Source organism: Flavobacterium endophyticum (genome assembly GCF_003634455.1).
Lineage (GTDB): Bacteria > Bacteroidota > Bacteroidia > Flavobacteriales > Flavobacteriaceae > Flavobacterium > Flavobacterium endophyticum.
Genome location: NZ_RBLC01000002.1, coordinates 230,687 through 287,983, shown reverse-complemented (window position 1 = coordinate 287,983; position 57,297 = coordinate 230,687). Strand labels below are relative to the sequence as shown.

The window sequence follows — 57,297 nt, the reverse complement described above, 5'->3', positions numbered from 1 at the left end:
TTTTATCACTTTTTTTTCCAAAACTTCCCTTGCCAGAATTGTTAAAAATGGTAATTGTATAAACATAAATTTTATAGTATAAAAAGCAAGGTTTTTTTGATGTTTTTAACACTATTTTAATAATTTATTGCGTAAAATTTAATACTTAGTAATGGTATTTGTAAATTTAAAAAGCCAAATTTGTAAGAAACCAACCAAGAATAATTACTAATCTAACCAAATGTAGCATTATGAAAAATCTAATCACTTTATTAAGCATCAAAGAATTTATCATTGAAAATGAATTAACTGATAGTGTAATGCTTGTATTGCATCCTAAAAACTTTGACGAACTGGCGATGGAATATATCGTTAGTAATAATATGCAAATTGAAAGACCTTTCGAGGTTTTGGGTATCTCTATCATAGAGGACACTGACGGTGAAGTAGCCTACAACGAAATAGATATTCTTGAAGTGGCGTATGACCACCATGAAGAATTTGAATATGAGTATTTGAGAGCTGCTGTTTAATTTGAATTAGAATTGCCTCAAACTTAATTTAACCGCATTTAATATGAAACGCATAACCTTTGCCATCTCGACAGTTGGACTTCTAATTTCAGGATACGCGCTTCCTGGAAGATTTGCCGATGACTCGACAGATATGGTCAGCCTATCGCTCAAAGGAGGTTTTATATTGCTTTTTATTTGTTCTTTTATTGTAAATGGATATTGCATTATGGATTATTTCAGAAGAAGGAGAAATTTCGGAAGAAAAAGACATTATGGAATCCGAACAATAAGGCAGTATTATCATCATCCGCAGAGAACCATTCGCTAATTACGAAAGATGTTCTCAGCAAAAAAGCCTAATCAATATTATTGATTAGGCTTTTTCATTTAAACTATTTTAAGATTATTCGTTTACCAATTCGGTTTGGTTTCTGAATACTAGCTTTCCGTCAAAGCTATCCAAAAGAATAATACTGTCTGTTGTGATTCTTCCTGAAAGTATTTCTTTCGAAAGTTCGTTTAAGACTTCTTTTTGCACGACCCTTTTTACAGGCCTTGCGCCAAATTGCGGATCGTATCCTTTTTTAGAGAGATAGTCGATTGCTTCTGGAGTCGCATCAAGCGTGATATTCTGTAGAGCCAGCATTTTAGTAACCGATTTCAACTGAAGTCCTACAATCTCTTTGATATTGCTTTCGTTTAGTGGCGTAAACATTACGATATCGTCAATCCTATTGATGAATTCAGGACGCACCGTTTGTTTTAATAAACCTAAGACTTCTACTTTTGCGGCTTCGATTGCGCTTTCCACATTTCCTTTGAGATTCTCGAATTTCTCTTGGATAATCGAGCTTCCCATATTGGAAGTCATGATGATAATCGTGTTTTTGAAATCTGCCAAGCGCCCTTTATTGTCTGTCAATCGTCCTTCATCCAAGACCTGAAGCAGAATGTTGAAGGTATCAGGATGTGCTTTTTCAATCTCATCAAGCAATACTACAGAATAGGGTTTTCTTCGAACGGCTTCTGTTAATTGGCCGCCTTCATCATAACCTACATATCCTGGAGGTGCTCCAACCAAACGGCTCACGCTATGTCTTTCCTGATATTCGCTCATGTCGATTCGAGTCATGGCATTTTCATCGTCGAATAAATAAGTAGCAAGTGCTTTTGCTAATTCTGTTTTTCCGACACCAGTCGTTCCTAAGAATAAAAACGAACCGATTGGTTTTTTGACATCTTGAAGTCCGGCACGGCTTCTTCTAACAGCATCGCTTACAGCTTCAATTGCTTCTTCTTGACCAACGACTCTTTTATGAAGTTCTTCTTCCAGATGAAGTAATTTTTCTCTTTCTCCTTGAAGCATTTTCATTACCGGAATTCCAGTCCATTTGGCTACAACCTCAGCAATATCTTCGCGAGTGACTTCTTCTTTGATTAAAGAATGTCCTTCATTTTCCTGCAATTGTTTTTGGAAAACATCCAATCTTTCCTGCGCTTCTTTTATTTTTCCGTAGCGTAATTCGGCTACTTTTCCATAATCGCCTTCGCGTTCTGCTTTTTCAGCTTCCAGCTTAAAGTTCTCGATTTCGGTTTTTGTGGCTTGGACGTTGTCAACAATATCTTTCTCGCTTTTCCATTTGGCAAAAATCTCGTTGCGTTCTTCTTTTAAATTTGCCAATTCTAAACCGAGACTTTTCAGTTTGTTATCGTCATTTTCGCGTTTAATGGCTTCCATTTCGATTTCGAGCTGCATGATCTTTCTGTCCAACACATCCAATTCTTCTGGTTTCGAGTTGATTTCCATACGAAGTTTCGAAGCCGCTTCATCCATCAAGTCGATGGCTTTATCCGGCAAAAAACGATTGGTAATGTAGCGTTGAGATAATTCTACAGCAGCAATAATAGCCTCGTCTTTGATGCGTACCTGATGATGTGTTTCGTATTTTTCTTTGATACCACGTAGGATAGAAATCGCACTTTCGATATCCGGTTCATCGACCATGACCTTTTGGAAACGTCTTTCTAACGCTTTGTCTTTCTCAAAATATTTTTGATATTCGTCTAAAGTCGTGGCTCCAATCGCTCTTAATTCTCCACGAGCCAAAGCAGGTTTCAAAATATTAGCCGCATCCATAGCGCCTTCACCGCCGCCAGCTCCAACCAAAGTATGGATTTCATCGATAAACAATACGATATCGCCTTCAGCAGAAGTGACTTCTTTTACGACCGATTTTAGCCTTTCCTCAAATTCTCCTTTGTATTTTGCTCCGGCAATCAAGGCTCCCATATCCAACGAATAAACGATTTTATCTTTTAGATTTTCCGGAACGTCGCCGTCTACGATTCGGTGCGCTAGACCTTCTGCTATTGCAGTTTTACCAACACCAGGTTCGCCGACAAGCATCGGGTTGTTTTTTGTTCTTCTCGTTAATATCTGCAAAACACGGCGGATTTCTTCGTCTCTTCCAATTACAGGATCGAGTTTTCCGTTACTAGCCAGTTCGTTTAGATTTTTGGCGTATTTGTTTAATGAGTTGTAGGTTTCTTCAGCAGAAGCCGAAGTTACTCTTTCTCCTTTGCGGAGTTCGTCAATAGCCGCTTTTAATCCTTTTTCAGTAACGCCTTGATCTTTTAAAATTTGGGCAATCTTACTTTTTGAATTAAAGACGGCAAGAAGAAGATGTTCGATAGAAACGAATTCATCATTCATCTTTTTTGCAATAGAGGTAGCCGCGTTTAAGGTATTCGAAGCTTCTCTGGACAACATGATGTCGCCACCTGAGACTTTTGGAAAGGATTGCAACGTACTGTCCAAAATCTGCTGCAGAAGTCCAATATTTACATTCAGCTTTTTAAGCAGAAACGGCGTTACGTTTTCATCAACTTCAAAAATTGCTTTTACGATATGCTCGTTTTCAATCTGCTGATGTCCAGAGTTTTGAGCAATTTGTTGTGCTCTTTGGATAGCTTCTTGAGATTTTATGGTAAAATTATTAAAGTTCATAGATTAAATTTTTAAATTTGATAAAGTCATTTCAATTTATATTCCAATAGGGTAAATCTGACAAAATGGCTTAAAAAGATAATTTTTTACAAACTAAATAAGACAAAAAGTCTTAAAAACTGACGATATGAGTTTTTTTACTAACCTTTTTGGTAATTCTGATGAATCGGAATCTAAAGATACGAATCAAAATAGCTTAAACTGGAATGCTTTAACAGAATTAAAACAGTTGGACTCGATCGTGGAAGAATCGGAAGAAAAGCCGATTGTGATTTTTAAGCACAGCACGCGCTGCAGTATCAGCAGGATGGCATTGAAAAATTTTGAAAGGGAATACTCGGATGAAAATAGTGCTTCGCTTTATTTCCTTGATTTATTAAATCATAGAGATGTTTCAAACGAAATTGCACAACGTTTTCACGTAATCCATCAATCGCCACAGCTGTTGTTGATTAAAAACGGACAGTCTGTTTATGATGTTTCCCATAGTGAAATTGATGCTGAAGCTTTGAAAAGCAAGATCTAAAATAAAAAAGCCACAGAGTAAGTTTATTCTGTGGCTTGAATTTAGGCCAATTCGGCCATTTTTGAGACAATCTTGTCCAAACATAAATTGTTGATGCTTCCTTCGTGCGTATGCAAAGTTTCTTTTGAAGGTTTGTAGTTTCCGTTTTCAATCTGTTCTGCAATAATTTTATAACCATCTCTAAACGGAATTCCTTGCTTTACTAATTCGTTCAGGCTGTCGACCGTAAAAAGGTAATTGTATTTTTTATCGTCCAAAATAGTTTCATTGACTTGGATGTCTTTTATTGAGAAACAAGCAATTTCCAAACACGATTTCAAGCTTTGTATTGCTGGAAAAAGTCCTTCTTTCAACAATTGGAAATCCCTGTGATAGCCGCTTGGCAAGTTGTTTGTCAATAGCGTAATTTCATATGGCAACGCCTGTATCTTATTGCATTTTGCTCTGATCAATTCAAAAACATCAGGATTCTTCTTATGCGGCATGATACTCGAACCTGTTGTCAAATGGTTTGGAAGGCTGATAAAATTGAAATTCTGGCTCATATACAAACAAATATCCATGGCTAATTTAGATAAGGTTGAAGCCAAGCCAGCCATGGCAAACGCTACCGTTTTTTCTGATTTTCCACGACTCATTTGTGCAGCAACTGAATTGTATTTCAATGTAGCAAATTCTAATTCTTGAGTAGTAAAACTTCTGTCAATAGGAAAAGAACTTCCGTAACCTGCGGCTGAACCCAACGGATTTTGGTCAACGATTTTTTGTGCTGCATTCAGAAATATTATATCGTCGATTACGATTTCGGCATAAGCAGAAAGCCACATTCCAAAGGAAGAAGGCATGGCGATTTGCATATGCGTGTATCCAGGGAGTATGATATTTTCGTATTTTCTGCTTAATAAAATTAATAGGTCAAAAAGTTCTTTTGCCAGTTTTTTGATTTCGGAAATTTCATCTTTCAGATAAAGATGAATATCAACTAAAACCTGATCGTTTCTGGAACGTGCGGTATGGATTTTCTTTCCAGTGTCGCCTAGTTTTTCAGTTAAAAGATATTCAATTTTTGAATGTATATCTTCGAAAGTATCTTCAATCGTAAAATTTCCAAGTTGGATTTGAGCTAAGATATCTTCTAAAGTCAGTACCAAATCAGTTGCTTCTTTTTCAGTAAGGATGTTTATTTTATGTAACATTTTAGCGTGAGCGATTGAGCCCAAAACATCATATTTTGCTAGAACCAAGTCTAATTCTCTGTCATTTCCGACTGTGAAAATATCGATTTTCTGGTCTGTCGGTATTCCTTTTTCCCAAAGTTTCATGGTTTACTGTTTAGAGTTAAAAAAATCAGATAAAATTTTGATGTACAAATCGATGCCTTCTTTAATTTCATCCAGATAAATAAATTCATTTGCAGTATGCGAACGAAGCGAATTGCCGGGACCTAATTTCATCGATTGGCAACTTAATACCGATTGATCAGAAAGAGTAGGAGAGCCATAGGTGTTTCGCCCTAAACGGATTCCTGCTTGAACCAAAGCATGATTTTTGTCAATCGAAGAAGCGTTCAAATGCATGGATCGCGGCGTTATTTTCGCAGATACGTGTTGCTGTACGATTTCTAAAATTTCGGCATTGGAATAGCAATCGTTCACACGAATATCAACTACCAAACTGCATTCTGACGGAACTACATTGTGCTGTTTTCCCGCGTTTATTTGCGTAACCGTCATTTTTACAGGCCCTAGAATTTCTGATTTTTTTTCAAATTCATACGTTTTGAACCATTCGATAATAGGCAACGTATTATAAATCGGGTTGTCTAAATTTTGATGTGCAGCATGGCTCGCGGTTCCAGGAACGACAATATCTAGAACCAAGAGACCTTTTTCAGCAATGGCCAAATGCATTTCTGTAGGCTCGCCCACAATGGCGCATTCAATCTCAGGAAGGCTTTTCAACAGACTGTTCAATCCATTTGGGCCGCTGCTTTCTTCTTCTGCAGTTCCGGCAAAGATGAGATTGTGAGGAAGATTTTCATCAGCATAAAAATAGGTGAATGTAGCTAGTAAAGACACCAAACAGCCGCCTGCATCGTTGCTTCCAAGTCCATACAATTTTCCATCTTCTTCGACAGCCTTAAACGGATTCAAAGTGTAGCCTTCGTTTGGTTTTACCGTATCATGATGAGAATTTAGTAACAGGCTAGGTTTTGACGCATCAAAATAAAGATTGCTCGCCCAAATGTTATTATTTTCTCTCTGAAAAGGAATTTTGTTATTGCTAAACCAATGTTCCAGCAGTAATGCAGTCTGTGCTTCTTCAGAAGAAAAAGACGGCGCTTCAATCAATTTCTTTAATAAATCAATTGCTTCGTTAGTTAGTTGTGTTATGGTTTTAAGACTCATAATTATAATTTTATTTTAGTCGCTATTTTGCTTTTTAATACATTTTGATTTCCGATGATAATACTCTGAACACCATTTGCAAGCGACTTGAAACAATTTTCAAGCTTCGGAAGCATTCCGGAATGAATGACTTTTTCTTCTTTCAAAAGTTGGAATTTTTCAAAATCAAGTATTTCAATTATAGAATTTTCATCTTCGGAATTCAATAAAACACCTTTTTTCTCAAAACTATATATCAACTCAATATCATACTCTTTAGATAAGGAAATAGCAATTTCTGCGGCAATCGTATCGGCATTGGTATTCAGAAGCTGTCCGTTGCCGTCATGCGTAATGGCTGAAAAAACAGGTATGATATTTTGCGAAAGCAAAGCAGAAAGTAAGTTGTTGTTTATGCTGATCACGTCTCCTACAAACCCAAAGTCTATGGCTGTATTTTTTCTTTTTTCAGATAAAATCAGATTGCCATCGGCACCTGAAAATCCGATACTGTTGGTTTTTAATTGCTGTAATTTTGCCACAATCTGCTTGCTTATTAAGCCCGAATAGGTCATTACGGCAACTTCGAGCATTGATTTGTCGGTAATTCTTCTTCCTTCGACAAAAGAAGGTTGTAATCCTAGTTTTTCGGCAATTTCGCTGGCTTTTTTACCACCGCCATGTACTAAGATTTTGTATCCTTCCAATTCAGAAAAATCTTGAAGAAATGTGTTCAACAATTGCTCGTTGTCAATCACATTGCCACCAATTTTCACAACGCTGATTTTAGGCTTATTTTCCATTTTCTAGAATTTTTGTCAATATAGCTTGTACGGCGAAAGTCCTGTTGTTGGCTTGCGGTATTACGATAGAATCTTCGCTATCTAAAACTTCATCCGAAACAATCATATTTCTTCTCACAGGGAGGCAATGCATGAATTTTGCATTGTTTGTCAGCGCCATTTTCTCTTTTGTAATTGTCCAATTAGTATCGTTCGAAAGGATTTTTCCATAATCGTTATAAGAGCTCCAATTTTTAGCATAGATAAAATCAGCATTTTTGAAAGCTTCGTCTTGATTGTCCGTGATCGTCGTTCCTTTTGTAATTTCTGGATTCAATTCATAACCTTTCGGATGTGCGATGACTAAATCATATTTGGAAAGCTTCATGATTTTGGCAAAAGAATTGGGAACCGCATGTGGCAATGCTTTTGGATGCGGCGCCCATGTCAATACGACTTTTGGCTTTCTTTTGGTCTTATATTCTTGGATGGTCAACGCATCGGCAACAGCCTGAAGCGGATGTTCAGTCGCGCCTTCTAGGCTGATAACGGGAATCGATGAATACTTTACGAACGAGTTGATCACTTGTTCTGCTTCATCTTTTTCTTTATCAGTCAAAGTAGGAAAGCTTCTGACGCCAACAATGTCGCAATATTGCGAGATTACTTGTGCGGCTTCTTTGATATGTTCTGCTTTGTTGCCGTCCATGACAGTCCTGTCTTCGAATTCAAGCGACCAGCCTTCGGTGTTGAGATTCATCACAATGCAATCCATTCCTAAATTTAGAGATGCTTTTTGAGTGCTCAATCGAGTTCTTAGGCTTGGATTAAAAAATAGCAACCCTAGCACTTTATTTTTACCCAATTCGGGGCTTCCAAAAGGATCTGATTTGATTTTTTTGGCTGTTAAAATCAGTTCGTCCAAATCATTAATATCATCTACAGTAGTGAACTTTTTCATGTTTTTTAATTTAAAGATTGTAATGCATTTTTCAATCCGAGAGCAAATTGGTCGATTTCCTTTTCAGAAATAGTAAGCGGCGGAAGGATTCTTAGAAGGTTTTTCTGGGAAGCATTTCCCGTAAAAATAAACTGGTCGTAGATTAATTTTTTACGCAGTTCTGTTACGTCGAAATCAAATTCCAAGCCTAGCATCAAGCCTTTTCCTTTTATCTTTTTAATTTGGGATAGGCCAGAAATCGCTTTGATAAAATAATCCGACTGTTTTTTTACATTTTCTAAAATTCCTTCTTCTTCAATGATCTCCAAAACAGACAAAGCCGCGGCGCAAGCCAGATGATTACCACCGAAAGTAGTTCCGAGTAGGCCATAAGAAGCCTGAAATTTGTCGCTGATTAATAATCCACCAATAGGAAAACCATTGCCCATGCCTTTTGCCATCGTAATAATATCAGGTTTGATGTCGTGATACTGATGTGCAAAAAACTTTCCGGAACGTCCGTATCCGCTTTGTATTTCGTCTAAAATCAAGATGACGTTATTGTCATTACAAACTTTTTCTAGTTCTTTAAAAAAAGCTGCTGTTCCTTCATCTAAACCGCCAACGCCTTGAATTCCTTCAATGATTACGGCCGTGATTTCATGTTCTGAAATGGCTTTTTTGACGAGCTCGATATCATTCAAAGGCAAGAAAATTACAGAATGATTGGCATTGATTGGTGCTACAATAGACGGATTGTCAGTTACAGCAACAGAAGCTGAAGTTCTTCCATGAAAGCTTTTTTGAAAAGCAATTACTGTTGACTTTTTATTATGGAAAGAAGCCAGTTTTAAGGCATTTTCGTTAGCCTCAGCACCTGAATTGCATAAAAACAAGCTGTAATCTGGATAGCCTGAAATTGCAGTTAATTTTTTTGCCAAAGCTTCCTGCAACGGATTTTGGATGGAATTGGAATAAAACCCAATTTTTTCAATCTGTGACTTTATAGCTTCTACATATTTTAGATGGGAATGTCCGACAGAAATTACGCCATGACCACCATAAAAATCAAGATATTCCTGATTCTTGTTATCCCAGACTTTAGCTCCCAAAGCTTTTATGGGAGTGATGTTATATATTGGATATACGTTGAATAAGCTCATTTTTCTTTTTAATTTTTTGTTTAAAATCCGCTTGGTTTTAGTTGGAGCCCAGTGGTTTCATCAAGCCCAAACATTAAATTCATATTTTGGACGGCTTGCCCCGAAGCACCTTTCAAAAGATTATCGATTACTGAAGTGATCAAAAGATAATCGCCTTTTTTCTCCAATCCGATGATGCATTTATTGGTCTGAACCGCCATTTTCATACTGATGCTTTGATTCGTAACCAATGTAAAAGGATGATTTTTATAGAAATTCTGATATAAATCGGTTATTTCTTCGATGCTTTTGTCCGTTTTTGTATAAAGCGTCGCAAAAATTCCTCTGGTAAATTCGCCTCGATTTGGAATGAACAATAGTTCGTTTTTAAAATGACCTTGCAATTCGTTCAAACTTTGCTTAATTTCCGCAAAATGCTGATGTTCAAAGGCTTTGTAGTGCGAAATATTTGAATTTCTCCAGCTATGGTGTGATGTTTCTGTCGGCTGCACTCCAGCGCCTGTACTTCCAGTCACGGCATTGATATGAACATCCTCTTGCAATACATTTGCGGAAGCCAAAGGCAAAAGCGCCAGCTGAATTGCCGTAGCAAAACAGCCTGGATTTGCAATATATTTTGCTGTGGTGATTTTGTCTTTGTTCAATTCAGGTAAGCCATAAATAAAGGATTCTGATTGAAAACCAGCATCATCGCTTAAACGAAAGTCATTGCTCAAGTCGATAATTCTTGTATGCGAAGCAAAATGGTTATTCTCCAAAAATGCTTTTGATTTTCCGTGTCCCAAACAAAGAAATACGATATTTACTTCGGGATTTATTTTATCTGTGAATAATAAATCTACTTCTCCAATCAAGTCAGGGTGTGCAATAGTCAAAGGTTTTCCTGCTTGAGAAGTACTAAAAACAAAATTGATTTCCACATTAGGATGGTTTGCCAAAACTCTTAGCAATTCGCCAGACGTGTAGCCGGCGCCTCCAATAATTCCTGCCTTAATCATAATCAACGGTATTTACTTGTGAATAAATCGACTGTGCATTTCCGAGGACTTTGATAAAACCTTTAGCGTCATCGGCAGTCCAAGCATTGTTCATTTCGCCATATTGTCCAAATTTGGTATTCATCAGATCGTGGTCAGATTTAATTCCGTCCAAAGAAAAATGATAGGGCTTTAAGCTTACGGTTACAGTTCCGGTTACATTTTTTTGAGTATCTTCTAGAAAAGCCTCGATGTTTCTCATCACAGGATCTAAAAATTGGCCTTCATGAAAAAGCATTCCGTACCAATTTCCGAGCTGTTCCTTCCAGTATTGCTGCCATTTTCCAAGCGTATGTTTTTCTAAAAGATGATGTGCTTTTAAGATAATCAATGGAGCTGCAGCTTCAAAACCGACTCTTCCTTTAATGCCGATAATGGTATCGCCAACATGAATATCTCTTCCAATAGCAAAAGCACTTGCTAACTTTTCAAGAGTTATGATATTTGCCGAAGGCTTGTCAAACGCATTGTTGATGCCTACGATTTCTCCTTTTTCAAAATGTAAGGTTACTTTTTCTATTTCTGTTTTTTGAAGCTGAGATGGATAAGCGCTGTCTGGCAACGGCAGATTAGAAGTCAGTGTTTCTTTACCGCCAACGCTTGTTCCCCAAATTCCTTTATTAATAGAATATTGTGCCTTTTCCCAAGAATAGTCTACACCGTTTTTTTGCAGGTAATCGACTTCTTCTTGTCTTGACAATTTCAAATCCCTGATGGGCGTAATGATTTCCATTTCTGGAGCGATTGTCTGGAAAATCAAGTCAAAACGAATCTGGTCGTTACCAGCGCCCGTGCTTCCGTGAGCAATTGCAGAAGCGCCAATTTTTTTTGCATATTTGACGACTTCAATCGCTTGAAAAACTCTTTCAGCACTTACAGAAAGCGGATATGTGTTGTTTTTCAATACGTTGCCAAATACCAAAAACTTGATTGCCTTTTCGTAATAGTGGTCGATGATATCTAAATTGATATGCTGCGTGCTTCCTAATTCATAAGCTCTTTTTTCGATAGCGTCTAATTCTGCTGCATCAAAACCGCCTGTGTTTATCAATACAGTATGGACTTCTAACTGCTTTTCATTCTTTAAATATTTCAGGCAGAAGGAAGTGTCCAGACCGCCGCTATATGCTAAAACTACTTTTTTCATGGTATTATTTTTTTAAAAATGTCTGCTTGATTTGTCTCAATCGGGTCAGCACTTTTTTGTTGAATTTGATTTCTTCTGGTTTTTTGTTGTTTGGGTCATAAAGCATTCCCGTGCATAGGCACATCTTGAATTCTTTTCTTTCTAAGATGTCATAGTTGGTACAGCCTTTACAGCCTGCCCAAAACGTAGGATCTGTAGTCAGTTCTGAAAAGGGTACTGGTTTGTAACCTAAATCAGAATTAATTTTCATGACTGCTAAACCTGTCGTAATTCCAAAAATTTTAGCTCCTGGATATTTTTCTTGGGAATATTCAAAAACCTTTTTCTTGATTTGTTTGGCAAGCCCCAAATGACGGTAATCAGGATGAACAATGAGTCCAGAATTGGCAACAAATTGGCCATGTTCCCAGCTTTCGATGTAGCAGAATCCGGCAAATTTTCCGTTTTCTAGAGCGATAATAGCATCGTTGTTTTGCATTTTCTTTTGGATGTATTCAGGTGATCTTTTGGCGATTCCTGTACCTCTCAAAAGTGCCGAAGCTTCCATAGTGTCGCATATTTCCTGCGCAAATTTATAATGCTCTTCTTGAGCAATAGAGATGGATACATTCATTTTAAATGTATGATTGGATTAAAAAATAGGATAATAAAATCGTGACGGAAGGAAAAATAGGGCGGACCTATTTCATAAAAATATAAGCAGACCTATGGCCGGAAATAAGCCAAAACAGAAAAATCTAAAAATAATACGGTAAAGTCAGGATAGTAAAATCCCAAGGATAAAGTTGAAAGTTTCAAAACTAAAAAAATGAAAAATGAATAAACTAATTCGGACTCGATGTAGCTTGGCGGTACAAATTATGACCGCACAACCCGTGAAGTTTGGGTTGGCATGATCCGTGAAGTTGTATGTAACTTGTAATTATTCATCGCTGCAAATGTAGGCAAAAAAAATAAAAAATTGTGGCTTTGATGTTTTTTAACAAATTGTTTATAAAAACATATAAAAAAATCTGAAGCTGATTGACCTGCTTCAGATTTCTATAAGTATTGCTAACGCAAAATGCGATTGCTAATTTTTGATAATCTTTTTGATAAATTCTTGGTTGTCAGCTTTTACGTTGATAATATAAGTTCCGGATGGGAATTTAGAAATATCGATTGCTGTTTCAGATTGTCTATCGCTGTCCAAGCTTCTAGTTTCTACTTGTTTTCCTGTGATGTCATATATCGAATAGCTGATCTCGCCTACAGAGGCTTTGTCGACTGCAATAACAAAATGCCCATCATTTGGATTTGGGTAGATTTTTACATCCAATTCAGATTTTCCGATAGAATTTCCTTCTCTGCCAGAGGTACAGCTGATGGCTGTTCTTGAAAGCGTTCCATTAGAGTTGTTGACTGAGCCGTTTGCATTTTTAGCTTTTACATAATACGAATAGCTTGTTCCTGCTACAATCAGATAGGTATTCAAGAAGGAATTTCCGGTTACGTCTGGAGCATAAAGATTTCCGTTTCTGTAAATATCATACGAAGTTGCATTGCTGGATGTTGTCCATGTTACATTAATCGCGCTTTGTGTCCCGCTGCAAGTCGCAGTTGCAGTAATGGTAAAGCTTCCAGGTGTTGCGTTGCACACTAGGGTTGCTGCAGAAAGCGTTCCGTTAGAATTGGTTCTTGTTCCAGAACTGTTTTTTGCAATAACATAATACGTGTATGTAGTTCCTCCAGTTACAAGCGTATTGATGTATTGTGTTCCAGAAATATTGCTGGCATACAGCGTGCCGTTTCTATAGATATCATAGCCAGTTGCATTACTAGAAGCAGTCCAATTTAATCGGTTTTGAGTTGAAGTACCGCTGCATTCCGGTGTAAGAGTCAGAGAAAAAGTTCCTGGTGCGGCCACGGCGCTGCAAGTAAGATTTAAATTCGATTTCAATGCATTAAAATAGGCCAAAGCAAAACTGTCTCTCCACGTATTGCTGTTTAGTTTTGTAGCATCAGAAGTAAAATCGACAAAACCGATTTCATTTAAGCAGGCCGTTGCAGAAGAATAACGCAATACGCCCAAATGATAGGCCAAAAAGCTATTGTCTTCTACACAACGTCTGTTAGTCCATGAACCGTGCGTCACCATATCGGCTTGAATTTTTTGCGCAAAAGCAATATCAGGTGCCGTGCTAGTATCGTCGGCTGTACAATAAAACGTTTCGGTTCCAGTTCCGCCACCCGCGTTGCAATGGATGCTTAAAAGACGGTCGGCATTCCAGTTGTTCGACATCAAGGCTCTTTGGTTGACAGAAATCCAGCCGTTGACATTGGTTGTTCTTGTAAGATGTGCCGTCCAAGTACAGCTGTTGTCAATCAAAGCTTTCGTTTTTTGCCCGACAGCCAAAGAAGTTTCAATTTCGGTAGCTGTTCTACCATCTGGATTGTCACTTGTGCTAGTTCCATAACCATGTCCGGGATCAAGGACAATTATCTGTGCGTTTACTCCTAAAGACAATAGCAATAAACTGAGTATAAAAGTTATCTTTTTCATCTTAATTCATTTTTAGAGTTGCGATAAAGAGTCTTCCGGTCTTGTCATCTGAAAAAATGACTTTGTCCTTGTGGATTGTTGGAAACATTTCAGAAATCACTTCTGTATTGGTAATCTTTTTGGTCTTGGCATTCTTGACATCAAAAAGATACAATTCTGAATTGCTTACGGTATGTCCGTTTTCGCTCTCGTCTAAAAATCCGATAAGATAACTGTCGTCGTCAGACCATGCTGTTGCTATTCCAGTACCTATTTTTCGGCCTTTGGAATTTCCATCCAAGTCATAAATATAAATGTCGGCTCCTTTATGAACGGCCACTTTTTTGCCATCGTTAGAAAGCAGGGCATTGTAAAATTGCCCTTCGTCTTTGGTCACGGTCCATTGTTTCGATGTAGCCAAATCTTTAGCTTCAATCTTTAAGCTAGCCAGATTGGTATAAATAACTACTTGCTGGTCGCCTTTTTTAGAAGGTGCTCCTTTATAGGAAGGCAGGTAATTATGGTCGATGTTTTCAACCTTTTTAGAATACTGGTCGCGGATGTTGTAGTTGATTACCTTGGCATTGGAAAAATATTCCTTTTCGGATTTTTCCTTGTAATAAAAAGAATTGCCCGATTTGTCCCAGACATACGAATAACCGCTGCCAGGCTTGTCAGAAATAGGTTTGACACTATTTGTTTTTAGGTCCAAGAGATAGACACCTTTTAAATGCTCTCCAGTAAGCAAGACAAATTCTCCTGTGGGAGAAAATAGGGGATTGGTGTAAAAGCCATCCACTTCGATACGTTCGAAACTATCGATTTTTTGTGCATAAATCGACAAGCTCATGAGGAATGAGCATAGCATAGTAGTTTTATTCATAATTGATAAATTTAGGTTGTTATAAAATTAACCTATAAAATCTTATAAATAAATACTAATTATGTTAATTTATTGTAATGTAATTCGTTATCAAAGCAAAAGCTTTGCTTTTACGGCTGTTTTTTAAGGATTATCTTCTGATTCTGTTTCTAGAAATAATATCCTTCAATTTTACTTTCAAGTCTTCGCCCGTATCGTAAATCATCTGTTCGTTTGAAGGGAAAGGCACTGCTTTTTGATTAAAATAGGTATAATAGGATTCGTCAGCAGCTCTTCTATCGCCTCTATAATTCGAGTAAATATTCTCAAAAACAAATTCGCTGGATAGCGGGAAAGTCTGCAACAATTGGCTTGTTTTATAATCTACATAATCAACTTTGGCAGTAACCTGAGCCGCTTTGAATTGCGTGAATTCATAAATATCAATCTTGATGGTTTTGAATTTATCAACTTTGATCGGATTTCCAAGGCTGTCTTTCACGACATTCCCGCGAGAATCTGTCAGGTTTTTAACGCCGTCTTTTATCTGCTTCTCTTTGATAAATTGTTTTTCTTTTACTTGTTCTGGAGAAATAGTGATTTGGCGGAAGTTTACCACGACTCCAAAATCATAATCGATTCCCTTTTGCTTGCTGCTGTGGTATACGGTCCATTTGTCGTTCATGCCATTGGTGCTAAAGTCCAAAAGATCATTTTGCAAGCGTGTAGGAATGACCATATTGGTTTCATTTTTCATATAAACGTTCACATAATCGGTACCTTTAGACAAGGCATCGTCCATCAGCTTTCGCACATCTTTAAAATTAGGATTGATCTGGTCAAGATAAGCCAAATCATCATAGGCACGGCGGACAGTCATCTTGTCTTTTGTCAACAACAACGCTTTTGCATTGTCATAAAGATATTTCGAAAGCGCGTTCTTGCTACTAACGATCTGGTCTGAATAATCATCAAAAGGAAAAATAGCATTTCTGTTTTCTTTCATCAGTCGCAAAGGCAACAGCGGACGTATTTTTTCTTGACGATTGTTTAATTGCACGTAAGTCGTATAAATGCGTTCCAGATTTCGCGGATTGGCATCTTTTGCTAAGAATTGGATATCACGCAGGTCGCGCTCCTTTGCTTTGGCAAAAGCTTCTTCTAATAAGTAAACATAATCCTGTTTTCCTTTTTTGTCCTTGTTAGAGCGGAGGCTGCCGACAGCATTATCGATTGCTCCATCGTAATCGCCACTAGTGAGCATATTTGTGGTCTGCTTCACGCCGCAAGAAGCTAAAACTAGAATCAAAAACAGGGTAGTAATTTTCTTCATAAAAGGTAAAATTTTAAGCAAATATATATCTTTTTTTGAAGCTGTTTTAGCCTTTTATGTCCAAAATAAAAAAGCCCCGAATTACCAGAGCTTTTAAGAAGGTATGTAGTTGCTATTATTTTCTAAAGAATGGAGGCAGAAGCTTGCTTGAAACCTCGCCAAAACCGATCCTTACGTTTTCTTTTGTACAAAAGCCTTTCATGATTACGGTATCGCCGTCATTGATGAATTTGCGTTCTGTGCCGTCGCTCAAGGTGATAGGATTTTTTCCGCCCCAAGTAAGTTCCAGCATCGAACCGAAACTGTCAGGAGTAGGACCCGAAATAGTTCCAGAACCCATCATATCGCCAGAATTCACGCGGCAGCCGTTTGAAGTATGATGTGCCAATTGCTGGCTCATGCTCCAGTACATATATTTAAAATTCGATTTGGAAATAACTGTAGGCTCAGCATTTTCAGGCTGTAAAGAAACTTCAAGATTGATATCGAATGTTTTTTTGCCTTTCTCTTGCAGATAAGGCAACGGCATTGGCTCTTGTTGAGGGCCTTTGGTTCTGAAAGGCTCCAAAGCATCCATAGTTACAATCCAAGGTGAGATTGATGAAGCAAAGTTTTTTGCTAAGAAGGGCCCTAGCGGCACATATTCCCACTTTTGGATATCTCTAGCGCTCCAGTCGTTTAAAAGCACCATTCCGAAAATATAATCCTCAGCCTCATGTACTGGAATATTTTCGCCCATGATATTAGCATCCGTCGTGATAAAGGCAGTTTCCAATTCAAAATCAACTAATCTCGATGGACCAAAAACAGGAGTCGTTTCGCCGTTAGGCAAAGTCTGTCCCATTGGTCGGTGTACTGGAATTCCCGAAGGAACAATCGTAGAGCTTCTACCATGGTAACCTACTGGAATATGAAGCCAGTTCGGCAATAAAGCATTTTCTGGATCACGGAACATTTTCCCAACATTGGTAGCATGTTCTCTACTCGAATAAAAATCGGTATAATCTCCGATCAAGACAGGAAGCTGCATTTCGACCTCTTCAATTTTAAAAATCACGGTTTCCCTGTGTTTTTCATTGTCTCTTAACTCGGCATTAGTTGCATCAAAAATATCAGCAATTCGGTTTCGTACCAATCGCCATGTCTTTTTTCCGTCGGATATAAAATCATTTAAAGTGTCCTGCATGAACATATCGTCCGTCAGGTCAATTCCTTCAAAATAGTTTAATTGCTGCAAGGCACCCAAATCAATGGCGAAATCGCCAATCCTAGTTCCGATTGTGACAACATCATCTTTGGTTAGAAAAACTCCAAAAGGTATATTCTGTATCGGAAAATCGCTGTCTGTTGGGACTTCTAGCCAAGATTTTCTGGTTGGGTCGTTAGCTGTTATAGGCATTATTGTTGTTAGTTTATTTGTTTATAAATCAAGTATCAAATATATCGTTATATGGCATTTTAACAAACGCTTTTCGTATTTTTGTCCTCAAATTAACAAAAAATTATCAAATGCAACGCGACGAACAAATTTTTGACTTAATATTAGAAGAACAAGACAGACAAATTCACGGTTTGGAACTGATTGCTTCAGAGAACTTTGTAAGCGACCAAGTACTTGAAGCGGCAGGATCTATCCTGACAAATAAATATGCCGAAGGCTATCCTGGCAAAAGATATTATGGAGGCTGCGAAGTAGTTGACGTAATCGAGCAGATAGCAATCGACAGAGCAAAAGCATTGTTCGGTGCTGAATATGCAAACGTACAGCCGCACTCTGGCTCTCAAGCGAACACGGCTGTTTACCATGCTTGCCTAAAGCCTGGCGATAAAATTCTTGGTTTTGATTTGTCTCATGGAGGACATTTGACACACGGATCGCCAGTAAACTTTTCCGGAAGATTATACAATCCTGTATTTTACGGAGTAGAGCAGGAGACAGGCCGTTTGAACTACGACAAAATTCAAGAAATTGCTACAAAAGAACAGCCAAAATTAATTATTGCTGGAGCTTCTGCTTATTCACGTGATATGGATTTTGCTCGTTTCAGAGAAATTGCTGACAGTGTTGGCGCTATCTTGATGGCGGATATTTCGCATCCGGCTGGGCTTATTGCTAAAGGTTTGATGAATGATCCGATTCCACATTGCCATATCGTAACGACTACAACACACAAGACATTAAGAGGGCCTCGCGGTGGGATGATTTTGATCGGGAAGGACTTTGAAAACCCATTCGGAATCAAGACGCCAAAAGGAGAAATCAGAATGATGTCATCTTTAATTGATGGTGCTGTTTTTCCTGGAAACCAAGGTGGTCCATTAGAGCATATCATTGCAGCGAAAGCGGTTGCTTTTGGAGAAGCTTTGTCTGACGAATTCTTTACCTATGCAAGACAATTGCAGAAGAATGCCAATGCTATGGCAGAAGCTTTCGTTAAAAGAGGCTACAATATTATTTCTGGCGGAACTGACAATCACATGATGCTGATTGATTTGAGAAACAAAAACATTTCAGGCAAAGAAGCTGAAAATGCTTTAGTAAAAGCCGAAATTACTGTAAATAAAAATATGGTACCGTTTGACGACAAGTCGCCATTCGTTACTTCAGGTATCCGTGTGGGAACTGCTGCGATCACGACTCGCGGTTTAGTAGAAGCGGATATGGAAACAATCGTTGACTTGATTGACAGAGTAATCCAAGATCATACCAATGAAGAACTTTTAGAGCAGATAGCTGACGAAGTAAACGAAATGATGAGCGAAAGGCCGATTTTCGTATACTAAATCATCCAGAATAGTCTTTTAAAAACCCATACAAATCGTATGGGTTTTTTATTACCTGAAATTTTTTTCAAAAAAAACTTACCTAATAATTTGTTCGTACGAAAAATTTCCTACCTTTGGTTTGTTCAAGAATAATTTATTTTCTAAAGGAACCATCAATCAAACCAATCAATCAAAAAACAAATGATAAAATTAGTTACACTTTCCGCCTTATTTTTAGTTCAAGCGGCCATCGCGCAAACAAAAGCTGAAAAATTGGACAGCCTTTTCATAGCAGTTGAAAAAGACAGCTCTTTTAACGGGAATGTCTTGATTGCAGAAAAAGGCAAAGTCATCTATGAAAGATCAGTGGGATATGCCGATTTCAAGACCAAAGAAAAGCTAAAAAGCAATTCCGTTTTTGAATTAGCTTCTGTCACGAAACAATTTACTGCCATGGGAATCGTTCTTTTACAAAAACAAGGAAAGCTTTCTTATGACGACCCAATCAGCAAATACCTGCCAGAATTATCGATGTATAATGATATTACGATAAAAAACCTGCTAATACATACAGGAGGGCTTCCTGATTATATGGAGCTGATGAGCCAAGAAGAAAATAACGACGATTTCGCTACCAACCAGACTATTATCGATTTATTTGTCAAGCTGAAACCAGCAGTCTTATTCAAGCCAGACGAAAAACACGAGTACAGCAATACCGGTTATGCGTTACTGGCTACGATTATTGAAAGAGCATCTAAGCAAAGTTATGGCGACTACCTGCAAGAAAACATCTTCAAGCCATTAAAGATGAAAGACACGAGAGTCTACAGAAGATGGTATAAGCCAGAGAGAATACAGAATATCACCCACGGGCACATCTATTCCGATAGCCTTAAGCAATTCATTTTTCCAGATGATATGGGTAAAAAATACTATACTGTTTATCTTGACGGAATCGTAGGCGATGGAATGGTCAATTCTACAGCATCAGACCTTTTGTTATGGGACAGAGCTTTATATACAAACAAGCTGGTCAATGAAAAAGACAAAGAATTGATATTCAGTTCCTATACGACCAAAGACAAGCTGCCTACCAATTATGGTTTCGGATGGGGTATATCATCCAGCGAAATTTACGGAAAGGTCGCATCGCACAGCGGAGGCTGGTCTGGATATGTAACGTATATCGCCCGCTATCTCGATCGCGACTATACGATAATTTTGTTGCAGAATGTATCGTCAAGAAAAACAAAAATTCCGCAGAAGCAAGTCAAAAACATCCTGTTCGGAACTCTTTACAAAGCAGACCGTAAGAAAGTAGAAAAAGTGGCAGGCACCTATAAAAACGAAAAAGGAGACGAAAGAGAATTGTTTTTAGACCAAGGCAAGCTCTATGTAAGGCTGAATCCCGAATCTAAAATAGAGCTTATTCCGATTGCCGAAAACAAGTTCTTGGCAGACGGCTACCAGCCCGAAGTTTTCTACGAATTTGTCGCAGACAACAATAAGATCGCCAAATACATCGTCACACAGCCGCAGCTGTCGGTACGAAAAGAAGCAATAAAAATTAAATAGAAAAGGATATGCAGTCAGAACCCACAAAATCAGAATTAGAAATCTTACAAGTATTATGGCAATCAGGGCCAGCAACAGTACGATTTGTAAACGACCAGCTCAACGAGCAGAAACGATCTGTACAATACACCTCAACCCTGAAATTGATGCAGATCATGACCGAAAAAGGAATGCTTGTCAGCGATAAGACCCAAATGAAACACGTCTACAGTCCGGCAATAGAAGAGAAAAAAACAAAAGGCTTTCTTCTCGAAAAATTTGTAGACGCGATGTACAATGGTTCCAGCAGCAGCTTGATGATGCAGCTGTTAGGAAACAAAAAAACTTCAAAAGAAGAAATCGAAGAAATTCGAAACTTATTAGACAAATTAGAAAACGAGTAGCAACTTAAAATTTTCGACTATGATAATGCCAAATGAAAATTTATTGAAAGCGATTTCTTGGACACTGGTACATTCTGTGTGGCAAGGATTGGTTCTGGCAATTTTTGCCGGATTGGTGATAGTGTTTACGAAAAAATCCAAAGCAACCTTACGCTATAACTGGCTATCAGGACTATTCCTTGCCTTTATGATTAGCGTTGGATTTACATTTAGTTACGAATATCAGCAAGAAACAGCCGTTTCTGGCGGTGCTATAATTACTGCCGGAGCCTTAGATGCAGAAACCTTGGCTGTAGCAAACACGCCAAATTATTTTCAGGCAGTAGTCGGTTATCTTAATGAATATGCCGCTACAATCGTGGTCGTTTGGTTTTTGATTTTTGCTGTAAAATGCTTTGGTATTTTCAGAAGCTTGAGCAATATCTACAGAATAAGAAACTACAGGACTCAAGATGCTCCAGACTATTGGAACAGAAGAGTAGCAGAATTAAGCGAAAAGCTGAATATCAAGAAACATATCGTTCTTTTGGAATCCCAACTCGTTAAGGTTCCCTCTGTTACCGGTTTCTTCAAGCCGATTATCCTCATCCCTGTAGGACTGCTTTCCAATCTGCCGCAAGACCAGATTGAGGCGATATTGTTGCACGAATTGGCACACATCCGCCGCAAAGACTATTTTATCAACCTGCTTCAGAGCTTTGCTGAAATCTTGTTCTTTTTCAACCCTGGACTTCTGTGGATATCCTCATTGATCAAAGAAGAAAGAGAAAACTGCTGTGATGATATCGCTGTCGGAATTACTAAAAGCAAATCCAATTTCATCCATGCCTTGGTTTCTTTCCAAGAATACAACATGAAACAAAACCAATTGGCGCTAGGCTTTGGGAAAAATAAAAACCAGCTTTTAGAAAGAGCCAAACGTATCGTTCAAGACAACAACAAGTCATTAAACACGATAGAAAAAACGTTTCTTTCGATCTGCATTATCGTGATTATAACCTTCTCTTTTGCTTGTTCAAATACTAAAGCTACAGCCGCAAAAACAGCCGAAAAGGAGAATACGGAGATAGCCTACTTGAAAAACCTGACGAAAGATAACCTGCTGACGGAAGAAGAAATCCAACAAGTAAAAATGGAAGCACAGGCAGCACAAAAAGAAGCTGCCATCGCAAAAGTAGAAGCTGAGACATTTAGAATAGAAGCAGTTGCTGCCGCAGATGAAGCGCAAAAAGCCTTAAAAGAAGGAACAATTTCTGAAGAAGAAGTCAAACAATACCACGCAGAAGCAATACAAGCACAACTTGATGCTGAAAAAGCCCGAAAAGAACACGAATTGGCCCGAAAAGAACATGAAAAAGCTAGAAAAGAAAGCGAAATAGCAAGGAAAGAATCTGAGAAAGCAAGAAAAGAGTCTGAAAAAGCCCGAAAAGAAGCTGAAAAAGCAAGAGTAGAAGCGGATAAATACAGAACAACTACAGGAGCTACTTTTCAGCCCATAAGGCCGATGACTTTTGAGCAAGCACAAGCATCAGGTGTGTGTGTTATGCCGAACACGAACGTTGCTCCTCTAGCCAAAGCAGAGCCTATTGCAACAGGACAGAATTACGTGATAAGCAGACAAGATGCCATGAACAGCAGGATCCAAGCGAACAACGAACGTGCCGAACGCAAAATAAAAGCAAGCGAAAAACGCATAGCAGCCATTCAGTCTAAAAAAGATGAAATGTCGAACAGTAAGAAAGAAATGTGGCTGGTAAACCAAAAAGCCAAACTTCAATTGGAAAGAGCTAAAATGTTTGAAATCAAGCGTGCTACACAGGAAAAATACAACTTGCAAAAAATAAAATACAACCAAGACAGCCTTTACAGAAACTATAATAGAGAAGCCAAAGATAAAAGGACAGGCAACATCGTCATTCCAAACGATACAGATAATCTGAGCAGACAGATTATCCAAGTCTTGGCCAAAGAAAAAGCTATCGCGAGCACAGACAACCTATCCTATAAGCTTTCGCACGATAGTATCATCGTAAACGGAAAAGCCATTACAGGAACAGTTCATAACCAATTAAAAAAATACCTAAAGCCAAACATTAGTGCTGTTTATTATAATTATGACGTAACCGCGCAAGACCTTGCAGCAAAATGTAAAGCTTAGAAAAACTAAAATGCCCTAATCAAGCAGAGTTTCAATCATCATCAAATCAATCAATCAAAATGCTAAAAAAACTGGCCAGCCTCTTGCTGCTCTATTCCGGAATTGCCGGAGCCCAATCGTCTGGGAAAATCATTGGAAAAATTACAGGAACGGGTCATAGCCCACTTGAAGCGACAGTAGTGTCGCTTCTTTTGGCAGAAGACAACTCGCTGGTCAAGACACAATTCTCTGATCAAGATGGAAGCTTTGAATTTTCCAGCCTCAAACAAAACAACTATAAAATTTCCATTGAATATCTTGGCTATACCAAATACGAAAGCCAGTCAATCGCAGTCGCCCAAGAATCCGTTTCTTTAGGAGAAATTAACCTGCAGCCTTCAGAAGCCAATACGCTTAACGAAGTCGTCATCCAAAAACAAAAAAACTTTGTCGAAAGAAAGATAGACCGTACGGTCGTTAATGTCGATGCCATGATTTCAAACGCAGGAGCAGATGCGATGGAAGTCCTTGAAAAATCGCCCGGAATTATCGTGGAAGAAAACGGAACCATCAAGCTTAAAGGAAAATCCGGCGTCATGGTTTTTATAGACGACAAGCCGACCTATTTATCTGGAGCCGATTTGGAAGTCTACCTAAAATCACTGCCTGCCAGCACGCTAGATCAGATCGAAATCATGACCAATCCTCCCGCACAGTATGATGCTGCCGGAAGCGCTGGCGTAATCAATATCAAGACCAAAAAAAGCAAGGCCAGAGGTTTTAACGGAAGCGTGACCTCTCGAATTTCCCAAGGAAAAAGAACCCATTATCGAGATGGACTGAATCTTAATTACACCGACAATAAGATCCGTCTTTTCGGGAATGTAAACTATGCCAATCAAAAATTTGTCAACGATCTCGATATTTTTAGAAGATATAAAAACGAAGACGGAAGCACCAAAAGCCTTTTCGACCAGAATACTATTATGAGAAATAAGGTCACTACGGGTAATGCTAAGATTGGGATGGATTATTATGCTTCTGAAAAATCGACTTTCGGAATGAGCCTCATCGGGCTGCTCAAATCCGGCAAAGAAAAAAAATCTGGCAAAAGCAGCCTTACGAATGCCTTTGGTGTTTTAGATTCTACTATTATAGCCGACAATAGAGAAGACAACAAATTCAAGAATGCAGGCGTAAACCTGAATTTCCGTCATGAATTTGATACCATCGGAAGGAAAATCACGATGGATGCCGATTATATAAAATACGAAAACGAGATCGACCAGAATTTTAAGAATTACATCTATCAGCCCGATAATACGCTTTCAGAACAAGACGAGTTGAGAGGCCATTTGCCGTCGAATATTAGCATTTATACTTTTAAGTCCGATTATACGCATCCTTTTAAAAATCAAGGTAAGCTTGAAGCGGGCTACAAGATCAGCTATTCAAAAACCGACAATATCGCCGACTATGCCGATGTTGTCGATAATATTCCTGTACCCAATTACGATAGCAGTAACCATTTCAAATACGACGAAACAATCAATGCCCTCTATATTAATTACAGTCAAAACTTCAAGCGCTTTTCGTTCCAGACAGGATGGAGGCTCGAGACTACAATCTCAAAAGGAAATCAGCTGGGCAACATCGTCAAGCCTGCATCACGATTCAAGAAAGACTATACCAATCTTTTTCCGACGCTCTTTGTGTCGTATAAATTAGATTCGGTGGGCAACAACCAGATGGTAGTTTCTTACGGCAAAAGAATCAACCGTCCCTATTTTCAAGACCTGAACCCGTTCTTGAGCCCGTTGGATAAGTTTACCTACTATTCCGGAAACCCGTATCTAAATCCTTCGTTTTCACACAATGTGGAGCTCTCGTATAATTATAAAAGCCTGTTTTCTACCACGCTAACTTACATGAATTCTGAAGACGAAATCAACGAGACGATCGAAATTAATGACGGAATCTATTACAGCCGTCCCGGAAATATCGGCAAGAGTCAAGCGCTCAGCATCAACGTCAATTCAGACCTGACTATAAACGACTGGCTGTCTACAAACCTCTATTCAGAATTGGTACATACCAGTTATAAGAGCCAGCTCTATACAGAAAATCTTGACACGCAAGGAGTTTTCTGGTTTGTTTCTGTACTGAATCGCTTGAAGTTTAAAGACGGATGGTCGGGAGAAATAAGCGGCAGGTATACCTCAAAAATAGAATCCGCACAATTTACTGTCGGAGCACGAGGCGCCGTAAACTTAGGCGTCCAAAAAAAGATACTACAAGGAAAAGGCAGCCTAAAGTTCGCTGTCAATGATATTTTTTATACCAACATCAACACCGGAACCATCAACAACCTCAAGCTCACCGATGCCACCTATAAAAACAAAGGAGATACCCGTTTTGCGGCCCTGACTTTCACCTATAGCTTTGGGAAATCTTTCAAAGCCAGAGAAGAACATGAAAGCACAGGCTCAGAAAGCGAGCAGAACAGAGTCAAGAATTAGCAATTTGAGTTCAGTAGTTAAAAGGAGCAAGGCCAAGCCGAAGCTCCTTTTAGCGTTTATAATCAGAAGCAATCTTAGTACCTCAACACCTTAGTGCCTCAGAACCTTATAGCGCAATTCAAAACAAATCCCTAAATTTGCAACCTAAAACAGTCACTATGTCTATGCTGCGTCTAAAATTGCCGACCGACCCAAGATGGGTAAATATTGTTGAGAAAAACATTGAAGAAATCCTGACAGATCATGCTTGGTGCGAACAGAAAGCCGCTTCCAATGCGATCACGATTATTACCATCAATTCAGAATACCCAGATTTGGTAACTGATATGCTGGCGTTGGCAAAAGAAGAAATCGAGCATTTTGAGATGGTGCATAACATCATCAAAAAAAGAGGACTCACGTTAGGCCGCGAGCGCAAAGACGAATACGTAGGCGAGCTGGCACAATACATGAAACGCAGCAATACCGGAAGCCGTGTCTCCGGATTCGTAGAAAGAATGCTCTTTTCTGCCATGATCGAAGCCAGAAGCTGCGAACGTTTTAAAGTGCTTTCAGAAAACATCAAAGACGAAGAACTATCCAAATTCTATTGGGAGCTGATGGAAAGCGAAGCCGGACACTACACCACATTTATTACCTATGCCCGAAAATACGGCCACGGAATCGATGTCGAGAAACGCTGGAGAGAATGGCTCGAGTTTGAAGCCTCCATCATTGAAAATTACGGAAAAAGCGAAACCATACACGGATAATCAGCCGCGAATGACTAATTCGTGCTTATCCAGCAAACCTTTCAAGCCAGCTAATGAAAAGCTGGCTTTTTTGATTTTATTTTTGTCCGGATCGATAGAGAAATTATAACTCGTCGTAAAATCAGCCTTGATAGCCGTCGTATTATTAAAAACCGACTTGTGCAGGTTGCAGTTGTCAAACAATACATTCGTCAGGTCCGTATTCATAAAGTCAAGCGCAATCATGCTGCAGTTCGTGAACGTAGTGCCTTTCATCTTGAGGTCATAAAACTTGGCAAAATCAAGAATGCAATCCTTGAAATGAATCTCAAAGATCAGCTTGTCACACATCGAAAAATTCACGTCCAATACCTGGCAGTCGATAAAACTCACGCCTCGAAAAGCCACATGGTTGATTCGGGCACCGCTAAAATCGCAGTTGATAAAAGTACAATCCGTAAACGCCACGCCGATAAAGTTGCAGCGCGTAAAATCACAACCCGTAAAAGTACATGCCTCAAATTCTCTCAAGTTAAAAGCATCTTCCGTATAGACCTCATCAGAATAGGCTTGGTCGTGAAAATAATCTGTCATACGCTATAAAATTTGCCACAAAGCTATTCCAATTCCTACTGGAATAAAAATTTATGCAAAATACTTCTCAACATTCTCAAACAGCAACGCTTTAGAAAGCCAAGACCGATTTCAATAGTTTGAATTATGCAACTGACAATCCAAACGAGGCAGCTAACTTTACAAACCAATACACAAACAATAAGAGTAATTCAATTAACAATAAGCACAATCAAATACTGTAACCAATAAGAAATTCGAAATTCCCCACAGTTTCATTTTAACTAAAAATTAATACCTGTTTCAAGCCAACACATTCCATTAAGCATTAATTTTATCCTCTATGGAAACTAACAAAAGAAAAGGCTTTCTATTCAAGCAATACGAAGCTCCAAATTTGTCTCCGTTTGATAAGCTCTTCGAGATTTTCAAAGAATTGATTACGCACACTTCAGGCGATTTGGACGAGGCCATAGACTGGCTTCGCGAACTAGACAAAGAATACAAACTGACCGATTCAAACTACACTATCGATGATTTCATCGAAGACTTAAAAAAGAAAGGATTTATACGAGAAGAAATTAAAGACGACGGTTCTGGCGGACTTGCCATCACGGCAAAAACAGAAAGAGCCATACGCCAGCAAGCCCTTGACCAGATTTTCGGCAATCTTAAGCGAAGCGGTTCGGGCAACCATAAGACCAAATATTCCGGAAGCGGCGACGAACATACGGGAGAATTCCGGGAATTCCACTTTGGCGACAGCCTCGAACGCATTTCGCTGACCGAAAGCCTTAAAAATGCCCAGATCAACAACGGCATCGACAGCTTTAAGCTGACCGAAGACGATTTGGTGGTAGAAGATTCCCAATTCAAGGCACAGATGAGCACGGTACTGATGATCGATATCAGCCATAGCATGGTGCTGTATGGCGAAGACCGTATCACGCCCGCTAAAAAAGTAGCTATGGCATTAGCAGAACTGATTACGACACGCTATCCGAAAGACACGTTGGATATCTTGGTGTTCGGAAACGATGCCTGGCCGATTGCCATCAAAGACTTGCCTTATCTAAAGGTCGGACCGTACCATACCAATACGGTAGCCGGATTAGAGCTGGCCATGGACTTATTACGCCGGAAGCGCAACACCAACAAGCAGATCTTTATGATTACCGACGGAAAGCCGAGCTGCGTTCGCGAACGCGACGGCTCGTATTACATGAACAGTAACGGACTCGACGAATACATCGTAGACAAATGCTATACGATGGCGCAGCAGGCCCGAAAACTCCACATTCCGATTACCACGTTTATGATTGCAAACGATCCCTATCTACAGCAGTTTGTCAATCACTTTACCGAAGCGAACCAAGGAAAAGCGTTCTACACCGGACTGAAAGGATTAGGAGAAATGATTTTTGAAGATTACGAAACCAACAGAAAAAAAAGAATAAAATAAGCAGGCCAAAGGAGGCCCGCTTTTAAGCAAACAATACAGGATACAATGAAAGCAGCAACTATAAAAACCCTCGGAGAATTAAAAAAATCCGGCTATGAATCCAAAAGCATCAAAGACGAACTGCGCGACAACCTTCGCCAGAAAATAAGCAAAGGAGAAACCGTTTTCCATGGCGTACACGGTTACGAAGATTCCGTAATACCCGAACTCGAAAGAGCCATACTTTCCCGACACAATATCAACCTTTTAGGATTGCGCGGTCAAGCCAAGACCCGACTGGCGCGCCTGATGATCACGCTGCTCGATGAATGGATGCCGATTGTGGCAGGCTCAGAAATCAACGACGATCCGCTGAAGCCTATCTCGCGATTTGCCAAAGACCTGATTGCGGCAGAGGGAGATAATACTCCGATTGCATGGATCCACAGAGACGAACGCTTTTTTGAAAAGCTGGCCACGCCAGATGTTACCGTTGCCGACCTGATTGGCGATGTAGACCCGATCAAAGCGGCCAATCTAAAGCTTTCGTATGCCGATGACCGAGTAATCCATTTCGGAATGATACCAAGAGCCAACCGCTGCATCTTTGTCATCAACGAATTGCCCGATTTGCAAGCCCGAATCCAAGTAGCACTGTTCAACATTCTACAAGAAGGCGATATCCAGATCCGCGGATTCAAATTACGTCTTGCCCTCGACATGCAGTTTGTGTTTACGGCCAACCCAGAAGACTATACCAACAGAGGCAGCATCGTGACGCCTTTGAAAGATAGGATCGGCTCGCAGATACTTACGCACTATCCAGAAACCATCGAGATTGCGAGAACGATTACCGAACAAGAATCCAATCTTGACAGCCGCCAGAGCGATCTCATCCACGTTCCGTCAATAGCCAAAGACTTGCTAGAGCAGATCAGCTTTGAAGCACGTGAAAGCGAATTTATTGATAACAAAAGCGGTGTCAGTGCCCGTTTGAGCATTACTGCCTTTGAAAACCTGTTAAGTACTGCCGAACGACGCGCTCTTAAAGCAGGAGCAGAAAAAACAACGCTGCGCTTGGCCGACTTTATGGGCATCATACCTGCAATTACCGGAAAAGTAGAATTGGTCTACGAAGGCGAGCAAGAAGGAGCAGGAGTAGTAGCACAACATCTGATAGGCGATGCCATCAAGACGTTTTTCCCGCTTTATTTCCCTAAGATAGAAAAGCTAGAAAGACAAGAAGACAAAAGCCCTTACAAAGAAATAATAGACTGGTTCTTCAACGAAAGCGGCTTTGAGCTGCTAGACGATGCGCCCGATGCCGAATACAAACAGCAATTGGATTCCATCATCCCGCTTAGAGCCTTGATTGCCAAATACCAGCCCGATCTGGCGCCCGAAGATACCTATTTCATGAAAGAATTCGTGCTCTGGGGCTTGGTCGAATACAACAAGCTCAGCAAGGACCGAATCATCAAAGGCTACCAGTTCAACGACCTGTACGGAAGCTACATCAAGAAATTATAAAAAAACAATGCCTCTCCATCGAGAGGCATTGCTGCTTAAAGCTTTGGGGAAAAAAGAGGCTGTTAATCAATTATACAACCCCGGAAGCAATAAAGATGGATGTCGGTTTTTATTAAACAGTCGAAGATAAAAGTAACCCGTTCCAGCGATTCCCATCATCAGTCCCGGTGTATACTGTCCCGTATTCAAGCCAGTAGGCCATGAAATCCTATTGTTTTGGTATTTCTGGATGCCCGCAGTTCCTATTGCTTCCGCAAGCTGGTGGTATTCCGTACCGCCGCAATCCAGCAAAATTTCCGCATTGCCCGCGATTCCGTGGCATAAAGAATAATTCGTATTGTTCAAGTTGTCGGTAAGCACACGGTAGACGCTAGACGTAGTGGTTGTCAAGGCGGCCTCCATTTCTTGCGTAAAGACAGCATCCGCTTTTACCTGATTCGCCTTTAGCCTAGAAAGAGCAATGCCAGGCGCTCCGTGGCACCAAGCCAAGCCGCAGACCTTTGCTGTAGGTGTCGATACCCCGTCCCTGAAATCAGGCCAGTTCTGCTGCGAAGCATCAAAAGAGTGCCTTTCGTAAGTAAAGCCTCCTTCGGCACCTGCCAAAAACCGTTTCTCTTTTGTAGCTTCATACAGCTGCAGCAAGGCCAACGCTATACCCGACGAACCGTGCGAGAAGCCCGTCAGATTTTTTTGTGACGGAACCGTGGCCCAAGACCAAGCTTCGCCGTTTTGTACGGCAGCATCGCACAATAGATGCCCTAATGCCACCGCCTTGTCTAGAAATTCTTTCTTTTGGAATTCTTCATGCGCTTCTAAAAGCACTGGTATCGTTCCTGCTGCGCCGCTTATGACATCAATCTCATACGATTGGAGCGAAGAAGAAGATACGGTCTGCAAAAGAGCGATGCCGTCCTCGATCCAATCCTTGCGGTCCAGTTCTGTTCCGATTTTAATCAATGCTGCGGCTATGCCCGGTTTTCCGGCATAAAAGCCATGCTCAGGCGCTTGGTACATGGTCGACTTCATCTGTTCGACAGCGCCTCCAATGGTCTTGAGTAAGATAGTATCCTTTTTTTCTTTATATAAAGCGGTCAAGAAAAGTGCGATGCCGGCCGTTCCGGAATAAATGTCGGAGCCAAAAGCTTTCCAGACGCCTTGGTATTGTCCGTTTAAAGCCTCGATGGAATAGCCTTGCCAGTTGCAAGAGTCGCCATGCCATGTGCTGGTCTTGATAAGCTGGCAGCCGATGTTCCAGGCAGCATCAAGAAAAGTGTTTTTATCGATTGGGTTCATGTGTGCTGTCTTTTAGTTAAATGTGATTCTCGATCCTTTGTTTAAGAAAGTCGCCTTAGGGTTGATTCCTTTCTGGAGAAAGGCCGCGGCAATCTCTTGAACGGTTTCTTCTGGAGTCAGGTTTTTTGGAAACGCCTGCAGCAGTACATCCGCTACGATGGCTATCCGGTTCATGCCAAAGCTTTCCTGCGTATTCGGACTTTCGGCTATGCCGACTCCTTTTCGATAAGCATACGAGAAAAGAGGCACGTCCTCTTCCAAATACGGCGCCATCGTCTCGCAGATGTCAGGCAACAGCAGCTGGAGCAACGGCATCAGTATATCCTCCACATACAACACCGCGGCATCGCGGCGGAAATAGAGGGTGGGATGATTAAGGCATTTGAAAAGAAACGGAATGCCGTAGTAATTCAGCTTTTTCGTAATTGCATCAATCAATACCGGAGCGCCTTCGCTGGTACAGTTCCAATAAATACGGGTCAGGTTTTGGGAAATGTCCATTCCTGTATTGCTAAAGATGTAATAAAAGGTAGGCTGACGGTTCCGGTCTTCTTTCGGAAAAAATACGGTAACGGTCTGTCCGATACTTGCCGAAGTTCCGGAAGGCAAATCTCCCAAAGCACTATAAGGAACGATATGGCTTTCAGTATGCCTTGTAACCTCCACATGTCCGTTCGAATAATTGTTTTTGATGGTCCAGCCCGGTTCGGTCCTGTCTTTGCTATGGTTGTTCTGTGAAAGCAGATTGATAAAATGTGTCGTATCCTCAGCAAAATGCTGCGGCATGGCAGCCATTCCTGTCTGATAGCGCTCTTTTAAGGCATAACATTCAGAATACAACAAGCTGGTGAGCAGCGGCGCAGCAGCTTGAGGTGCCGTTTCATATCGCTTCCCTTTAAAGATAAGATGGGTAGCATAGATTTCTAATTGGCTGGCAAGCCTGACGAGTTCTTTAAGAACAGCCTTATCCTCAAACATAATGGTATAGTTTTATGTTAAACAATTCGTCCAACGCTGCCAACGGATCTTTCATGATATTAAAGGCAAGCTGTATGCAGCGCATGTTATTGGCTTCGACCTTGCTGTTGAAAGTAATGCCTTCCACGCTAGTCTGTATGATTCGGGCAGCGGTAAACTGCATCAGCCTTGTAAAAAAAGCAGCATGCTCTGATTCGGGATAGCCCTTCGATTTTAGGTACTGATAGATAAAAGCGCGGGCAGAAGGCTGCATGTTCTTGATTTCATAAAGCTTCATGTATTCTGGCAATTCCGTGCTGTGCGGATTGCCGTTGTCAAATCCCAGAAGCCAAGCCGTGACATACGATTGCACAAGACCGGCAACGTCCCACATCGGGTCGCCGATATCGGCTAGTTCCCAATCGATCAGCCTTTGGCTCAATCCGTTTTCGTCTTCTACCGCAAGGAAATTAATCCATTTGATATCGCCATGGATGAGGTGCGTACACTGCCATGAAGAAGCCAGTTCTTTCAAAGCATTTAACAGCAGGGTGTTGTCTTTGATGAGCTGTATGACGGATGCGCTGGCCTCGCTGTTTGCAAAAAAAGCATCGGCATTGTGGCGGTCGAGCTGCAGTACCCACGGCAGCAGTTTCGGAAAAGCAGATACGTCGGTTCCGGCATTGGGCATGATATGGCAGTCGGCCAATATAATAGCTTGCCCTTGGGCAAGAGATACGTCGAAGTTTTGGGTGAGCATATAGTGCTCAGAAAGGTTTCTTGCATTGTATAGCAGTTCAGAAACCATGATGTTGTTCTCATCATCATAATCTAGGAGCGGTGCGGCAATAGCAGCGACAGGCGCAAATTCTTTGGCATTCTTAAACAATTGGTAGGCGCTCACTTCTCTCAAGAAGAGGCTCTTGGCAACAGTATCATTCCCTGTCTGTTTGACAAAAAGCGAATTATGAGGTTCTACGATTACCTTCAAGATGGTATTTCGGGTCGCTACAGGATGTATCATAAAATGACCTTTGACAGCGGCGGCTTCATCAATGAGCTGCCGTTTGCGCAGGTAATGGTATACGTTTTCTGGAACTAATTGCATGGTAGGCATTTTTTAAGGGTTGATAAGAATAACCCGCAAGATTTACGCTTGCGGGCTATAAAAAAGAACATTCTTAACAGATAAATGGTATTCCTGTACAAGAAACAGTTGGAATACAAGATATAGTTGGAATACAAGATACCGTAGGTACACATTGGTCTACAGGCAAGGTCGGAACCGCTGCTGCATTTACGCCTTCAGAACCGCCTTGGTTTGTATAACGACAGATCACTGGGCTTGTGTTGCACGGACCTGTAGCTGTCGGAGGACATAGAACAGGCTGGGTAGGACGTGGGAAACAAGTTGGTGTCAATGTCGGAAAACAAGATGTCGGCAACGTTGGAGCACATGATACTGGCAATGTTGGAGGACATAGGAATGGTGTTTCCGTAGGGATGATACCAGCTCCTAAGTTGTTTCCTCCTTGCTGTGCGCTACAGATAGGCGATATTCCTGTGATGCAAGATGTAACGGTTGGGATACATTTTACAGTAGGAATTGGAAAACACTGTGTTACCGGAATTGTCGGAAATCCAGCGCCTACATTATTACCTCCTTGCTGCGCAAGACAGATAGGCGATATTCCTGTTACGCAAGATGTAATGGTTGGGATACATTTTACAGTAGGAATCGGAAGACACTGCGTGATCGGAATTGTCGGAAATCCAGCGCCTACGTTACCTTCTTGCTGTGCAAGACAGATAGGAGATATCCCTGTTACGCAAGAGGTAACGGTTGGGATACATTTTACAGTAGGAATCGGAAGACACTGCGTAATCGGAATTGTCGGAAATCCAGCGCCTGCGTTAGCATCTTGCTGCGCAAGACAGATAGGCGATACTCCTGTCACGCAAGATGTAACGGTTGGGATACATTTTACAGTAGGAATCGGAAAACACTGTGTAATTGGAATTGTCGGAAATCCAGCACCAACGTTAGCCTCTTGCTGAGCGCTGCAGATTGGCGAAATCCCTGTTACGCAAGACGTAACCGTAGGGATACACTGAACAGTAGGAATCGGCAGACATTGCGTGATTGGAATTGTCGGGAATCCGGCTCCTAAGTTGCTAGTGTCTTGCTGTGCGCTGCAGATTGGCGAAATCCCTGTTACGCAAGAGGTAATCGTAGGGATACACTGCACTGTAGGAATCGGCAAGCACTGCGTGATTGGAATAGTAGGGAAACCTGCTGCTCCTTGGCTTCTTAAGAAGTTGTTGTAGATGTCGCCTTGCAATAAAGAAGACCCTTTATCATCACAACCGCAAGAAGAATCGAACGCATTTCCGGCATGCAATGCTATGATGCTTGCAAACTGCGTATCGTCGATATTGTTCTCGATGCCATTAAGCGCCAACGGCACGCTAAAGTGATGGGTGTAGTTGAAGCATTTCCATCCTACAAAAGGAACATCGATACATGGATTTAGCCCTAGGTCAAAACTAAAAACACCACCAGCTTCGTTAAAGTTAGTGATGCTCACAGTAATTTTGAATCTGCTAAAAGGCTGCCACGTATAGCTTACGTTTGTGTTGAAGCTGAAGCTTTTGCTTACATTTCCAAAAGGAGTCTTTAAACCGATAGTCAGCGTTACCTGACCTTTAACGGCGCTGGCCGCTACACATACGCTACACCCTAAAAAGGATGGCGTACACCATTCTGATGCGAATAAGTTGTCGTATCCTTCGTATACGGCACCTTCTTCTACGTTTGCTAATTTTGCCATGTTATAGTTTATTGGTTGCCTACTCATTTTTAGGGTTTTTCGGCTTCCGCCCTGTGCAATGATGGCTTACCTAAATAAAGTCCTATATCGGTGGAGTAAATCATGTAAACACATGTAGGTTGATAGGAAGGGGGATCTTTAAATAAGCCCAGAAACAAATGATGCTAGCTTTCTTTTGTATTCTGAACTAAAATTACTGGGCTAGGCAGGCCTTTTGGGAAGAAATGACACGAGTCCGAAAAAAATTGACATGGGCAAACAAAAAACCATGCATGAAAATAGCAGGAATAAAAAAACTCTTTCATGGTAATGAAAGAGTCAGTAGAGAAGAAGGCAGCGCCTTATTTTAATATGTTCAATTTCTTGATAAAATCTTTGTGCTTTTCGCCCAGGGTGACCTTGTGGTTGCCTTTTAAGATGACGAGATTGTCGTGCAGCACGATTTCTTCGATCTTGCTCGCGTTCACGATATAATTCCGGTGGGTCTTGACAAATTTGTTCTTTTCCAAAAGCTCGCTGATCTTGGTCAGCGAAATCATGATGACGAACTTTTCATGCTCCGTGATGATGTTGCAGTACCGTTCTTCCACTTCAATATAAACGATATCGTCAATTAGCACTTTCTTGAGGGAATTCTTCTTTTTGATGAACAGCGAATCGACGCTCAGCACCGTATCCTGGTCTTCGCTAAGGAATACATTGGTCTGCTCATAAAACTTTTCGACCGCCATTTCAACCGCATATAAGATTTCCAGCTCGTTGAAAGGCTTGAGCAAGAAGCTGAACGGACGGGTAAGCTTGGCTCTCTCAAAAACCTGTCGGTCGTTAGAACTCGTCAAGAAAACAAAAGGCCGGGAGATATCGGGAGTAATGCTGATGGTTTCCGCAAAAGTAATCCCGTCGGGCGAGCCGTTCAAGAAGACGTCAATAATCACGATGTCGACCGTTTCCTTATAAAACAACGCCAAGGCTTCGCTAAACGTAGTCGCAACGCCGGCAATAGCATAGTTATTTTCCGTAAGTACTTTTACGAGCGCCTCGCTTTCTGCCGGAGTATCCTCAATAATCAGCACGCTTACCTTATTCATTTCTTTGGGTCTTTAACAATTCGATACTTATTTTGGTTCCTTGATTTTCGATGCTTTCAATCCGCAGTTTCCCGCCGTTTTTCTGTACCATCGATTTGCACAATTGCATTCCGAGTCCGGTACCAATTTTTTCCGTGTGGCCCTTTTTAGCAACCAGTCTGCTGTCGTCAAGCAATTCCTGCTGTATTTCTGGACTCATCCCCAAACCAAAATCTTCTACGGTCAAGATACAATACGCTTCCGAAGCACTGCCATGAATAACAATCTGTCCGTTTTCATTCGAGAACTTGATCGCGTTATCCATCAAGTTCCTCAGGATTATTTTTAGCGAATTCAGATCGGCCTGCGCATACAGCCCTTTCGGGACCAGATTTTCAAATCGGATGCCTTTGTCCTGCATCAGCGGCCTGTAATTCAATTCCATCTGCTGCACGATCGAAAACAAATGTACCGATTCCGTATGGAAATACAATTGTTTGGTCTGCAACAGTGCCCAATGCAGCAGATTGTCCAGCAAGTTATACGAGCCGTTGGCAATGGCGCTGTTGTTTTGCAGCAGGGTATCGAGTTCTGAGAAGTTTTTGTTTTCAAGGCTTTCCAGCAGCTTTGCATTGCTGGTCTTCAATGCGTTTACCGACGAGCGAAGGTCATGGCTGACAATAGAGAAAAGCTGGTCTTTTGCCGCATTCAGCTCGTCCAACTTCATTTTCTGCGAAAGAATGATCTTGCTGCTTTTGATTTTCTGCCTGTAGAAGTAAATCCCCGTGCCAAACAGCACGAGCAGCAGTACCGATGAATAGAAAAATCCGTTTCTTTCCGCAATCTTCAGCTTGTTCTCGGCTTCCAATATGTTGATTTCCTTTTCCTTTTGCCTCACGGTAAATTTCTTTTCCAATTCGGCTATCGCCCATACTTTGTTCTGGTCGTTCAGCGAATCTCGCCAGCTTTCATACTCTTTCCGGTAGACCAAGGCCTGCGGAAAGTTTTTGCTGTTTTCTGCTACCACGGCCATATTGAGCGCCGTGTTCTGCTTTAGTTCCACGTCCTTTATCTTCTTGGACAAGTGATACGCCTTTTCAAAATACGGAATAGCCAGGTCGTCTTTATACTGCTCATAATACAGGTTGGCAATGTTCATATACGACCCGATAAGCGATACCGTATCTTTTTCGGCCTGCAGTACCTTGAAGCCTTTTGACAGATACGCATCGGCTTCTTCGAACTTTTTCAGGTGCAGGTAGCAGAGTCCGAGGTTATGATAGACCACGCCCCGTTTGAAATCATACGTTCCCGTTTCGGGAAGCTTTTCGATTTCCTTAAAATAGCGTACGGCGCCTTCATAGTCATTTTCTTCCAGAGCAATCTCGCCCAGATAGAGCCTGACCTTATAATAAAATTGAAAGTTTTTGGAAATTTGGGCGAATTCTTTGCGTGCTTCCTGCAGCAGCCGCTTGCTTTTAAAGCTGAAAGCCCTGAAATAATGGCAATAATCGATAATCTCTGGATTCTTTTCTGCGGCCAGCTGTTTCATGGAATACACCAAAGTAGAATCCCAGTTTTTCTCTAAGAAAAAAGCCTGCGCCTTATAAAAAGAAGTCTTGTTCTTATGGTCAAGCGCCTTTTTCTTAATGGCCGAATCTAGGGCGCTGTTGGGCGCTTCTTGCGCGAAAAGAGGAAAAGCAAGAAAAAAGAAGAGCGAAAAAGCGGCAAATTTAATTCTGGATACCATTGGGGTGTTGCTGTTGGCGATAAAAACATCTGCAGACGTTTTATCTGTGTTCTTTAGCTTTGCAATACGTGAGTTACAGTACCTCTGGACGTTTTTGGATTGGCATCTTTAAAATGGAGATTCTCGACAACGGTCCGGATCTGTTTTATTTCTTCTTCGCCTTCCTTGATGTCATGGGTATAGCTGACATACCATGCATGGTATTCTTTCGGTTCTTCTTCGGCGCTGTCGTATTTTACGACCAGCTTGAGTTCGTTCGCTTCTTCTGTATTTGAATCTTGGTACAGCTCGATAGGCGCTTTTCCCAATAGCGTTTTAGGGATGAAAATCGCGATACGGATAGTAAGGCGTACCGCACCGCTGTTATTAAATTCAGTCTCAGAAGATACCAACGGAGTCAGAAGCTCAGAAGGCTTAGTGATGCCTATTATAGCAAGGCTTTCAAAATTGATTTGAGAAATCTGTAAGGGTTCTAGGGGAGTCTGTTTTCTAGAATTTCCTGAAGTTGAAGCATTCATGATCGTTAAGTTTTAATGGTGGTGCAATAGGTCAAGACGGTTGTCTAGGAGTGCTAAAGGTAAATTTTTTTATCCAACAATTTTGTTTTTAGTAAGAAATATTTGATTCAACAGGAAGAAGGAGACAAAAGAAAAGAGGCACTGGGCCTCTTTATTTTTTGCTGTACGGAACTGCTTATTTCTTCTTTTTGCTGCTTAGCACGATCTGGTAGACGTACAGAGGTACCGACCATCCCATCCAAAAAAACGAAGGCGAAATGTCTGCAAAGGTGCCCAGGTTCTGCACATACGGTATTTTTATCGCCAATCCGGAAATGATAAAGGCAAGGGTCACGATATAGCTCCTGACCATCCATTCTTTGTGAAGGTTGACGTTTCTTTTGATGATCGCATAATAGGCGATGGCCGTAGCGCTTATCCAGACGGTTACCCAAACCTGCAGCGAAAAAGCATACGCCCAGTTTACTTCATAAGCGGTCGTAAACGCCAAGATGACCGCGCAGCTGCTGCTCAAGAGAATCGCCAGCAGGTATAAGAACCCGATGATACGGTGCAGTTTCCAGCTAAAGTTTCGGAGCTTGGGCCAAAACTGAACGAATCCCAATACAAGCGCGCCGCCGCCCGCCGTGATGTGGGCGATAAGCACCCATTTCAGCTTAAAGTACTTTCCGAGCGCTTCGGGTGTCAGCAAAAGAAAGTGATCGGCGCCGTGCATAAAGAGCCAGGTCAAGAAGATAATAAGGACCCATATAAATAACGGTCCGAGATCTGTTTTTTCTAATTTTAAAAGCTTGGTAGTTGCCATGATTCTATCGTATGTCGTAAGGGTTACACTAAATGCTGTTTTACAGTACAAAATTCCTGACAATCTAGCTCCTGTGCAATAACCGAAAAAAGATTCGGTAGGCAGGACGTCGCAGATTTTTGATTTATTTGGCGTATTTTGCAGTAAAAAAAGAACGATGTATATCAATAAGATTGAAGAAGATTTAGACTGCGGCATCCGTGTTGCCTTTAAGATATTCGGCGGCAAGTGGAAGCTCTGTATTCTCGATGCCATCAACCGAGGCATCACCCGACCGACCGACATCCAAAAAGACATTCGGATTGCGTCACGACGCGTCATTGAAATGCAGCTGGCAGAACTGCTATCGTACGGCGTAGTCGAAAAATGTGCGGAAGAAGTGTATCCCAAAAAATCAGAATATGAGGTCACGCCATTCGGAAAAACTATTATTCCGCTGCTGGCCCAGATAGATGCGTGGGGAACTGCCAATGCTGCTTTTGTAAAAACCAGACAGCTAGAACTGGAAAAGATTGCTATAGGGTAGTACATGTGAAATGCGTGTCTGTTTCTGTTCCGTTCTGACCTGCATCCGTAGCGGTGTGTATCACATTCGAGTGGTGCTGTATCGCATAAGGTTTTTTCTGATACGAATTTTATAATTGCTGTATAGAAAACATTTTTTACGGCAGAACCTGACTGATGTAATACAGAATAGGAACGATGTTATATAGAAACTGTCTGATGCTATGCAGAACAGGGGGTGATATAATACAGAAGTCTTCTTTTTCTATACAGACTCCTAACCGATGTTATACAGAACCTGCCTAATGCTGTGCAGAACGCAACTGATGTTATGTAGGGTTGCAGTAAGTGCTATCCAGAAAGATCTATTTTCTATAGAGAACCGGTAGTTTGTTGTCGTATTTACTGCCTTTTCTAGCAGTATGGCTGCTTTTCTTGACTGCTTTTTATTTACCGATAATTACTTTTCGGTGTTCCAATCCCCACTCAGCAAGATGGTCGATGATAGTCTGCAAGGTCTTGCCGTATTCGGTTAGTTGGTACTGAACGGTTATCGGCTGCGTATCTAAAACCTCGCGTGTTAGGAGCTTATTCATCTCCAGTTCCTTTAATTCTTTGCTTAGCATTCTGTTGGATATCCCTTTTACGTCGTTTAAGATGTCAGAGAATCTTCTTTTGTTGTAATAGCAGACGGAAGAGATGATGGATATCTTCCATTTTCCGTGGAGCACGTCCATTGCATCGTGAACCGCCATGATTTCTTTTTTATGTTCTATAGAGCAAACGTTTTCCGACATAAGTTACTTGGTTACTTTAATGTTACTGTTACTTTTCGTTACAAAGTTACGGAAATACATTTAGCTGCGCTACCTTTGTGTCCTAATATTTAAATTTTTTACAATGGATTTTACAAATAAAAACGTCGTCATTACAGGCGGCAGCACAGGCATAGGATTAGCAACAGCAAAAGCATTTATCAAAGCAGGAGCCAACGTTTGGATTACAAGCAGGAATGCAGAGAACCTGCAAAAATCTGCCGAAGAAATCAACAGTCCGAACTTGAAGACCGTAGTTTCTGACACTTCTAATTTGGAAGGCATTGCCGCCTTAGAGAAAGTGATTGCCGCAACCGGAAACAAGCTAGATGTTCTTTTCTTAAACGCAGGCATTGCCGTATTTGCACCCATCGAGCAAGTTACCGAAGCTGATTTTGATGCCCAATTCAATACCAACGTGAAAGGACATTTCTTTACGCTGCAAAAACTGCTTCCGCATTTGGCAGAAGGAGCTTCTGTACTGTTTACTTCGTCAACCGTAGCAACGGCGGCAGGATTAGGAACCAGCGCGTATTCGGCTACGAAAGGAGCGATCAACAAAATTGCGCAAATTGCCGCAAACGAATTGGCAGAACGAAAAATACGCGTGAATATGGTAAGCCCCGGACCAATCGCAACGCCTGGACTAGACAAGGCCGTGCCTGAAGAGACAAAAGGACATCTGGCATCGGCTACAGCATTGCAGCGATTAGGACATCCTGATGAGGTGGCCAATACCGTGCTGTTTTTGGCTTCGGATGGGGCAAGCTTTATTACAGGAGCGGAGTTGTTGGTTGATGGAGGTTTTATCAACTATGCACTGAAATAAAAACAACAGGCAGCTGCAAGAGGCTGCCTGTTGCCGTTTCCGGCCGTAGTAAAACGCTGGAAACTAAAAACCGCCTAAGTGATTTTAGGCGGTTTTTTAATTTTTAGTGTTCGGAACAGGATAAATTCCAGTCAGAAAAGAGTAGAGGTTGATCCAAAAAAGCGCAAAACAGGCAGGAAAGAAGTTTTTATTGGAGTAATTACTGGATTTACAAAAGCTTAATATAAGACCTACCGTTTTTATTCTATCTTCGCGATTGAAAACGGAAGAACAATCCCCTAAATATCAGTACATTCTAATGAAAAAAACACTACTCGTACTTGCTTTTATGCTAGTTGTAACGTCAAGCTTTGGGCAATGCTGGAAATCTGCCGCTGTCGGTTATGCCAATATTACGGCGATTGCAGCTGATGGGACGCTTTGGGCCTGGGGCAAAAATTCGAATGGAGAGCTGGGGGATGGAACGAATGTGCTTAAAAATTCGCCCGTACAAATCGGAACCGCAAACGACTGGAAAGAAGTTTTTGCCGGAATGGACGGCATCTATGCTTTTAATCTGGCCATAAAAACAGACGGTACCTTATGGGCATGGGGAAGCAACAACAGAGGACAGCTAGGCGACGGGACAACGACAAGCAGAAACTATCCTATGCAGATAGGAACGGATACCGACTGGAAAACGGCTGCGGCAGGACTAAACCATTCTATTGCTATTAAAGAAAACGGCACGCTTTGGGGATGGGGCTGTTCGGAGCACTTTGTCTTAATAGGTTTTCCTAGCGGACCAAACGTGCTGGTTCCGGAACAAATAAGTCCGGATAGCGATTGGGTACAGGCGTCTGCTCACGACCGCGTGACGGTTGCTGTTAAAACAAACCATACCGTTTGGGGCTGGGGCTGGAATAGGAACAATATGCTGAACGCGCCTGCGGGAGCGACCATAGCTGGCGACGTGCAATATCCTGCACAGAAAGTGCTTGGCACAAACATCCAATATACATCCACAGGAAATTCCTCCAGTTATGATGTCAAGACGAATGGTATTCTGGCCAATAGCGGCGACCCGCTGGATCACAATCCGTTCTATGTGAATGTCGCTGATGTTGGAAACAATACGCTGGGCATTATCAAGCCTAACGGTACCTTATGGTTTGAAGGAACGGTATTAGGAACGACCAGCCAGACTTCTGTGGCTTTAACGCAATTGGGGACAGCAAATAACTGGGTATCGGTTAGTGTAGGAAGCCAATGTGCTGCCGCCTTAAATTCTAACGGTGAGCTATGGACTTGGGGTTCTAACTTTCATGGCGGATTAGGAATAGGAGTAAACAGCACGGCAAGCAGTTCGACTGTACCCGTATTGGTGCCTTGTCCTAATGTATTAGATATTCCACAGCAAGATTCTAAAGTAGCACTACAGCTTTATCCTAATCCGGTGCAAAACACATTGCATGTGGTATCGGATTCGCCTATTGATCGTTTGGTCATCATCGATGCTTTAGGTAAAGAACTATACAACCAAACTTTCAACGCGACAGCGATTACTATAGATAGCAGCCAGTTGGGAAGTGGTTTGTATATTGTGAAAGTCTTTTCCGGAACTCAGCAAAGCCAAGCTAAGTTGATAAAGAATTGATAGATTAAAAAGAATCTTGTGTAAAGATTATGCCTTTATCACAAAAGCTTTTAATGCTGCCATCTTGCCGTTTTCAAATCTCCATACATCGCAGTAATCGTACGCGGCTATTTTCCCGTTTTCATCTTTGCTGTTGATTTTTCCGATGGCAATAACGAAATCGCCTTCGGCAATGAGGCTTTCGACCATAAACTGCGGCGGTTCCAGATACTCGACAGCCATATACTGACGGACGGCTTCTTTACCGCTCAGGACACGATCGCCTACAAATGTCCATTCGGTATCTTCTGTGCAGAATGATAAAAATCCTTCATTATCGCCTTTGGAGACTGCTTCATTTGCTTTTTCGAGTATGGCTTTGTTGCTTAAGTTCATGGGTGTGCTATGCTTTAAAGGTTGCTATCTATTTGATTTGTTCTCCTAAAGTTACGTTTTATTGCTAGAAGCTTATGTTAAGTCCAGTATAAGATTCTGGCTATTCTTCTCGATGCACCTGCCGGAAGGTTAGGTTGATTCTCGGCAGTACTTTTCTGGCCGTCTTCGGTACTTGGTGTTCCCAAAAGCTATTTGTGGTTCCTGCCATCAGCAGAAAGGAGCCGTGATACAGCGGAATTTCGACCTGCTGCAGCTCTTTCCTGAATTTATGGCGCAAGCGGAACATACGTGTCTCGCCAAAGGTGACGGAAGCAATAATCATGTTCTTGTTGACCGTAGCCGTTTTGTCGCTGTGCCAAGATACGCCGTCATTGCCATCGCGATACAAGTTTAATAAGACCGCATTGAATTTAATCTGGGTTTCAGTTTCTACCCGCTGGCGGATCGCGCATAAGTCTGGAGTCAAGGAAATTGTCGGCGCTTTGTCCTTTTTTTGGACGCTATCTTCAAACCAAGAGACCATTCGGGGAGCGGCTACGACTTTTTCATACATCGGCATTTCGTAAGTATGCCAACGCGTCTGTTCCAGCAGTGTGGTATAGTAGTAATCGGACTCTTCCTTGGTGAAAAAAGTATCGATCAGCATGACATCGGCATCGGGCAGGTCAAACGTTTTGGTTCCGCGGTTTCCGGACATAAAGAGTTCAGTATCTTCAAATAAGGTCATCATGAAATTTGTTTTTGAGGAATACCTGTAGCGTCAGTTCGTCCTGAAATCCGTTGAAATACTTTTCGATGACCTTTTCAAATACCGGAGGCGCATCCGGCACATTCGCAAAAAGGGTCATGCTGGAACGCAGCTTTAGGTCGTCTGGACTGCCGAGAATCTCCTGTGCCGTCTTTCCGTCGATTTCCAAAAAGGCCGTGGCTATCTGCACCATATGCAGACCTAGAATCGGGTGGGCCAGATACGCTGCGGCTTCATCGATATCATTAATGCCGTAGAATTTTGATGTTTCGCTGCGGCCGAGGCTTTTTAGCTGTGGAAAGATGAACCACATCCAATGCGATTCTTTCTGTCCGTTCTTGATTTCTGAAAGCGCTTTCAGGTATACTTGATTTTGCGCGTCGAGGAAACGCGTTAGGTTATAATTGTCCATTTGTTATGTACGATTTGATCATTCATGAACGCCATCCAAGTGGTGTTCTTCTAAAACTTTTTCAGCCCACTTTTGTTTGGGAAAGACTTTGCCCGGATACTTTTCGGCATAGGCATAAATCAGATGCATGCTGTATTGGTTGCTCCGGTAATGGGTCACATAATCTTTTATTTCAGAAGGTTCGGCAAGCGTAATATCCGAAGCCATATATCCCATGCCGTAAAAATGTCCGTTTTCGACCCATATACAACTATGTTCTTCTGGAGTCCTTCCTTTATCGATGATTCCAAAGCTTCGCCTGCTGTCTAAGAAAAAGGCGACGGCCTTTTCGATTTGGCTGTTGTGGCTCATGACATCGGGCAGGTTCGTAAGGTCTGCTTTTCTGATGCCGTCGGCTTCCACGCCATATTTGCAGAATCGGGGATCGATGCCAAATTGCTCGGCAAGGCTGCGGAGCAACTGTATGCCGTCATGGAGCGTATTGAACGATTCAATGCAGGCTTGGAATCGGCTCAGCTTTCCGATGGCCAGATACGTAAAGCCGTTGCGGGCCTCGTATTGATACAGTCCGTATTTAGGCTCGAATCGTTTTAAGGCTCTGTTGTAGGCAGGCCATTGCGTCTTGATTTCGTTGCACTCTAAAAGCAGGGCCATCAGTTCGGTACCGCAAATCTCAAAGGAAATGCTATGGATATCCCGCAAGAAATGCTGGCGCTGCGGCGTAATCTTATGGCCGCTAAAATGGGAAGCGACGCGTTTTTTTAAATTGACCGCCTTTCCTATATAGATTACTTTTTTTGCCTGGTTGTAAAAATAGTAGACGCCTGGCTTTTCGGGCAATTGCTCAAAGTCTGCAGGAGGCAAATTGGGAGGTAGGCGCTGGTCTTGCGCGGTTTTCTTTACCATTTTTGTTATATCGCCTTCGCTGTCCCATTCCAGCAGTCGGGAAAACAAGATCGCGGTAGTATCTGCATCGCCGCCGGCACGGTGCCTGTTTTCTACAGGGATGTCTAGCGACTGGCAGAGGTTTCCGAGACTGTAAGAAGCCAATCCGGGCCGGATCTTTCTTGCGGCACGCACGGTGCAAAGCTTTCGGGCTGTCCATTTGATTCCTGCTTCTTCTAGCTGGTGCCTTACGAAGGAATAATCGAAGTTGACGTTGTGGGCTACAAAGATGCGGTCGGTAAGCAGTTCGGCTACTCTTTCGGCAATGTCATCGAAAATAGGAGCGCCGGAGACCATCTCGTTTGTAATTCCGGTCAGGGCAAAGATGGGAAGTGGTATCTCTTTTTGCGGATTGACGAGCGTTTCAAAGCGGTCAATGACGCTCGTACCGTCATGGATTATGATAGCGATTTCGGTAATACGGCTGCCGCCAGCGTTGCCGCCAGTGGTTTCGATATCGACTATGGCGTACTGCGTGTTTTTCATATAGCGTCTAGCATTGATCATGGTGTTTTCGTTTTTGGGATTGCTTTCTTTTTGTGGCAACTTCCAGCATTTTAAAAACTTTGTCGAATGGCGCGTATATTGTTGTTATATTCTACAAAATTATATATTTTTGCTGTAGTAACTTACAACATTAACAATGTCGCTATTTTCAGATAATCTTAGATTCTTACGAGAAAGCCGGAAAGAAAGCCAGAGGGAAACGGCCGAAAGCCTTGATATCAAGCGTGGAAGGTACGAACCGTATGAAAGCGGGAAGGTGGAGCCGCCGTATGAGATACTAAAAAAAATTGCCCGGTATTTTGGCGTCAGTATCGACCTGATGCTGTCGGTTGACGTACGGAAGTACCGTATAGACGACCTGCTCAAGCTGGATGATAACCGTATCATACTGCCTATTATGGTAGATGCTAATGGTGAAGACTTGATTGAAATAGTACCGTATAAAGCACGCGCCGGGTATCTGACGGGTTATGCCGATCCTGAATTTATTGAAGCTTTGCCGCAGATAACGATGCCTTTTTTAGGGCCGGGCAAGCACCGCGCATTTCCGGTTGGCGGCGATTCGATGCCTCCGCACGATGATAAGAGTTTTATTATCGGGAAGTATGTGGAGAATCTTGGCGAGATAAAGAAAAACAAGACCTATATTCTGATCACGCGCAGCGAAGGCATGACGTACAAAAGGCTCAACAGCAAGAATGAGGATTCGCTTACGGTAGAGCCGGACAATGTGATTTATAATCCGTATGAGGTCAAGCTGTCTGATATTATAGAGATCTGGGAATATGTGGCGCATATCGGACGCAATGACGCCAAGCTGATGAACGAGGGCGGCGAACCGCTGGAAGCTGTCGTAAGGAAGCTGCAAAAAGACATGGCCGAGATCCGAACGAAGATTACGTAGGCGCAGGACCGCAAAGAGTTTTTATTCTATAGACTTTAATTATTTTGTTGGGTGTCTTTTTTCTTTAGGCACCGTCCTCTTGGCTCGTCGCCTTCATGAAGCACAATTTCGGAATGCAGGAACTGTGCGGCATCTGCCGAATCTTTTACCTTGACAGCGCTGCGTTCTAGCATTTCGGATTCAAATTCTGTCAATACGCTTTTTCTTATTCCTGCTTTTCTCCATTGCGATAAGGGCTTGCATCCTTTTGCGATTCCCCGTGCTAAGGTAAGCGCGTCCAGCAGGGCTTGGTTGGCTCCTTGTCCTTTGAACGGACTCATCGGGTGCGCTGCGTCTCCAATCAGGGTCACGGCGCCTTTTTTCTCTAGTAATTCTGACTCTAATAATTCACGGTCGTATACGGGATAGCCAGAAATCTGTGCTTCCAATGTTGCTGCTACAATTTGTGGGATGGGATCGTGCCATTGCGTCCTGCGACAAGCTTCTTCCTTGAGGGCTTGAGGTCCGTGTGCGCTTAATGCCTTGGCTTCTTCTTCGGACATTGGGAAGCTTAGCTGCCACATTACGGAGTCTGAAGTATACGGCATGATGTAGATGCGCTCGTTGCCATTGGCGGTTTGAAATACCGTGGCGGAGTCGAGCAAGGAACTCGTCGGGTCTTCGAGAGCTTCTAAAGGACAGATACCCAATATCACAATACAGTCCAGATAACGCAAAGGGGCGATATCTTCGCCGAGCAGTAGCCTCCGCACCGAACTGCGGATACCATCGGCTCCAACTAAAAGGCCTGCCTTGGAGCTTTTTATTTTCCCATTGACTTGGAAGTTTAGGGTAACGCCTTGGTCTTCATCTTGCTTAAAATCGATTAATTGATGCCCCCATTGTACGGCATCCTGTCCGCCGAGCTGCTCCAATAGCGCTAGACGCAAGGATTGCCTTGCGATATGGATGTTGGTGCGTTTTTGTGATGTCTTTGCTTCAGAGGACAGCCATTTTCTGATTCCCCATTCGCCGATGACTTTTCCTTCTGTAGTATGAACCAGATGCCTGGTAGAGATTACGCCTTCTTCTAATGAGAAAATGCCGAATCCTTCAATGGCTTTGCTGGCTTGCTGCAATGTGAGCCCGTAGCCTTGAGAACGGGCCGTAAAGTTGTTGTCGCGTTCGAAAAGCGTAAAAGGAATTCCGCGGTGCAGGCAGGCTACTGCTAATGCCACGCCTCCAATGCCGGCACCAATAATAGCGATGTGCGGGTAGTTTTCTTTATCTGCCACAGGAGGAAAGCCAGCCGGAATCAATCCCGATCCGGAACAATTCAGGCAAGAATAAAGAGGGGCTTTAGGGCGGACAGGAGCTGTTCCTTCGCCATTATTTTTTTCAAATAGATCGGAGGCTATTTGGTATTGCAGCCGGACTTTCTTGCTCAGCCTTCGGCTTTTTTTGCCGCGTCCTTGGCATTCCTGGCAGATGGTCCAGTTGGTTTGTTTATTTTCTACTTGTTTCACTTCCAATAACAGGCTTTTATAAAGAGTACATGCAACTATTGTTCGATAATTTTCTTACGGTGTTCTATTCCCCATTCTGTCAGATAATTAATTATCGTTTTTAGGGTAAGGCCATGATCCGTAAGTTCGTACTGCACTGTTATGGGCTGCGTATCTAAAACAGTTCGCTTGATAAGTTTGTTTATTTCTAATTCTTTCAGCTCTTTGCTCAGCATTTTGTTGGAAATGCCTACGACATCATTGAGTATATCCGAAAATCTCCTTTTGTTGTAGTAGCAAATAGAGGAGAGGATGGAGATCTTCCACTTGCCACTCAGCACATCCATTGAATCCTGGACAGCCATCATTTCTTTTTTGTGCTGTTGTTCTACACGAGGTTTACATTCCAATTCCATACGGTGTTACTTTGTTACCTGTTGGTTACTATTACTTTTGGTAACAAAGTTACTTAAATAAATGTAATGTCTATAGCTTTGCATCTCACTTTAAATAAAATAAAAATGAACAGATTAAAAGATAAGGTAGCCATAGTTACAGGGGCATCAAAAGGAATAGGTGCTTCGATTGCAAAATATTTTGCCGCAGAAGGGGCAAAGGTTGTAGTGAATTATGCTTCGAGTAAAGAAGACGCCGAAAAAGTAGTCAGCGCAATAACCGATCAGGGAGGAACAGCCATTGCAGTGCAGGGCGATGTATCAAAAGAAGCTGATGTGGCAAGATTGCATGCCGAAACTAAAAAGGCTTTCGGCACATTGGATATTCTGGTAAACAATGCGGGCATTTATCTGTATGAGCCTATTGAGCAAGTATCGGCAGAAACGTTCCATCGTTCTTTTAATATCAATGTCTTGGGATCCATACTTGCCATACAGGAGTCTTTGAAGCTTTTTGGCGATAAGGGAGGTAACATTATTAATATCAGTTCGGGAGCGAGCAATTCGCCTTTGCCTACCGGTTCGGTTTATTCGGCGACAAAAACAGCACTAGATGCTATTACCATTTCTTTATCTAAAGAATTTGCCGGAAGAAATATCCGTATCAATTCTATTCTGCCAGGTATTGTAGAGACTGAAGGTTCTCATAGCGCAGGGTTTATCGGCAGTGAGGCGGAAGCAGGTTTTGTTTCTAAAACACCGCTGGGCCGTACGGGTCAGCCAGATGATATTGCAAAAGTTGCCGTATTTCTTGCTTCTGATGAGGCGGCATGGATTACCGGAGAGAAAATCACCGTTGGCGGAGGCGTCTATGGTTTTTAAGACAGAAGATTAATGAAAGTAAAAAGGCGACAATTGGTCGCCTTTTCAAGTTTTGTAAAATAAAATTCTACCACGGAATTTCTCCTGTTTCAGGATTGGTTTCTTCGCAGAAAAATTTTCCTGTTACGCCATCGTTGCCTATCAAGGCGTATTTTACTATTCGTTTTCCAGCATCTTCAACCGTGCCTGTGCCTCTGTTATAGTTTAGATCGGTTTTGGTAAAGCCGGGACTTACGGCATTGATCTTGAAATTGGTATCGCCCAATTCGTAAGCCAAGTTTACAGTGTACATATTTAGGGCGGATTTAGAGGATAGATAGACCGCTCCTTTATGGTTGTAATATTTGTAGGATGGATCGCTGTGCAATGTAATAGAACCTTGGCTGGAGCTTACCATTACAATCCTCGGCTCGTCTGATTTTTTTAGCAGATCCAGAAAGGCCTGCGTCACTCTTATTACGCCATAGACGTTGGTTTCGTATACTTCCTTAAAGATATCAACGCTAGTATCGGTTGCGGTCTGCGGGATAAAGCTTCCGTCTTCTTGTAGTTTTACTCCTGTAATACCGGCATTGTTGATGAGAACATCCAAAACGTCTGTCTTGCTACCGATTGCCAAACGGGCTTTTTTTACGGATTCGTCGCTGGCTACATCCATCTGGATGGCTTCTGCATTAGACAATCCTTCCGATTTTAATTTGTCGACTGCTTGCAGTCCGCTTTCCAAATTTCTACTTCCCAGATAGACATAAAAGCCTTTTTGCAATAATTGTCTCGCGGCCTCAAAGCCAATACCTTTATTAGCTCCTGTAATAAGTGCTTTTTTCATTTTTGCTGATTTAAGATTAACAATGCAAAGTTGGCCCTGAAAAGAATAAAACCATTTACCATTTGGTAAAAAGCGATTTTCAGTCCAATCCGACTCTGTGCAAGCAAATCAGGATCAACGGATGTTCTTCCTGATTCGGCTCAGCGACTGCTGCGTGACGCCTAAATAGGAAGCGATATAAGAAAGTGGAACGCGATTGGCGATAGAGGGAAATTTTTCTAAGAATGTCAGGTATCGTGTCGTGGCATCTTCTGAAACTAGCGGACTTCTTCGGTCTAGTTTTTCTATGAGTGCCTTTTGGATAATTTTATTGACAATAGTGTCCCATCCGATAATAGTATTGGACAGTTCTTCCCAGTCTTTTCGGGAAAATACGAGCAGTTTACATTCGGTAACAGCTTGGACGTATTCTGAAGCAGGAATTTTTGCCTCGAAATGGTGCCAGTCAACAATGAGGTGATTTTCGTCGCCGAAATACTTGGTGACTTCTTCGCCCTTGTTGTCGTAATAGCAGACCCGCAGAATACCTTCCAAAATAAAGCCGACCTGGTTTGGAATTTTTCCTGCTTCCGAGAAATATGCCTCTTTCTTGAGTAACAGTTCCTCAGTCTTGCTGCCGATGAGGTCAATCTGCTGAGTGTTCAGGTTTCCGAATTGCAATAAGAAGTCTGTGAGTTCTTTCATGACGGAAAATTAGTAAATAGGATCTTTACAGGATTTATCAAATGGTAAAAAGTTTGCACAGACTCAGGAACATTGCAAATTATGTCTTTGTTTTCTAGTAGCTGGGTCAAATAAAAAGGGACAAAAGATAATTTATCTTTTGTCCCTTTAGTGACCTCGACTGGATTCAAACCAGTAACCTTCTGAGCCGTAATCAGATGCGCTATTCAGTTGCGCCACGAGGCCTTAATGCGGGTGCAAATATAGGAAATTATGTTTATCTTGCAAATCAATTTTGAAATTAAATGTAATAAAAATGTCAATAGAAAAGTACATCCGTGATATTCAGGATTTTCCGAAACCTGGAATTGTTTTTAAAGATATAACACCTCTTTTGGCTGATGCAGAGGCTTCAAAAGCGTGTTTGGAACTGCTAATCAATGGCTTAAAAGATAAAAAGATTGATAAAGTAGTAGGAGCAGAGAGCCGCGGCTTCTTTTTTGCTACGCTTTTGGCGTATCGATTGGGAGCGGGGTTTGTTCCGGTGAGGAAGCCGAAGAAGCTTCCGTTTACGACCATTACAGCAACGTATGAACTGGAATATGGCACCGATACCTTAGAAATGCATACCGATGCTATAAAAAAAGGCGACAGAGTATTGATTCATGATGATGTCTTGGCTACTGGCGGAACGGCAAAAGCGATGTGCGAATTGGTTGAAAGGCTAGGCGGGGAAATCGTACAGTGTAATTTCTTGATGGAGCTTACTTTTCTCAACGGCAGGGAAAAAATCAAACAGTATGATATCTTTTCTCCCTTGAAATATTAATCTAACACATGGGTCGTGACATAATATTTCCAGGCAATGATTGCTTTTTGCCATTTGGTTGCCTTGGCTAAGTCTAAGCCTTTCTTGGTATAGTTGGGCAGCAGCCACTTGTTTAGTTTTGCTAATAGTTTGAACATGACTTTTCTTTTTATTTAAAGATACAAAAAAAGGCTGTCTTTTTAGGACAGCCTTTTGCTTTCTTGTTTTGTCTTATCTTAAGTTTTTCTCCATTTGTTCTTCCATCTGTTTTGCATAGGCTTCCATCTGCTCTTCGAAGATTTCCATTTTCTTTTCAAACTCTTCCATTTGTTTTTCGAAGTCTTTTGAGAAGGCAGCTTCCATTTCTTCACCATATTTTTCCATGGCTTTTTCGAATTTTGCCATTTCACCGTCTTTAGCTTCCATCTTAGTTTCAAATTCCTTCATCTTTTTCTCAAATTCTTTCCATTCTTTGCTGTCTTCGTTATAAGCAACAGTTGGAGGCGTTGGAGGTGTTGGGAATTGCGGAACCGGCGGCGTATTTGGCATTGCAGGCATTACTGGCGGTGTTGGCGGAATAGGAGGTGTTGGCATTTCAAGCTTATCGGCTGATACTACTACAGAAGATCCGTTTGTAGTTCTGCCGTAGAATGTGTTTTTAGGGCTAGAAATAACGACTTTATCATCTTCTTTTTTCAATACAAAAGGTTGGATTGGTTCGTCGCTTTTTAGGTATGAATTTCCTGAATTGCCATCCTTGTCTTTGTAAGTTGTCTTGATGGCCACGATTTCCTTGTCGGCATTTCTTTTGACTTTTGAAAACTTCACGTCGATTCCATTATTCTTCTTAAAAATCTCTGATTGCAGTTTTAGATAGTCATCCGTAGAATTTTTATCTACTTTGAATTCATAAGGATTTGTTTCCTGGATTGCTTTTTTTGAAGATTTCTCCTGCGCTACGGTTTCCACTTGAAACTGAAGCATGAAAACTGTCAGTAATGGCAATACGATTGCATACTTCCATGAATTTCTCTTTTTTGATTGATCTGTGTTTAACATAACGATTCGCTTTTTGATTAATGATTGAAAAAAATGATTAGTAATTGGAATGCAGTGATGAGGTGCACTTACTTTTAATAATGTTTTTTGGTATATGATTCGGTCCGAAACCATTTTTAAGGCTGTCGAATCGGCAATAAATTCTAAGTTTTGGACAATAGCTTTTTTATGCAACCAGGCAAAAGGATTAAACCAAAAGGCAATGCAGAATAGTTGGCTTATGATCATGTCGGCCGAATGCATCTGCGAGCTATGTACTTTCTCATGTTCTAAAATGTTATCTAATTCTTCTTGCCTGAAACGGTTTGAATTATAGACGATATAATTAAAAAATGAAAAAGGCGACTGTATTCTATCCGTATCCACAAGCTTAAAACTGCCGCAAGTTTCTATCGTCTGGTTTTTAAATATTTTTTTTAGTGCCCAAAAGTCTCGAATAAATTTTCCTAAGAAGAAAAGCATCCCCATAAGATAGATTCCGGCTACAACATACAGCCAATTAATCTCAAACGAAGGCTCTTGAATCATTGGTGGTATTTCGGTTTTTGGAAAATCTCTAACGTAAGTCATAGGATACGCCCCTGTTTCTAAGGGTACATAGTGCCTTACGACAGGTTCTGTCCACACTATTTTTTTGAAAATAACAAGCGGCAAAGCCAATGAGGTTAGTATCCCAGCCAAGAGGAACCATCTGTTAGACGTAAAGAATGTCTCTTTTCGCAACAGGAAATAGTAGGCTAGAAAGAACACGGCCAATAGGGCAGATGCTTTTGCAAAATAGAGGATGAAGTTTTCCATGCTTATTTCTTTTTTTCGATCATGTCTAAAATCTCACGTAATTCGTCGGCAGAAATCTTTTCTTCTTCAGCAAAAAAGGAGACTAGGTTTTTATAAGAGCTGTCAAAATAATTGTCAATTGCTGTAGTCATAAAACGTTTTCTATAGTCTTCAATGGCTACGATAGGATAATACTGGTGCGAGTTTCCGAAAGCAGTATGCGATACGAAACCTTTTTCCTCCAATATTCTCACAATAGTCGAGAGCGTATTGTAATGTGGCTGGTCTTCTTTGATTTCGGCCATTATCTCTTTTACGAAAGCTTTTTCAAGTCTCCATAAAATGTGCATTACTTCTTCCTCTTTGTTTGTTAATTTTTGCATCTTTTTTTTATTTTTTGGAAGTCTCCCGAACGTTCCAAGATAGAACGTTCAAGAGAAATACCAATCTAACCCTTTAACAAGACAAACTTACAACTAAATTTTTAGTTTGCAAACTATTTTTTTAGTTATTGAACTGTTTTTTTAGTTTTTATGTCTTTTTTATTTGTAAATAGTTGATATTTAAGGTATAATAAAAACGAAAATGCAAGCTAAATTAATCAAAAATGTAATGCTGAAAGCAAAGGAGTTTAGAAAAACGCCTTTGTTATCTAAAATAAGCTATTTGTTTTTTAAGATCATTTGTTTCAAATAAATGATGCTGGCACAGGAGAGAAGGCCCAAAGTTCCCATTACGATCCAATTTGCATTGTAGCCAAAGCGGGAAATAATTTCCATACCTAATTTAGCGCTGGTGACATGCGCGAGGCTGAAGCTCATCGTAAACAAAGCCATATAGCGGCCTTCATGTCCTTTTGGAGCTCGGCTCATCGCAAAACTATTTGAAAACGGAAAGTTCAGCATTTCTCCTATAGTGATAAAGACCATGCTGATGACCAAGATGCCCACCCAGTTGTCGAAAAGCAATACAAAAAAGCTTAAGCTAACGAAAAAAGTACCCCAAAGAATAATTTTTAGACGATTTACCTTTTTTCTTTCGAGAAAGGTGACCGTTGGCATTTCTAAGAAGAATATGAGCAGTCCGTTGAAAGACATCAATAGATTTCTTTTGTAAAGCCTCTAAAAGAATCGATGTAGCGTTTGAAAGCTTTTTGAAGCATTGAATTGTGAATTTGACACAAAGTTACAAAGTTTGGATTCCTTTTTTTAGAATCTGTAATCGATTATTTTGCTTATTTTTGCCTAAAATTTAAAACTGTGAAAAGCTTTCTAAACCTCTTGTTTTTGCTGGCAGCTGTGGTTTCATCCGCACAAAAAAGTTTTGTAAAAGATTCTGTTATTGCTTTTCAAAAAGAAATCAATACAGAATATGCTGATTCTGTAAAAAGTCCATTGCTCAAAAAAGATTGGAAGGAATTCAAGTCGTTGGATTTTTATCCGATCAGCGAAAAGTTTTTTGTAAACGCAAAATTTGTAAGGACTCCCGATGAAAAACCTTTTGAAATGCCGACGACAACATCTCGAAAGCCAATCTACATAAAATATGGCGAGGTACATTTTTCGATCGACGGCAAGCATTTCAAGCTGAATATCTACCAAAGCCAAGATTTGAAGAAAATTGACAAATACAAAGACGCGCTTTTCCTGCCTTTCACAGATTTGACTTCGGGCGTGGAAAGCTATGGCGGTGGAAGATATGTCGATCTGAAAATTCCTGAAGGCGATACGATTGCGATTGATTTTAATACAGCATACAACCCGTATTGCGCTTACAATCACAAATATTCTTGTCCGATTCCGCCACAAGAAAATGACCTTAAAATTGAAATCAAGGCTGGCGTGAAAAAATTTAAAAAATAAGTTTTGCTATACAATCTCCATACGCACAAATTCTCAAACCATCCCGATTGTCTTGAATTGGTGAATCAGTATCCGCAGGAATTTGATGAAACCATTCCGTTTTATTCGATAGGAATCCATCCTTGGTATATTGTAGAAGATAGGATAGAAGAAGATTTGGGGATTATTGAAGAAAAACTGCAATCTGCAAATTGCTTGGCAGTAGGAGAATGCGGTTTGGACAAAAGAATTGAAGTTCCGTTTGATTTGCAAGAAGAAGTATTCAGGAAACAATTGCTTTTGGCAGAAAGATACCAAAAGCCAGTTGTGATTCATTGTGTGGCTTCTTTTCAGGAATTGATTGCGATCAAAAATGATTTGGGAATAACGGTTCCGATGATTATCCACGGATTTTCAAAAAACGAGCAGCTGGCAAAACAGCTACTAAGCAACGGATTTTATCTTTCTTTCGGAAAGTATTTGTTAAGAAATCCAGAGTTGGAATCGGTCTTTAAAAATATTCCTGACAACCAGTTTTTTTTGGAAACCGATACCCTAGATGAAACCATTGAAGAGGTGTATGCGATAGCTTCGCGATATAAAAGTAAAAGTACCGATGAATTGCAGGAAATCATCCGATTAAATTTTGAAAAAGTTTTTAAAATACAGTTATAATAAATTTAGAAAAAATGGCGCAGTGGACAGAAAGGGCTGAATTGCTATTCAAAAAAGAAGGTCTTGAAAAATTAAAGAATTCAAATGTATTGATTGTCGGCGTTGGAGGTGTAGGCTCTTTTGCGGCCGAATTTATCGCAAGGGCAGGTGTTGGAAAAATGACCATAGTTGATGGCGATGTCGTGGATATTACGAACATCAACCGACAATTACCAGCTTTGCATTCTACAGTTGGCGTATCAAAAATAGATGTAGTTGGTGATCGTTTGATGGATATCAATCCAGAATTACAGCTTACGAAAATAAAAGAATTCCTTTCCCCAGAAAGAGCATTTGAAATTGTGACCAATGATTTTGATTATGTCATGGATTGCATCGACAGCGTGACGCCAAAACTGAATCTTATCATTGCGTCTAAAAGAAAAAAGATAAAAATTATCAGCAGTATGGGCGCTGGCGGGAAGATGGAAGCTGCTAAAGTAAAAGTTTCGGATATCAGCAAGACCAAAAACTGCTATCTGGCCAAAGCCATAAAAAGAAGATTGAAAGAAGTAAAGATTGATAAAGGCGTAAAAGCCGTATATTCTTCTGAAATTCAAGATACTTCCAGCTTGAGAATGACCGATGGCAAGAACTTCAAAAAGTCATTTTACGGAACGAACAGCTATATGCCTGGGCTTTTCGGACTTCATGCGGCAGAAACGGTAATCCGTTATTTATTGAAAAAGGAGGGACACAATTAAAATTTTCTACCAAAACTACACAACACAACAATGATAAAAACAGTAATTTTTGACATGGACGGCGTTATCGTTGATACGGAACCGGTTCACAGATATGCCTATTTCCAACATTTTGACGAACTAGAAATTTCCGTAACAGACGATATGTTTGCGACTTTCACAGGAAATTCTACTCGCAATGTTTTCCAGAAATTAAAGCATGCTTTCGGTTTAGATCATGACGTAGAAGATTTGATACAGCGAAAAAGAAACATTTTCAACGATGCTTTTGATACCAAAAAAGACCTGCACCTTTTAGAAGGAGTAGAAGATTTAATTAAAGACCTTTACCAAAACGGCATCCAGCTTATCGTGGCATCGTCGGCTTCAAAGGTTACGATTGAGCGCG

General features: G+C 41.1%; 56 protein-coding genes and 1 tRNA gene (1 of these 57 running past the window's edge). 21 read left to right on the top strand and 36 right to left on the bottom strand.

Going from position 1 to position 57,297, the window contains the following annotated elements:
* Nucleotides 1-230: 230 nt before the first annotated feature.
* Together CLV94_RS10915 and CLV94_RS10910 are read left to right on the top strand one after the other, a co-directional pair.
* Complete coding sequence (locus tag CLV94_RS10915; protein ID WP_121376520.1) at nt 231-512, top strand: hypothetical protein; 282 nt, start codon at nt 231-233, stop codon at nt 510-512.
* Nucleotides 513-555: 43 nt separating this feature from the next.
* Nucleotides 556-822: a hypothetical protein gene (locus tag CLV94_RS10910; RefSeq protein ID WP_121376519.1), complete on the top strand. Its 267-nt coding sequence runs from the start codon at nt 556-558 to the stop codon at nt 820-822.
* A gap of 75 nt (nt 823-897) precedes the next feature.
* On the opposite strand, the gene clpB is transcribed toward CLV94_RS10910, so the two are convergent.
* A complete protein-coding gene (gene clpB, locus CLV94_RS10905; RefSeq protein WP_121376518.1) occupies nt 898-3,501 on the bottom strand; it encodes an ATP-dependent chaperone ClpB in 2,604 nt (867 codons plus the stop codon).
* A gap of 127 nt (nt 3,502-3,628) precedes the next feature.
* Here clpB and ytxJ point away from each other — a divergent pair, with 127 nt between their 5' ends.
* Entirely contained in the window at nt 3,629-4,027 is a 399-nt protein-coding gene (ytxJ, locus tag CLV94_RS10900) for a bacillithiol system redox-active protein YtxJ (RefSeq protein ID WP_121376517.1), read from the top strand.
* Between the two features lie 41 nt (nt 4,028-4,068).
* Here ytxJ and argH read toward each other — a convergent pair whose 3' ends face one another.
* From argH to fahA, 12 genes are all read right to left on the bottom strand, one after another.
* Nucleotides 4,069-5,349, bottom strand: coding sequence for an argininosuccinate lyase (argH, locus tag CLV94_RS10895; RefSeq protein ID WP_121376516.1), 1,281 nt, complete (start codon nt 5,347-5,349; stop codon nt 4,069-4,071).
* A gap of 3 nt (nt 5,350-5,352) precedes the next feature.
* Nucleotides 5,353-6,435: a M20 family metallo-hydrolase gene (locus CLV94_RS10890; protein ID WP_121376515.1), complete on the bottom strand. Its 1,083-nt coding sequence runs from the start codon at nt 6,433-6,435 to the stop codon at nt 5,353-5,355.
* 2 nt (nt 6,436-6,437) lie between these two features.
* Complete coding sequence (gene argB, locus CLV94_RS10885; RefSeq protein WP_121376514.1) at nt 6,438-7,217, bottom strand: acetylglutamate kinase; 780 nt, start codon at nt 7,215-7,217, stop codon at nt 6,438-6,440.
* A complete protein-coding gene (locus tag CLV94_RS10880) occupies nt 7,207-8,157 on the bottom strand; it encodes an N-acetylornithine carbamoyltransferase (RefSeq protein ID WP_121376513.1) in 951 nt (316 codons plus the stop codon). The genes argB and CLV94_RS10880 overlap by 11 nt, the downstream gene beginning before the upstream one ends.
* Before the next feature lie 5 nt (nt 8,158-8,162).
* A complete protein-coding gene (locus tag CLV94_RS10875; protein ID WP_121376512.1) occupies nt 8,163-9,299 on the bottom strand; it encodes an aspartate aminotransferase family protein in 1,137 nt (378 codons plus the stop codon).
* Nucleotides 9,300-9,319: 20 nt separating this feature from the next.
* Nucleotides 9,320-10,297: an N-acetyl-gamma-glutamyl-phosphate reductase gene (gene argC, locus CLV94_RS10870; RefSeq protein WP_121376511.1), complete on the bottom strand. Its 978-nt coding sequence runs from the start codon at nt 10,295-10,297 to the stop codon at nt 9,320-9,322.
* Entirely contained in the window at nt 10,290-11,483 is a 1,194-nt protein-coding gene (locus CLV94_RS10865) for an argininosuccinate synthase (protein WP_121376510.1), read from the bottom strand. The genes argC and CLV94_RS10865 overlap by 8 nt, the downstream gene beginning before the upstream one ends.
* A gap of 4 nt (nt 11,484-11,487) precedes the next feature.
* Complete coding sequence (locus CLV94_RS10860) at nt 11,488-12,096, bottom strand: GNAT family N-acetyltransferase (protein ID WP_121376509.1); 609 nt, start codon at nt 12,094-12,096, stop codon at nt 11,488-11,490.
* Nucleotides 12,097-12,555: 459 nt separating this feature from the next.
* Complete coding sequence (locus tag CLV94_RS10855; RefSeq protein WP_121376508.1) at nt 12,556-14,025, bottom strand: N-acetylmuramoyl-L-alanine amidase; 1,470 nt, start codon at nt 14,023-14,025, stop codon at nt 12,556-12,558.
* A 1-nt stretch (nt 14,026) separates the two neighbouring features.
* A complete protein-coding gene (locus CLV94_RS10850; RefSeq protein ID WP_121376507.1) occupies nt 14,027-14,887 on the bottom strand; it encodes a TolB family protein in 861 nt (286 codons plus the stop codon).
* Nucleotides 14,888-15,017: 130 nt separating this feature from the next.
* Complete coding sequence (locus tag CLV94_RS10845; protein WP_121376506.1) at nt 15,018-16,199, bottom strand: hypothetical protein; 1,182 nt, start codon at nt 16,197-16,199, stop codon at nt 15,018-15,020.
* A gap of 115 nt (nt 16,200-16,314) precedes the next feature.
* On the bottom strand, nt 16,315-17,598 hold the full coding sequence (gene fahA, locus CLV94_RS10840; protein WP_121376505.1) for a fumarylacetoacetase: 1,284 nt from the start codon (nt 17,596-17,598) through the stop codon (nt 16,315-16,317).
* Nucleotides 17,599-17,708: 110 nt separating this feature from the next.
* On the opposite strand from fahA, the gene glyA reads away from it, so the two are divergent.
* The 6 genes from glyA (at nt 17,709) to miaE (ending at nt 26,334) form a co-directional block, all read left to right on the top strand.
* Nucleotides 17,709-18,983 (top strand): serine hydroxymethyltransferase, encoded by a 1,275-nt coding sequence (gene glyA / locus CLV94_RS10835; protein WP_121376504.1) that lies wholly within the window; start codon nt 17,709-17,711, stop codon nt 18,981-18,983.
* A 183-nt stretch (nt 18,984-19,166) separates the two neighbouring features.
* Complete coding sequence (locus CLV94_RS10830; RefSeq protein ID WP_121376503.1) at nt 19,167-20,543, top strand: serine hydrolase domain-containing protein; 1,377 nt, start codon at nt 19,167-19,169, stop codon at nt 20,541-20,543.
* A gap of 8 nt (nt 20,544-20,551) precedes the next feature.
* Nucleotides 20,552-20,926, top strand: a complete 375-nt coding sequence (locus tag CLV94_RS10825) for a BlaI/MecI/CopY family transcriptional regulator (RefSeq protein ID WP_121376502.1) — start codon at nt 20,552-20,554, stop codon at nt 20,924-20,926.
* A 19-nt stretch (nt 20,927-20,945) separates the two neighbouring features.
* Nucleotides 20,946-23,084, top strand: a complete 2,139-nt coding sequence (locus tag CLV94_RS10820) for a M56 family metallopeptidase (protein WP_121376501.1) — start codon at nt 20,946-20,948, stop codon at nt 23,082-23,084.
* Between the two features lie 59 nt (nt 23,085-23,143).
* The gene (locus CLV94_RS10815) at nt 23,144-25,582 is read left to right on the top strand and encodes a TonB-dependent receptor (RefSeq protein ID WP_121376500.1); all 2,439 of its coding nucleotides are present in this window, start codon (nt 23,144-23,146) and stop codon (nt 25,580-25,582) included.
* 164 nt (nt 25,583-25,746) lie between these two features.
* Complete coding sequence (gene miaE / locus CLV94_RS10810) at nt 25,747-26,334, top strand: tRNA-(ms[2]io[6]A)-hydroxylase (protein WP_170148787.1); 588 nt, start codon at nt 25,747-25,749, stop codon at nt 26,332-26,334.
* On the opposite strand, the gene CLV94_RS10805 is transcribed toward miaE, so the two are convergent.
* Nucleotides 26,335-26,907, bottom strand: coding sequence for a pentapeptide repeat-containing protein (locus CLV94_RS10805; protein WP_121376498.1), 573 nt, complete (start codon nt 26,905-26,907; stop codon nt 26,335-26,337).
* Between the two features lie 322 nt (nt 26,908-27,229).
* On the opposite strand from CLV94_RS10805, the gene CLV94_RS10800 reads away from it, so the two are divergent.
* Both CLV94_RS10800 and CLV94_RS10795 read left to right on the top strand, forming a co-directional pair.
* Nucleotides 27,230-28,348: a vWA domain-containing protein gene (locus CLV94_RS10800; RefSeq protein ID WP_121376497.1), complete on the top strand. Its 1,119-nt coding sequence runs from the start codon at nt 27,230-27,232 to the stop codon at nt 28,346-28,348.
* A gap of 45 nt (nt 28,349-28,393) precedes the next feature.
* Entirely contained in the window at nt 28,394-29,857 is a 1,464-nt protein-coding gene (locus CLV94_RS10795) for an AAA family ATPase (RefSeq protein ID WP_121376496.1), read from the top strand.
* 66 nt (nt 29,858-29,923) lie between these two features.
* Here CLV94_RS10795 and CLV94_RS10790 read toward each other — a convergent pair whose 3' ends face one another.
* The 8 genes from CLV94_RS10790 to CLV94_RS10755 all read right to left on the bottom strand — a co-directional run bounded on the left by CLV94_RS10790 (nt 29,924) and on the right by CLV94_RS10755 (nt 39,078).
* Nucleotides 29,924-31,150 carry a lanthionine synthetase LanC family protein gene (locus tag CLV94_RS10790; protein ID WP_121376495.1) on the bottom strand — a complete coding sequence of 409 codons (1,227 nt, stop codon included), beginning with the start codon at nt 31,148-31,150 and terminating at the stop codon, nt 29,924-29,926.
* A gap of 12 nt (nt 31,151-31,162) precedes the next feature.
* The gene (locus tag CLV94_RS10785; protein WP_121376494.1) at nt 31,163-32,128 is read right to left on the bottom strand and encodes a T3SS effector HopA1 family protein; all 966 of its coding nucleotides are present in this window, start codon (nt 32,126-32,128) and stop codon (nt 31,163-31,165) included.
* Complete coding sequence (locus CLV94_RS10780; RefSeq protein ID WP_170148784.1) at nt 32,121-33,215, bottom strand: phosphotransferase family protein; 1,095 nt, start codon at nt 33,213-33,215, stop codon at nt 32,121-32,123. Before CLV94_RS10780 ends, CLV94_RS10785 begins: the two co-directional genes overlap by 8 nt.
* 73 nt (nt 33,216-33,288) lie before the next feature.
* On the bottom strand, nt 33,289-34,938 hold the full coding sequence (locus CLV94_RS10775) for a hypothetical protein (RefSeq protein ID WP_147406618.1): 1,650 nt from the start codon (nt 34,936-34,938) through the stop codon (nt 33,289-33,291).
* 341 nt (nt 34,939-35,279) lie between these two features.
* Nucleotides 35,280-36,026, bottom strand: coding sequence for a LytR/AlgR family response regulator transcription factor (locus CLV94_RS10770; protein ID WP_121376491.1), 747 nt, complete (start codon nt 36,024-36,026; stop codon nt 35,280-35,282).
* Nucleotides 36,019-37,755: a tetratricopeptide repeat-containing sensor histidine kinase gene (locus tag CLV94_RS10765; RefSeq protein ID WP_121376490.1), complete on the bottom strand. Its 1,737-nt coding sequence runs from the start codon at nt 37,753-37,755 to the stop codon at nt 36,019-36,021. The genes CLV94_RS10770 and CLV94_RS10765 overlap by 8 nt, the downstream gene beginning before the upstream one ends.
* Nucleotides 37,756-37,808: 53 nt before the next feature.
* On the bottom strand, nt 37,809-38,273 hold the full coding sequence (locus CLV94_RS10760; protein ID WP_121376489.1) for a hypothetical protein: 465 nt from the start codon (nt 38,271-38,273) through the stop codon (nt 37,809-37,811).
* 175 nt (nt 38,274-38,448) lie between these two features.
* Nucleotides 38,449-39,078: a DUF2306 domain-containing protein gene (locus tag CLV94_RS10755; RefSeq protein ID WP_121376629.1), complete on the bottom strand. Its 630-nt coding sequence runs from the start codon at nt 39,076-39,078 to the stop codon at nt 38,449-38,451.
* A 157-nt stretch (nt 39,079-39,235) separates the two neighbouring features.
* Here CLV94_RS10755 and CLV94_RS10750 point away from each other — a divergent pair, with 157 nt between their 5' ends.
* Nucleotides 39,236-39,604, top strand: coding sequence for a winged helix-turn-helix transcriptional regulator (locus CLV94_RS10750; RefSeq protein ID WP_121376488.1), 369 nt, complete (start codon nt 39,236-39,238; stop codon nt 39,602-39,604).
* Nucleotides 39,605-40,028: 424 nt separating this feature from the next.
* Here the strand turns inward: CLV94_RS10750 and CLV94_RS10745 are convergent, their stop codons facing one another.
* Nucleotides 40,029-40,379: a winged helix-turn-helix transcriptional regulator gene (locus CLV94_RS10745; protein WP_121376487.1), complete on the bottom strand. Its 351-nt coding sequence runs from the start codon at nt 40,377-40,379 to the stop codon at nt 40,029-40,031.
* A 103-nt stretch (nt 40,380-40,482) separates the two neighbouring features.
* Here CLV94_RS10745 and CLV94_RS10740 point away from each other — a divergent pair, with 103 nt between their 5' ends.
* Both CLV94_RS10740 and CLV94_RS10735 read left to right on the top strand, forming a co-directional pair.
* Nucleotides 40,483-41,226: an SDR family NAD(P)-dependent oxidoreductase gene (locus CLV94_RS10740; protein WP_121376486.1), complete on the top strand. Its 744-nt coding sequence runs from the start codon at nt 40,483-40,485 to the stop codon at nt 41,224-41,226.
* A 298-nt stretch (nt 41,227-41,524) separates the two neighbouring features.
* Nucleotides 41,525-42,862, top strand: a complete 1,338-nt coding sequence (locus CLV94_RS10735) for a T9SS type A sorting domain-containing protein (RefSeq protein WP_147406617.1) — start codon at nt 41,525-41,527, stop codon at nt 42,860-42,862.
* Nucleotides 42,863-42,889: 27 nt separating this feature from the next.
* Here the strand turns inward: CLV94_RS10735 and CLV94_RS10730 are convergent, their stop codons facing one another.
* The 4 genes from CLV94_RS10730 to CLV94_RS10715 all read right to left on the bottom strand — a co-directional run bounded on the left by CLV94_RS10730 (nt 42,890) and on the right by CLV94_RS10715 (nt 45,828).
* Nucleotides 42,890-43,237 carry a nuclear transport factor 2 family protein gene (locus CLV94_RS10730; protein WP_121376484.1) on the bottom strand — a complete coding sequence of 116 codons (348 nt, stop codon included), beginning with the start codon at nt 43,235-43,237 and terminating at the stop codon, nt 42,890-42,892.
* Between the two features lie 100 nt (nt 43,238-43,337).
* Nucleotides 43,338-43,967, bottom strand: coding sequence for an alpha-ketoglutarate-dependent dioxygenase AlkB family protein (locus tag CLV94_RS10725; protein ID WP_317125114.1), 630 nt, complete (start codon nt 43,965-43,967; stop codon nt 43,338-43,340).
* The gene (locus tag CLV94_RS10720) at nt 43,951-44,397 is read right to left on the bottom strand and encodes a DUF1810 domain-containing protein (RefSeq protein WP_121376482.1); all 447 of its coding nucleotides are present in this window, start codon (nt 44,395-44,397) and stop codon (nt 43,951-43,953) included. The genes CLV94_RS10725 and CLV94_RS10720 overlap by 17 nt, the downstream gene beginning before the upstream one ends.
* Nucleotides 44,398-44,415: 18 nt before the next feature.
* Nucleotides 44,416-45,828 carry an exonuclease domain-containing protein gene (locus tag CLV94_RS10715; protein WP_121376628.1) on the bottom strand — a complete coding sequence of 471 codons (1,413 nt, stop codon included), beginning with the start codon at nt 45,826-45,828 and terminating at the stop codon, nt 44,416-44,418.
* Between the two features lie 157 nt (nt 45,829-45,985).
* On the opposite strand from CLV94_RS10715, the gene CLV94_RS10710 reads away from it, so the two are divergent.
* On the top strand, nt 45,986-46,753 hold the full coding sequence (locus tag CLV94_RS10710) for an XRE family transcriptional regulator (RefSeq protein WP_121376481.1): 768 nt from the start codon (nt 45,986-45,988) through the stop codon (nt 46,751-46,753).
* A 35-nt stretch (nt 46,754-46,788) separates the two neighbouring features.
* Here CLV94_RS10710 and CLV94_RS10705 read toward each other — a convergent pair whose 3' ends face one another.
* Nucleotides 46,789-48,258: an FAD-dependent oxidoreductase gene (locus tag CLV94_RS10705; RefSeq protein WP_121376627.1), complete on the bottom strand. Its 1,470-nt coding sequence runs from the start codon at nt 48,256-48,258 to the stop codon at nt 46,789-46,791.
* Between the two features lie 35 nt (nt 48,259-48,293).
* Nucleotides 48,294-48,653: a winged helix-turn-helix transcriptional regulator gene (locus CLV94_RS10700; RefSeq protein ID WP_211331193.1), complete on the bottom strand. Its 360-nt coding sequence runs from the start codon at nt 48,651-48,653 to the stop codon at nt 48,294-48,296.
* A 105-nt stretch (nt 48,654-48,758) separates the two neighbouring features.
* On the opposite strand from CLV94_RS10700, the gene CLV94_RS10695 reads away from it, so the two are divergent.
* Complete coding sequence (locus CLV94_RS10695; RefSeq protein ID WP_121376480.1) at nt 48,759-49,514, top strand: SDR family NAD(P)-dependent oxidoreductase; 756 nt, start codon at nt 48,759-48,761, stop codon at nt 49,512-49,514.
* A gap of 67 nt (nt 49,515-49,581) precedes the next feature.
* Here the strand turns inward: CLV94_RS10695 and CLV94_RS10690 are convergent, their stop codons facing one another.
* From CLV94_RS10690 to CLV94_RS10680, 3 genes are all read right to left on the bottom strand, one after another.
* Nucleotides 49,582-50,343: an SDR family oxidoreductase gene (locus CLV94_RS10690; protein WP_121376479.1), complete on the bottom strand. Its 762-nt coding sequence runs from the start codon at nt 50,341-50,343 to the stop codon at nt 49,582-49,584.
* Nucleotides 50,344-50,457: 114 nt separating this feature from the next.
* On the bottom strand, nt 50,458-51,027 hold the full coding sequence (locus CLV94_RS10685; protein ID WP_121376478.1) for a Crp/Fnr family transcriptional regulator: 570 nt from the start codon (nt 51,025-51,027) through the stop codon (nt 50,458-50,460).
* Between the two features lie 151 nt (nt 51,028-51,178).
* Nucleotides 51,179-51,252, bottom strand: a tRNA-Arg gene (locus CLV94_RS10680).
* 70 nt (nt 51,253-51,322) lie between these two features.
* Here CLV94_RS10680 and CLV94_RS10675 point away from each other — a divergent pair.
* On the top strand, nt 51,323-51,835 hold the full coding sequence (locus tag CLV94_RS10675) for an adenine phosphoribosyltransferase (protein WP_121376477.1): 513 nt from the start codon (nt 51,323-51,325) through the stop codon (nt 51,833-51,835).
* Here CLV94_RS10675 and CLV94_RS10670 read toward each other — a convergent pair.
* The 4 genes from CLV94_RS10670 to CLV94_RS10655 form a co-directional block, all read right to left on the bottom strand.
* Nucleotides 51,832-51,972, bottom strand: a complete 141-nt coding sequence (locus tag CLV94_RS10670; RefSeq protein ID WP_121376476.1) for an SsrA-binding protein — start codon at nt 51,970-51,972, stop codon at nt 51,832-51,834. The genes CLV94_RS10675 and CLV94_RS10670 overlap by 4 nt on opposite strands.
* A 73-nt stretch (nt 51,973-52,045) precedes the next feature.
* A complete protein-coding gene (locus CLV94_RS10665; protein WP_121376475.1) occupies nt 52,046-53,671 on the bottom strand; it encodes a M56 family metallopeptidase in 1,626 nt (541 codons plus the stop codon).
* A 2-nt stretch (nt 53,672-53,673) separates the two neighbouring features.
* Nucleotides 53,674-54,033: a BlaI/MecI/CopY family transcriptional regulator gene (locus CLV94_RS10660; protein ID WP_121376474.1), complete on the bottom strand. Its 360-nt coding sequence runs from the start codon at nt 54,031-54,033 to the stop codon at nt 53,674-53,676.
* 279 nt (nt 54,034-54,312) lie between these two features.
* Entirely contained in the window at nt 54,313-54,747 is a 435-nt protein-coding gene (locus CLV94_RS10655; RefSeq protein WP_121376473.1) for an MFS transporter, read from the bottom strand.
* Nucleotides 54,748-54,909: 162 nt separating this feature from the next.
* Here CLV94_RS10655 and CLV94_RS10650 point away from each other — a divergent pair, with 162 nt between their 5' ends.
* The 4 genes in view from CLV94_RS10650 to CLV94_RS10635 are tightly spaced (at most 30 nt apart) and all read left to right on the top strand, a layout consistent with a single transcriptional unit that may run on beyond the window.
* Nucleotides 54,910-55,512, top strand: a complete 603-nt coding sequence (locus CLV94_RS10650; protein ID WP_121376472.1) for a DUF1684 domain-containing protein — start codon at nt 54,910-54,912, stop codon at nt 55,510-55,512.
* A gap of 3 nt (nt 55,513-55,515) precedes the next feature.
* The gene (locus CLV94_RS10645; protein WP_121376471.1) at nt 55,516-56,166 is read left to right on the top strand and encodes a TatD family hydrolase; all 651 of its coding nucleotides are present in this window, start codon (nt 55,516-55,518) and stop codon (nt 56,164-56,166) included.
* A 14-nt stretch (nt 56,167-56,180) separates the two neighbouring features.
* Entirely contained in the window at nt 56,181-56,909 is a 729-nt protein-coding gene (locus CLV94_RS10640) for a tRNA threonylcarbamoyladenosine dehydratase (protein WP_121376470.1), read from the top strand.
* Nucleotides 56,910-56,939: 30 nt separating this feature from the next.
* Nucleotides 56,940-57,297, top strand: partial view of an HAD family hydrolase gene (locus tag CLV94_RS10635; RefSeq protein WP_121376469.1) — the 5' portion only. Its footprint extends 299 nt past the window's final position; only the first 358 of its 657 coding nucleotides appear in the window; it begins with the start codon at nt 56,940-56,942; the stop codon falls past the right edge of the window.

Coding starts and splice junctions, on each gene's coding strand:
- CLV94_RS10720 (WP_121376482.1), bottom strand. CDS start 44,397: ATGGACAATTATAACCTAACGCGTTTCCTCGACGCGCAAAATCAAGTA.
- CLV94_RS10875 (WP_121376512.1), bottom strand. CDS start 9,299: ATGAGCTTATTCAACGTATATCCAATATATAACATCACTCCCATAAAA.
- CLV94_RS10785 (WP_121376494.1), bottom strand. CDS start 32,128: ATGTTTGAGGATAAGGCTGTTCTTAAAGAACTCGTCAGGCTTGCCAGC.
- CLV94_RS10745 (WP_121376487.1), bottom strand. CDS start 40,379: ATGTCGGAAAACGTTTGCTCTATAGAACATAAAAAAGAAATCATGGCG.
- CLV94_RS10795 (WP_121376496.1), top strand. CDS start 28,394: ATGAAAGCAGCAACTATAAAAACCCTCGGAGAATTAAAAAAATCCGGC.
- CLV94_RS10775 (WP_147406618.1), bottom strand. CDS start 34,938: ATGGCAAAATTAGCAAACGTAGAAGAAGGTGCCGTATACGAAGGATAC.
- CLV94_RS10830 (WP_121376503.1), top strand. CDS start 19,167: ATGATAAAATTAGTTACACTTTCCGCCTTATTTTTAGTTCAAGCGGCC.
- CLV94_RS10825 (WP_121376502.1), top strand. CDS start 20,552: ATGCAGTCAGAACCCACAAAATCAGAATTAGAAATCTTACAAGTATTA.
- CLV94_RS10690 (WP_121376479.1), bottom strand. CDS start 50,343: ATGAAAAAAGCACTTATTACAGGAGCTAATAAAGGTATTGGCTTTGAG.
- CLV94_RS10640 (WP_121376470.1), top strand. CDS start 56,181: ATGGCGCAGTGGACAGAAAGGGCTGAATTGCTATTCAAAAAAGAAGGT.
- CLV94_RS10755 (WP_121376629.1), bottom strand. CDS start 39,078: ATGGCAACTACCAAGCTTTTAAAATTAGAAAAAACAGATCTCGGACCG.
- CLV94_RS10915 (WP_121376520.1), top strand. CDS start 231: ATGAAAAATCTAATCACTTTATTAAGCATCAAAGAATTTATCATTGAA.
- CLV94_RS10880 (WP_121376513.1), bottom strand. CDS start 8,157: ATGAAAAAGTTCACTACTGTAGATGATATTAATGATTTGGACGAACTG.
- glyA (WP_121376504.1), top strand. CDS start 17,709: ATGCAACGCGACGAACAAATTTTTGACTTAATATTAGAAGAACAAGAC.
- CLV94_RS10910 (WP_121376519.1), top strand. CDS start 556: ATGAAACGCATAACCTTTGCCATCTCGACAGTTGGACTTCTAATTTCA.
- CLV94_RS10735 (WP_147406617.1), top strand. CDS start 41,525: ATGAAAAAAACACTACTCGTACTTGCTTTTATGCTAGTTGTAACGTCA.
- CLV94_RS10660 (WP_121376474.1), bottom strand. CDS start 54,033: ATGCAAAAATTAACAAACAAAGAGGAAGAAGTAATGCACATTTTATGG.
- CLV94_RS10805 (WP_121376498.1), bottom strand. CDS start 26,907: ATGACAGATTATTTTCACGACCAAGCCTATTCTGATGAGGTCTATACG.
- CLV94_RS10770 (WP_121376491.1), bottom strand. CDS start 36,026: ATGAATAAGGTAAGCGTGCTGATTATTGAGGATACTCCGGCAGAAAGC.
- CLV94_RS10730 (WP_121376484.1), bottom strand. CDS start 43,237: ATGAACTTAAGCAACAAAGCCATACTCGAAAAAGCAAATGAAGCAGTC.
- argB (WP_121376514.1), bottom strand. CDS start 7,217: ATGGAAAATAAGCCTAAAATCAGCGTTGTGAAAATTGGTGGCAATGTG.
- ytxJ (WP_121376517.1), top strand. CDS start 3,629: ATGAGTTTTTTTACTAACCTTTTTGGTAATTCTGATGAATCGGAATCT.
- CLV94_RS10655 (WP_121376473.1), bottom strand. CDS start 54,747: ATGTCTTTCAACGGACTGCTCATATTCTTCTTAGAAATGCCAACGGTC.
- CLV94_RS10865 (WP_121376510.1), bottom strand. CDS start 11,483: ATGAAAAAAGTAGTTTTAGCATATAGCGGCGGTCTGGACACTTCCTTC.
- CLV94_RS10670 (WP_121376476.1), bottom strand. CDS start 51,972: ATGTTCAAACTATTAGCAAAACTAAACAAGTGGCTGCTGCCCAACTAT.
- CLV94_RS10665 (WP_121376475.1), bottom strand. CDS start 53,671: ATGGAAAACTTCATCCTCTATTTTGCAAAAGCATCTGCCCTATTGGCC.
- CLV94_RS10695 (WP_121376480.1), top strand. CDS start 48,759: ATGAACAGATTAAAAGATAAGGTAGCCATAGTTACAGGGGCATCAAAA.
- CLV94_RS10700 (WP_211331193.1), bottom strand. CDS start 48,653: ATGGAATTGGAATGTAAACCTCGTGTAGAACAACAGCACAAAAAAGAA.
- argC (WP_121376511.1), bottom strand. CDS start 10,297: ATGATTAAGGCAGGAATTATTGGAGGCGCCGGCTACACGTCTGGCGAA.
- clpB (WP_121376518.1), bottom strand. CDS start 3,501: ATGAACTTTAATAATTTTACCATAAAATCTCAAGAAGCTATCCAAAGA.
- CLV94_RS10815 (WP_121376500.1), top strand. CDS start 23,144: ATGCTAAAAAAACTGGCCAGCCTCTTGCTGCTCTATTCCGGAATTGCC.
- CLV94_RS10750 (WP_121376488.1), top strand. CDS start 39,236: ATGTATATCAATAAGATTGAAGAAGATTTAGACTGCGGCATCCGTGTT.
- CLV94_RS10800 (WP_121376497.1), top strand. CDS start 27,230: ATGGAAACTAACAAAAGAAAAGGCTTTCTATTCAAGCAATACGAAGCT.
- CLV94_RS10675 (WP_121376477.1), top strand. CDS start 51,323: ATGTCAATAGAAAAGTACATCCGTGATATTCAGGATTTTCCGAAACCT.
- CLV94_RS10790 (WP_121376495.1), bottom strand. CDS start 31,150: ATGAACCCAATCGATAAAAACACTTTTCTTGATGCTGCCTGGAACATC.
- CLV94_RS10890 (WP_121376515.1), bottom strand. CDS start 6,435: ATGAGTCTTAAAACCATAACACAACTAACTAACGAAGCAATTGATTTA.
- CLV94_RS10760 (WP_121376489.1), bottom strand. CDS start 38,273: ATGAATGCTTCAACTTCAGGAAATTCTAGAAAACAGACTCCCCTAGAA.
- CLV94_RS10685 (WP_121376478.1), bottom strand. CDS start 51,027: ATGAAAGAACTCACAGACTTCTTATTGCAATTCGGAAACCTGAACACT.
- fahA (WP_121376505.1), bottom strand. CDS start 17,598: ATGCCTATAACAGCTAACGACCCAACCAGAAAATCTTGGCTAGAAGTC.
- CLV94_RS10715 (WP_121376628.1), bottom strand. CDS start 45,828: ATGAAAAACACGCAGTACGCCATAGTCGATATCGAAACCACTGGCGGC.
- CLV94_RS10710 (WP_121376481.1), top strand. CDS start 45,986: ATGTCGCTATTTTCAGATAATCTTAGATTCTTACGAGAAAGCCGGAAA.
- CLV94_RS10850 (WP_121376507.1), bottom strand. CDS start 14,887: ATGAATAAAACTACTATGCTATGCTCATTCCTCATGAGCTTGTCGATT.
- CLV94_RS10740 (WP_121376486.1), top strand. CDS start 40,483: ATGGATTTTACAAATAAAAACGTCGTCATTACAGGCGGCAGCACAGGC.
- CLV94_RS10845 (WP_121376506.1), bottom strand. CDS start 16,199: ATGAAGAAAATTACTACCCTGTTTTTGATTCTAGTTTTAGCTTCTTGC.
- miaE (WP_170148787.1), top strand. CDS start 25,747: ATGCTGCGTCTAAAATTGCCGACCGACCCAAGATGGGTAAATATTGTT.
- CLV94_RS10725 (WP_317125114.1), bottom strand. CDS start 43,967: ATGATGACCTTATTTGAAGATACTGAACTCTTTATGTCCGGAAACCGC.
- CLV94_RS10855 (WP_121376508.1), bottom strand. CDS start 14,025: ATGAAAAAGATAACTTTTATACTCAGTTTATTGCTATTGTCTTTAGGA.
- CLV94_RS10820 (WP_121376501.1), top strand. CDS start 20,946: ATGATAATGCCAAATGAAAATTTATTGAAAGCGATTTCTTGGACACTG.
- CLV94_RS10765 (WP_121376490.1), bottom strand. CDS start 37,755: ATGGTATCCAGAATTAAATTTGCCGCTTTTTCGCTCTTCTTTTTTCTT.
- CLV94_RS10860 (WP_121376509.1), bottom strand. CDS start 12,096: ATGAATGTATCCATCTCTATTGCTCAAGAAGAGCATTATAAATTTGCG.
- argH (WP_121376516.1), bottom strand. CDS start 5,349: ATGAAACTTTGGGAAAAAGGAATACCGACAGACCAGAAAATCGATATT.
- CLV94_RS10780 (WP_170148784.1), bottom strand. CDS start 33,215: ATGCAATTAGTTCCAGAAAACGTATACCATTACCTGCGCAAACGGCAG.